Here is a 46,506-nt window from a genome sequence, read left to right on the forward strand (position 1 = left end):
GGCGCTTCTGGCGGACATCACAACCAGGGTGCCGCCTGGTCCTGCCGGATGAACACACCTTGTCAGGGCGGCACTTACGACGGTTCAGATGGTGCTGAGGTTCCGTTCACGAGCCAGGTCTATGATGGGACGGTAGATCCTGATGTGCATCAATACGGTTACGTTGACCGCTGGCAGGCGGGAGGGAGTAAGGGCGAGTGGACGACGATCGACTATCGTATTGAACTCAATACACCAGGGGTAGCGGATGGGCGTCTCATCGGGTGGGTGAACGGAGTGAAGGCGTTCGACAGAGAGGGCTATCTGTTCCGAGACAAGGACCACGCACACCAGGGTGTCCGCTGTTGGCGCTGGCACTATTACTTCGGTGGTTCGTGGGGCTCGCCGAGTGATAACAAGCTCTACGCTCGCAATTTCTCGGTGTGGGCTGACGAGAGCGTTCCGGAGATGTGAGTGTACAGCACATTATCGTCGTAATGTGGAGTACTGGATATGACCCGTAGGAACCCTCAGTCGCCAGTTATCCAAATGGGGATACCCCCACCTAGTGGGGTTGGTTAGGTGATACACTGGATAATGCGATAGAAAATTGATGGGAGGTAGGGAAGTAGCTAACTCGTATCCAAGCCATGAATGCACACTACGAAACACCGGGGCGAGAGCCCCAGCGACGGCCATTGCTGGAACTTTTGGACAGGTTCAGCAACGGCGCTAGTACCGTTTCCAGACCACAGTATAACTCTAGGGGATGTCCGTGAGCCTACTCACTCAAGTCTGCGAAATCGATGTGCCGGACTCTCAAGGCGACTATCTCCGGTGTCTCGACCGGAATCTACAAGACAAATGGCCAGGCATGACCGCGGTTAGGCTCCGACTCCTCCAGTCTACTTTCATCTCCCTTCTGATTGGTGCTCTTGCATATTCGCTTGACGGGAGCCCGACGTTCGCTATTGGCTCCATCGCAGCCGTCAACATCGTTCTATTGGCAGATGTTATCGCAGTCGCCTCTGTCGAAGTGTCATCCTCTGGAATCACAGTCACAATGCAGGACAACGACGACGAATGATAAACGAACTCGTAACCCTCGCTCGTGGCATCGATCCCGAACTAATCGGTATTCTCTTGACGTTCATCGTCGGACTCACAGAGACCGGCAGGCGATTTCAGAAGACAGGCAACATCCCGTACAGGAAGCTCCCGTGGGCGGCTAAACGCGAGTTGTTCCGATGGATTCGGAAAAGCTATTTTACCGTCGACAAGCCAGACCATCCCTCGTTTGTGGTCGATAAGTCAGTGGATGAGATTCGCAAGACGCTTGCACGGCAGGGATTCGTCCCTGAATGGCCTCTGAGCTACAAGTACGGTGGCGAGGACGGGAATCTACGTCAGTACATCTACGACAGCGGCCAAGATCTCCCGAATAGACAGGTGCACGTTCGACTGTTCGAAGTGGAGGGTGGGACCGAGATCATGGCCCATTCGGAGCCGACGCCAGAGCACCATCCAGAGGAGCACTTAGCGGAGACAGATATGGTGTTTGAGTCGGCGAACGATTTTGTCCGTTCCCGTCTTGAGGACCCGCGACCGATCGGCTATCCTAGCGACTAGTCACTCACCCGGCGGTCTTTTTTGCCGAGTGGGTTAGAACACTGCATATATGCAAACAGAGGCATCACTACTCAGTAGCCGTCTGTAGGTATAGTTCGGCGTGGTCACAACTAATCAACTGAGTTCGGCACTCAGGACACTGCTCAACGTCACATCCCTTTTCGTGCAGTTCGCCACGTTCAACCTGACAGTCATGGCATTTCTCCGAGTCGCGTGGGATGTACAACGCCGTACCGTCTGGGAGTTCGTTTCGTGTTTCTTCGCCGTACGGGATACGCTCAGTACCGTCTGTATCGTGTTCACTCATCGTTGTATTCCTCATCAACACGGATATTCGCTAACGTCGTCTCAGCATCTTCTTGGTTATCAACCGTCTTTATGACGGCCGAATCCTCATGCTTTGCTTCAACGACGAGTCGTGCACTGTATTCCCGACTTTGAAGTTTCTCGAGTAGTTCCAAAGCGGTTTCTTCGCTCATGGGTTCTTCGTCCCATGTATCTGCGGCAGTCGTTGCTTTCCGGTCGTGGTGTACTTGTTCAGTCATTGTTCTGGGATTCTTACTTTATGCTAAGTGATCCACGACTGCGAACTGTTCATTTCCGCACTTTGCACATGGGGTATCGCTGAACACATCCTTCGCGTGTTCAGCTTCTTCTTGCGCTTCTGCCTCCAAGTCAAGACCGGTCCGACACTTCGCACACTTCAAATCAAACCCCCCTGTCTGTCGGAGTGGGTTCTTGTTACTCATAGTCACTCGTCACCGTCTCGGCTTTCTCCGAGGGCCTTGATAGCTTCCCACTCAAAGTTCGCGAATGCCTCTGCTGCTCCATTGTCTTTGTCAATCTGGTACATCCAAGCGTTACCAGCCTTTCTCGTCTTTTTGATGACGCCATACTCAAGCAGGTCATCGATGTGACGGTGGATAGTTGATCGATCGGCATCCGCCATACGGGCAATATCGGAGAGATTGTAGTCTCTGTCAGGGTTGGTGAGGAGGGCCAAGAGCATCTTGGTCTTTGGGTGGTCGCCAAGCAGTCCGAGAACAACCTGTCCCTCGGGCTCGTCATCCATGGTTTTGCTCTTTGTCGCCATACTTGTCCTATAACGTTCCAGTGCCATAAGTCTTTGCAGTCTTACCCCACCACATGCCTGAAGTAGCGCATTGGCGTTGCACAGAAACAACACACTTATAACACACTAGTGTGTAGGAATAGTATGGAGGTGAGAAATATAGACGAGCAAGAACTCAAAAACAAGGTAGTGTACTACCTCGTTCGGAACGACGTGACAGGTGGACACAACATGACTGTGGACCAAGTGAAAAGCAATGCAGCGATACCGACTCACGCGGAAGGTGACGCGGAGGACGCGATTCGCGACCTAATCCGCAATCCGCCACCAGTCCAAGCCTACGGCGGGCAACGTGATGCAATCACGCTCACGTCACTCCCGGATGGGGTAGAGTACCTCAAGGACCACGGCGGAGATGTCCCATTTGGTTGGGACTGACCAATTGACTTTTTTATTGGTCGGCTTGGGTAACTTGTGGTTCAAACAAGTGCTACACTGCACAACCAGATCCCGCACGAAAGCTAGAGACGATTTTCGGGTCTGTCGCTACTCCTCGTCTTCGACCTCGATTACCGACACCTTCACAGTCTTATTTGCGAACTCTATTCCGAGATTCACACGTCCCCGATCGTCTGCTTTCAATGTCTCTACTTTATCTGGTAGTTCGTCAGTCATAATCGATAATAGGGCTGCGGGAACTTAGTATTGATTCGCCTCGATAGCGATGTCATAATCTGCGACATCGCTTTCCTCTACGTCGTACAGAGAGACCTCAAACGGCCACTCTTTCCCTCCACCGAGTTCAGTCGTGTTAGCCATATACGTGTCTATCTGCTGATCGTCATCGTTGTACGCACGCACACTAACTTCAACGTAGTCAATCAGCTCGTCAGTATTGTTCTTTACTGTCCCCTCGACGACTAACTCGGTCGTCCCGTAATCGGTTTCAGTCGTCGTCATCTCGTGTTCCGTGATTGATGCTGTCTCCTCGTCTCCGCTTGAGGAGTTATCCCCTCCGTTGTCTCCTCCATTCCCGCTGTCTCCACCGTTGCCTTCCTCGTAGTCGTCATCGCTCGAACCAGAGCAACCGGCCACTGCTGCCGTCAGTCCAGTCGCGGTTCCCACCAATACACTCCGTCGGCTGAATTCGTTGTTGTCTGCCATCGACGTTTTACCGTACACGCCCATGGTATATAAAGAATGGGTTTTTGACCCACGAAGATATTAGCAAGGTTATTATTACCGATGGCCAGAAATTGACGCAAATAACGTATTCTTTTACCGATTGCGTTAGATAGCTACAGCAGAATACGATGGAGATTACGACCATCCGATTACCAGCAACGATGAAAGAGGCAATCGAGCGAGAAGCCGAGGAACAGGAACTTTCGCCTACAGAATACATGCGGACCATCCTCCGTAATCGCAAGCAGATTACTATGGAGGACTCTGCCAAAGAATCTGAGGGAGATTACGATGAACTCGCCGATCGGGTAGATGAACTAGAGCGGAGACTGAACCACTTCGAAGAATCCGAGCCACGGGACACAGATCAACCCTCGACAGAGTATGATGAGATAATCCAGTGGGTGCGTGACAATCAGCCAGTGACCAAAAGGGACGTGCTCGATGAGTGGCACTCTGAGGACATGATGTATGCAGAGCTAACCTGGTGGGAACAGGATGTCAAACCGGCATTGAAAGAGGCTGGATTTAGCCACACTCGGAATATCGGCTGGACTGGAGAGTAGCTTTCAACAGAAACGTGGTGTCTACAACTGGCCCTTATTATTCGCCGGTGTCCGATCTATATCCCTGTGAGGACACCCGCTATAGTGACCGTATTCCTCGGCATCGAGTCCGAGAGTGCACTTACTATGGCACGTATCGCACCAGAATCCCCGATCTCCGAACTCGTAGTCATCAAACTTCGGATTGTAGTCAATCCGCTGGTGGGGCTCGTGAAGGGTTTCCTTCCCGTGCTCTTTGATAGCGTCGTCTCTAACACTACTCATTGGCCTTACTGAATCCGTCCGCATCCTCTTGCAGCTCCACACGTTCTACGTCGATGTTGACTCCGAACCGTTGCCCGTCTTTGGACTGTTTGACTATCTCGTGATAAAACGCTTCAACATGATTAGAGGCTTCACCGCTGATTTTCAGATACGTCTCGTACTCGTCACTCATTGGAACATCCCTCTGTGCGCATAGAGATACGCACGCGTTGGCCCGTGGTCGATCATGTCCACCGTATAGATAGTCCTGCAAATGCGGTTGCAGCCGTCATTGTAGTGGTGAATAAGGAACAGCACACCATACGGGTCTGAAGCGTCTAAATCGTAGAAGAACCGGCAACTGTGGGGCGTCTGTCCTCCGTTGTCCTCAACGTGACTCCGGATAGTGCTCACGTCGATCAACCGATCAAACGCTTCCTCGGGAGAGACGCTATCTTCGGGAGTTCGTTCGTCCCACCGATCAAACAGCACGTGGTCGGACAGTCTGGTATCGTGGTCAGAGTGCAGTTTCCAGCGCTCTCGGTTGGAAATGGAGTAGGTAGTGCTCATTCCAGCACCCCGTCGAAATCTGTCTGACTCTCGTCGTCGACTGCTTGCCGTTCCTTCCGCTTGGCTTTGGTCACGTGTGGACAGTCCGAAGACTGAGAAGGGTTGAGATTGTCGAACATCCCCTTGTTGTGATGGTAGTGCCAGCCCCTACACGAGCAGATCCACAGCGTGCATGAGTCAACTGCGACATCCGCGACCATTTGGGGATATTCGAGCGTTTCAATCTCCATGACGAGATACCCATCATCTCCGTCTTCTTTGAGTGAGATTCCCGAGTATCGGTTCACAACGTCGTTGATTGGGTAGCCGTGATCTCTGGCCCACTCAAAGGCCATGGGGATGAGTTGGAGTGCGTACGGATCTGACGTGGGTTCGTGTTCGATTGTCAGACACTCGTCGTCAAGCTTCGCGACTCTCCTACTGCTCATCGTCATCCTCCTCTAGGAATTCCTCAATCGCTTTTCCAACAGCAACGTATTTCTTCGAATCCGTTACCCGTGGTTCGTCAACAAACCGACTCCATTCGGGGTCGCCACTTCCAGCGATTGCATTCAACGACTGAGTGATTGCACTCCCAGTATGCACTTCCGTAACTGCCGCTTCGTATCCGTCTTCGTGTTCTGCGACAGTGACCCGGTAATCACCCTCCACTTCGATGGTTTTGGTCGTTCGAATGTCCCCCATCAGTCCGTCACCTCGTAGGTCTGTGCGTTCGGCCGGCGCTCTTCGGTCTCGTCTAACGCTTCCTCGAGTTCATCGGCGCACATTTCATAGGAGACTGCACTCCCATGATTTCCGATGCTGCCCTCTTTGTCGGCCATATCTCGCCATTCCTCAACGAGTTCTCTCGGGTCCGTCACAGGAAGTCACCACCAGGGAGTTCGCGATAGGTCGTGCACTCTGGACACGCGTGCACGTTGTTGAACTCGTCACCGATCACACGGGCCGTCTGTGGGATGATGTGCGACCCACAGTTGCGACACTCCGTATCAGGCTTGGTATCCGCGCTGTAACTCGTCCACATCCTCATTCACCCACGAACTCGCGGTATCCGTCGAGGTCCTGCTCTCCGCTCGGTGTCAGGACGTAGTAATTGGTGCGACGGTCAATCTCTCCCTTCTCAACTAACCCATCCTCAACCAAGTCATCAAGATTCGGATATAATCTGCCATGAGTGGCATCAGGATATCCAGTCATTTGCAGTGCGTCGAGGATTTCCATCCCGCTTGGCTCCCCACCAAGCCGGTCAATCATGACAAGGATGTCACGGCGAAATCCTGTGTTCTGGTCTGAGAGCGGGTTCGTAGTGAGTTTGGCATCCATACTCATTCTAAATCACGGCTTTAATGCCGTATAGACTCATTCACCGCTCTTTACTTATAGCTTTCCATGTCTATAACTGGCTAAAGACAATCTTTATCATATATGCGTGCGTATAGTTGCTATATGCGTGTGGTTGATGACCAAGAGGAAATAGGCATCTGCTTTGTTTGTCAGATTCCAGGGCGGGGATTAGAGCGCACAGTTACCGGCGAACTCGCTCATGAGGGATGTATCGATGGGTAGCGTCAGTGTTGACTCGGATGACAAAGACTGGTTTGACGATTTCAAGGGCGGCAGAAACCAAGCCGAAGCCTTCGCCGAAATGGTTCAAATCGTCAAGGCCTTCGAGGGCGAACCAGTGGACCACGAGCAGTTAGCAGAGGAATTGAGCCATACGCTGATACCCCAAGTGGAGGTCGCGTCGTACCGCGGTTCAAAGGAGTATCTCGAGCAACACGGAGCGGGAACGGAGAGCAACACCGGGCCATGAAGTCAGTATTCCCCTATCCCGGTGGGAAGGCGAAGCTAGCAGACTGGATTGTTAGCCACTTTCCAGACCACGGCTGTTACGTCGAAGTCTTTAGCGGGAGTGCTGCTGTACTAGTATCGAAGCCAGAAACTCGGGTTGAGGTTCTTAACGACTTGGATGGTGATATAGTCCATTTCTTCAAGACACTCCGGGACAGGGGTAACGAACTCCGCGAGTGGTTAAGGAACACGCCGTTCAGTCGGGAACTACATGATGAGTATGCAACGGAGTTCTACGACGGGAAGCGGCCAGACGATGATATTGAGAGAGCTGGTAAGTTCTTCTATCTCCGATCAACCCAATTTAGCACTAAGTACGCTAGCAAGAGTGGGTTTGCCACATCGAAACACCCTCAAGTAGACCAAGCAGGTGCATACATGAACCGGGCCGCAGACCTCGATGAGTTTTCCGACCGTCTTCGGGACGTTGTCATTGAGTCCAAGGACTTCGGAGATATGTTCGACACCTATGACGGGGCTGAGACACTATTCTATTGTGACCCGCCCTATGTCGGACCCGGTGACTCTCTCTACTCCCACGGAGGGGAATTTGAGCACAGACGATTAATGGAGAGAGTGGCCGAGTTGGAGGGGAAGGTCATCATATCATACGAGGATTTGCCAGAGAGTACACCCGAATCGTTCTATGTTGCTGAGAAGGGGACCACGTATAGCATGGGTACGAACGGCCATGATGAGCGTAAAGAGGCCACTGAACGATTGGTGATGAACTTCGACCCGGAGGAAGTAACGCCCTTCGCCGGAGTTGACCAAGCCAACTTGGAGGCATTTGGGGACTGATGAGCAAGCGGACTAAGACAATCTATCGACAGTACCAGCGCCTCAATCACCAAGGCTGGGAAATAGATGGTGTCGAGAACTGCGTGAAATTTAACGGAGGTAGCGAGACGACGGCTCACCGGGTGGCAAAAACCGTCGCAGCCAGTGTCTGTATTGACGTGGGGTATCGAGTCCGAAGTGAGGTCGAGTGTCCAAGTGGCGATGCAGACATCCTCGCATTCGGGCTGGAGGACAGACGCCCGATCGTGGTGGAACTCGAGAATGACCTATCCGAAGACGTGGCCGAACGCAAGCGAGAACAGTACAACGTTGGTGATGTATCTGAAGTCTGGATTATCGATCTTGATAATGCGCCTGTTATGCCAGACGAACTCTATACCCATATCGCGTATGAAACAGGACTATCCGTCTGACAGTTCGTCGGGACGAATCTCGCCAGACATGAGCCGATCCCCCATCGGAGTTAACCTATAATACCCACGTTCAGTCTGTTCGACTAAGCCGTTATCTTGCAAATCCTCCCGAAGTCTCGTCCCGACATGGTCTGCTCCGAATGGGACGTTTTTCGAGACAGTTGATGGACTCAAAATAGCCGGGTCGCCATATGGGTCTCGCGCGCTATGCAGAAATTCCAGTATAGACGGGTCCGCCGGAACCATCCACTCTACCCGTCCATGCATATCCCCGTTTCCGTTTTGAGGTACCATAAGCTTGCAGAACATTTCATGGAATATGACTATTGGGGGACTGCAGGATCTAAATGGATATCTACAGTCAGCTAATTGGATGACTACCCAACACAAGGTATATAACCAGTTATCCACAGATATACGTTTGGAAGATGGTGTGGGGGGAGTGACTGTCACCCAAGGCTTCACTTTCACCGCGCATCACAAGGACATATATGAAAAGGGATGGAAAATCATTAGAGATGGTGGAACTCAGATGCACTGACTGTAACACGATAGTAGAGCACCCGGTAGGGGAGCCGGGACAAAAGACACTCTGCGAAGAACACATGTTTAAACGCCTTAGGGACGTTGATATGCTGTAAGATAGGACACATCCTCTTTACGGCACGATTACTTACTACTACAATTGGCTTTCGCGGAACTAAAAGACAAAATAGTCATTAGGCCCCCATGCAAATAGCCTGATTGAGATGGCAAAAGACGTAACTCCAGATCACCTCAAAATTGCAAATCATAATTTTGCAACAGAGACGCAGGAGGAAGTTGCAAAGATCATCGACGAGGAATGGGACCCAGACACCACACTCAAAGATTTGCACAAGGCACATGAAGGGAAGAACCGGTCCGAATCCATGTTTGGGAAGGTCTATAAGCGATACATGGCCATTGATGACGATAAGCAGTTTAATGATGGACTCAACGATCCCCGAACCATCCAAGAGATCAAGAAAGACCACGGCAAAGTGAAAACCTACATCGACGATCGCTACAAGGGCAGGATCACGAAGGACGATTATCGGCCCTACCTACCCGCTGACGAATTAGAACCGCGCGACCTGTCCGAGTCAGAACCAGAGCCAGACGAACCGATGGTATCTATGGAGCAGTACCGAACTATGATGCAAGAGATGTACCGTCAAGGCTTCCAAGACGGCAAGGACGCAAATCAATCGTAATTATATCTTGAGGGCGCGCTTGAGCTTGCTACCGATAGAGTCTCCTCCATCGATTTTGCTAATCCACTCAGTCATCATATTTGCATTGGGACCCAACTCAACCGTGCCAGTGTCACGATCTCGCTTGACGATATCGTTTTCCTCAAGACGGCCGAGGTGAGTTTGCTGCATCGACACGTAGATCGTGTGCCGTTCGTTCCCGCTGATGTCTTCGATAGGTCGTCCATATTCGATTTCAGCGACCATATCCACAAGGTCCCCAAAGTCCAGCGGTCCGTGATCAACTAGGATTCGAAGGGCGGCCCGACGGCGACTATTCGAGAGGAGCGCAAATATCTCATCGATTTCCGCGCTATTGCTGCCAGTATCTTCTAAATCGGTGCTTTCAAGTCGCTGGGACGTGTGTACACTCATGTTGGCTTCCTCATGGAGCCACTCGTCCGGTGTATCAGCACCGGGCGGCGTCTTTTGCTACGCCGGTTCGTGGCTTCGTACCTCATACTCACGGCTAAGGGATAATAAATCCCGGTGTTTCTTCGATACTCATATGCCCCGTAGGACCGCAATAACACCTTCTTAGACGTTTTCGTGAGAATTAGGCCATCTAGGCCGCAGATTCCAAAACATACACGACTGTCATTACACGCCTAATGTATGTCTTTCAGATCATATGCACGATTAGACACAGCAATCTGGATAGATAACGATAAGCTTTATATGAACAGCGAATGATGTCTTCACTAAGCGCGGTAGCAAGCCCAAGAAGGAGGGCCTGTCAGGAGTGTCGGTCACTCCTGGCGTCCCTTAACCCCTTCTTCTTCCCGGAGAGGCATAAAGTTTGCCTCTGAGAGTGGCTTCGCTGTCCGCGTGATGACAGACAGCCATGAGCTCGAATACACGCGGACGTCAGAAGAACAGCCAACTAATATACCTCATCGGGCACCATGAGGTTGAGCACGAACACTACCCGCTAACAGGGGCTAGTGGACTAAAATATCCGGCTGATTACCACAAGATCGGCATTGCAGCTGAGCCAAGGCAACGCTTAGTCCGACTCAACTCAGGAACGCCACACCAATTGGAAATGGTCACTACTCTTGAGTCAGACGACGCTGCTGTAGTCGAGCAGAAACTCCATCAGATATACAGTGCCTCCCAAAAGACCGGCGAATGGTTCAAACTAACGCACAATGACATCAACTCGTTCGTCGCATTGAACCAACTGGACGTTGCAGACGTGGAAGCATTGGGCGGAGGGATGGTTCCACAGTGGATTGAGAACGGTACTAATCTGTATATTGAGGTTGAGAAGAACCGTCAGGGTGGTTCTCAATGAGCTACTCTACTACTACTACTACTACTACTACTATGTACAAATGTACATTTGATGTACAATGTACATTCTTAGGTCAGTGGGGTGGTCGCAATGTCTGAGGAACGGCTCGTTGCAGAGGTCCCGGACGAACTCAAGCGTCTGGTTGACGCAGACTCTCGGTTCAACAAGGAAATTGTACAAGCTGCCCTCTGGAGAGAGTTCGGTGGCGAGAAGAACTCTGCCATAGATCAACGTATCGATGAGAAGAAAAAGCGTATCACTGTTGTAGAGAACGAACTCGAGAAGAGGGAGGCCGAACTCGAGGAACTCCGGCGAGAACTCAAGGCATTAGAGGCCAAGCGGGAAGAGAAGTCTTCGAAAGCAGAACAAGTCCGCGATAACCTCGAGAACATCCCTGAGGAAAGCCTTACGCCGGACAATCCTGCCGTCAAGACGCAGGCTGAGAAGGTCGATATGGAACCCGCTGAACTTCTGAAGGAACTCGGTTACGAGGTGGATGAAGAATGACGGTCCAACTCTCTAAAGAGGATATCGAAGACCTTCAGCTATTCCTCCGGCGGTACTACAAGGAGGACATCCTCGAGTTGGCCCAGAAGTACCCCAACGAGCAGCGGTCTCTCGAGGTAGACTATGCGGACATCTACCAGTACGATCCGGACCTGGCCGACGACATCCACGTTCAACCAGAACCGTTCCTTGATGGGTTCGATGAAGCCCTTCGGACGTTCGACGTGTCGATAGACGTGGATCTGGAAAAGGCACGGGTGCGTATCGTGAACGCCGAACCGAACAAACGGGTCAACTCCCTTCGGTCGGAAGACATCGAGCGGTATATCAGCGTAACGGCACAGACTGAGGAAATCACGCAGGTCAAGCCGGAAATCCGGGTGGGTGTGTTCAAGTGCAAACTGTGTGATACCAAGAACTACGCGGAGAAACTGGGAGACACCATTAGCCCGCCGAACCAGTGTGACGGATGCGAACGAAAAGCTGGATTCGACTTCCTTCGGAACGAGTCGGAAATCCGGGACAAGCAACTCATCAATCTGAAGCCTCTCCCGGAGGATAGTGGTGGAGATACCACGGGCGACCTGAAGGTGGAAGCCTATGGCGATCTTGCCGGTGATGTGAAGGCAGGGGACCGGATCAAAGTCTCCGGTCAACTCAAGATGGACGTCGACAGTATGCAGGTCGAGACGAATCCGGACGCATCCCGTGACCTGTATATGCGTGCGAACGGGTTCGAACGTGAGCAAGAGTCGTTCGACGACCTGGAAACGACTCGGTTAGACGAGATAAAGGAATTAGCATCCCGGCCGGATCTATACGAAGCCCTGATTCGGAGTTTCGCCCCGCACATCCTTACCGATGACTATGGCGACACTCTGAAGCTCGGCACGGTCCTGCAACTGTTCGGTGGGGTTCGTCGAGAACTCCCGAACGGTGTTACCCGGAGAGGTGACATCAATGTCTTACTCGTAGGAGAACCCGGCACGGGTAAGTCACAGTACCTTAGCGCGTCTAACGAGATATCACCCAAGGGCGTGAAAGCGTCGGGTAAGGGTGCAACAGCGGCCGGTCTCACGGCCACGGCAGAGCAGTCCGAACTAACAGGCGGTTGGTCGCTCAAGGCCGGGGCGCTGGTGATGGCGAATAACGGTCATGCGTGTATCGACGAGTTCGATAAGATGAGCGATGGGGCGCGGAAATCGATGCACGAGGCACTCGAGGACCAAGAAATCCCCATCAACAAAGCCGGGATGAACGTGACGCTACCCGCACAGTGTAGTGTTCTTGCAGCGGCCAACCCTGAGTATGGACGGTACGATCGGACCACCCCGCTTTCCGAACAGATCAATCTCGGACCGACGCTAATCAGTCGGTTCGACTTGATTTATGGTCTGACGGACTCGGTTAACGAAGAGCGGGACAAGAATATCTCGAGACACCAACTCAAGACAACTGGCGATGATCTGGAACCGGAGATTGAGACAGACCTACTCCGAGAGTACGTCGCGTATGCGCGCCAAAACGTCCGACCTTCGTGGCCGGACGGTGAACCGGAGGAAGAACTCGCGGAGTACTATGCCGATCTTCGCGATGACTCGGATGACGAAACAATGGGCCCGTCTATCGGCCCGCGTATGAACGACGGCCTTCGACGTCTCTCGGAAGCGTCGGCACGGGCTCGACTCTCGGACGAAGTTGAAACCCAAGACGTCGAACGCGCAATGTCGCTAATGAACTTCCACATCGGACAGGTGGCTCTTGACGAAGAGGGGAACATCACGCAGGCGGACGGGAGTAAGCCGGTGAAACAGCAGAAACGAGAGGAGTTCGCACAGTTGAAGCCGGATATTCTCGAGGTTATTGGCGAAGATGAGCTGTTCCAAGATGAAATTGCTCGAGCGGTCGGACATCCCGAGTCGAAGGTAGGGAACTACCTAGAGACGATGACTTCCGAGGGCGATTTGATCGAAGAGAACGGGAAGTACAGGGTGAACGACTAAGCAACGACACGCTCCGCACGACGTAACCATGGTGAATTAGCACGGCAAAAGTCTGTTTAGCCATCCTGTCCTGATCTAATTCCGTTCCAGGACTACCTCCTACTTATTTCACACCCTATAGACTCATCTACACTGTGCCTTTAGTCTAGTAAAGCACACTATTAGAGATTAATCGCCAGCTTTATTATGAGTAGCGCCTATAGCTGTGAGTATGGCACAGGAAACTGAGGATGCTGAGGCCAAGTCAATTTGGCTGAACGATACGGCACAAGTCCCGTTTCAGGAATACAAGGCGGTGCTGGAAGAGCGGGCGAACGCGGAACAGAACCCGTCACAAGTCGTTGAAAGCGCGTGCAAGACCGCGCTGGAGGTGGAGGGATGAGTACCACGCTTCAGAACTTCGACGGTGGGGTAGAGGAGAGGCCAGACGAGTGTCAGTGTATTCGGGCGTTCCACGACCTCGCGTGCTTCGCGTGTTACCGTGCAGGGTTCGATGAGCCGAATCCGGACGCTCCGGAGGTGTCCGACGATGAGTGAGATGGTACTCGTGGCAGTCGGTCTGACCATGATGGCAGCGGGGGCACTCCCGATGAAAGAGACGCAACCGGGTGATTCCGATGAGTAACTACACAATCGTGACGGAGTCGCGTGTGCTGTCAATCTCGGACGCGGAGACGGCAGAGAAATACAGCAAACAGGGGCACAAAGTCACAGCAAAGGGTGAGAGCGAATGAGCGCAGTCGAGTATAGCGGAGAGTGTCCCAACTGTGGGACGATCGGGGACTCGGACGTGACCTATCGTCTGGACAAGGGAGAACAGTGCCAGTGTAATAACTGCGGGTCGACGAACGTCACGCACGTTCGGAGGGTTGACAATGAGTAAGGCAGGGACCGGGAAGTACGTCATTATCACGGAGAGCGGCACACGGCGGACGGATGACAAAGAGGAGTGGACGATGCTGATGGACCTCCTCGAGGAGCGAGAAAAGGACTACGAAACGGAGGTAGACGACTAATGGCCCGCTATACACTCATCAACCATACGGAAGACCGAGAGAACGACTTCGACGACAAGTCAAACGCCGAAAACACGAAGCAACTATTCGAGGAGAAAGGTGACGATGTGGAACTCGTCGACAACTACCGGTCAGACGGTGGAGGAGCATACGCCGTAGACGGTGCAGACGGGTCACTCATCGAAGAGCCAGAAGGCGACCACCAATCACCCGAGCCGGTAAAGAAACCCACTCGCGTAGAACCTGGGTCCATCGAGAGCGAAGAACAGTTCGTCACGCAGGTGAAGGGCGTCCCAGACCCGTTCATGGTCAATATGGGGACGACACAGGACAAGCAGATCCACATCAAGAAAGAGGGGTACTATTACCTCGCCAGCCAAGATGGGATCGACGTTCAGACAGAGCCGCTGAATCCGACGTGGGAAGGTGATGCTGAAACCTCTGCATGGAAAGCGACGGCCACGAAGGGAGATAAGGAATGGTCGAACGTCGGGACGGCTCATCTTGAGGGAGAGGATATGCAGGGGGCCGAGCACAATCTCGACGAACTCGCGTCTACTCGTGCGGCCTGTCGGGTTCTGAGCATGGCGACGGGAGCTGGCGTTACGTCGGCAGAAGAAATGATGGAGGGCGACCAATGAGCACGACTGACGAGTGGACTCTTAAGAAGACGGACGAGTTGAACGCACTCGGGTGGACGCTATTCGACATTGATGGCGTGGAATATCCCGATCGGCCGGTCACAGTCACGCTGGTAAACAACGGGGACGTGACGGTGGCGGAGGGGGACAATCCGGACGGCTGGATAACGATAGATGAGGACGAACTCGAGGATGTGCTGCAATGACGGACGAGTCTGAGAAGCCATGTGGGGAATACCATCCACTCCCCTGTGGACTGGACGTATCTTGCCCTGTAGACGCGGAGTATCATGATTCAGAGGCAACGAATGCCGAGATCGTAGAGCGGTCTGAACAATCGGGAACCAACTCGGAGACGGGGCCATGAAGGTAATCGTTAAACAAGGCCGAAATCGGTACAACAAGCACTATCACTACCCTTCAGAGGACGACCCAACGAAGCCGAAGTGCAACACGGTGAACCAGAATGGAAAGCCGTGGACGGTAAAAGACATCGAGCAAGTGCCGAACCATCACGAGTGCAAGCGGTGCTCGGGAGAGCACGAGCCAACGGGGACTCCTGGACGCCAGTTGTGTACTAAATTGTCCGATATGGACCCGGAGGCGGTCTAATGCACGTATTAGTCAAATCCCGCTGGTGCACGGGCGACCAAGTCTATCACGAGCCGTCTGAAGACAATCCAGACGAGCCGAAGTGTGGGTATGATATCCATCCAGATATCGAGTGGGTCCGTAAAGATCCGGACGTTATCCCGCATCATCGGCCTTGCAAGCGGTGTGAGGGGAAACGAGAGCAAGAGCAACTCGGGCCGAATCTGAGTTCGAAGTTGGCCAAGATGGACCCAGAGGCGATATAGATGTCCGTGCGCCAATTTTCGGATTTGCCATCGGGGACTTCGATGTGGATACAGCACAATCGCCATGATCTTGAGAAGCTTCCCGAGCCGGGCGTAGAGTGGTCGAGTAACCAGATCGGGATGAGCAAGAGTAACATCTGCAAACTCCGGCACGAGGGTCTAATCACACTCGTCGAACGTCGAGAATACAAGAGCAAGGCAAACCTGTACATGACGAAACCAGTGGTGTATCAGGCAGTACAAGCGTACTTGGAGATGGACGATGAGGATGGATTCCTCCCGTGCGGGCATGATCCCTTCGTTAATCAGGGGGATGTGCTTGAGTGCAAAATCTGTGAGAAAGAACACCGGAAAGAGGCGGTTCAATGAACGAACTCCAATACATAGGCACCACAGAGTCGGGAAACTCGAAACTCATGGTACCCGGTGATGGTCACGAGTTCACGTTTGAGCGGTTAGATTACCAGACTATCCGTTTGCATACGGTCACAACGTTACCGGGAGTGGAACGCGATTATGATGAGTTCAGCACAGTAGAGGAGCTGCCTGCTGGTGTTCGTCGAGTGATTGCGTGTTCGGAGTACAGAATGCGGAGTACCAAGACGACCTTAGAGGGAGCGATGTCTCATGCCGACTGACTCATTGCGATGGGGAGACGTTCGTGTCCGAAGCGCATAGAGACGACCAAAATCACTTTGGTATTATAGCTGTCCGTAACTGGTTATAGGTAGCTATAAGTGGTTGTAACTCATTGCATTAACTGTAGAAGACAATGACCACAGTAGATGTCAAAGACGACGTAAAGGGGAAACTGGATGACCGGAAAATCCACGAGAACGAGTCCTATAACGACGTAATTGACCGTGTTATAGAGAACAATAGTCCAGAGTTCCGGGATGCTCCTGATGTGGAACAGATCATAGAGGGGTTGGAGAATAGCATGGACAAGATTAGCATGGCGAACGACCAAACGACGGATATGGACGTTTCGGGTATTATGGCTGAAATCAAGAAGGCCCAAGAGTTGGCAGAACAGGCGCGTGACAACACTGAGGACTTGAAAGCGGGGCTCCGATAATGACTGAACAACTCGAGGACAAGCTATACCGCGTGAACGGTCACGAGTTCGAGACGGTCAAGGACTTCGGTGAACACGGCAAGATCGTCCGCTGTCAAGAGTGCCTGGTCCGTGAGGCACTCGACGAAGATGACGACCCGAACGAAACGCTCGAACTGCGAACCCCTGACTGCCACATCCAGTGGCTCCGAGAGCCAGATGGCGGTTTCCACGGAGTGGCGCTCCGGAACACGAACTATTTCCCGGGACGGGAGTTGATCGGCGTGAAAGAGGATGACGGAGATCTCGAGGTCGCGGATTCAGTGCGAATCTACGACGATGACGCTCCGCAGCTCGCGTCACTGCTCGACAAACAGACGTGGGAGGAGGTATACTGACATGCCTGCTAAACACGGGGACGAAGGAAATCAGTTCTCCAGTTATCACGCGGAGTACTGCGAGAACTGCGGGCAGCTCGTTGACGCGGCCGATGAGATCGAAGACGAACTCGAGGAGCCGGTCCATCGGGTTGATATCATCGAGGCGATCGGCCCGTTCGAGAAGGTAGGAGAGACTGTCGCGATGGAGCAAGGAGAGTGTGAGTGTACCGGGACGATTGTGAAACGACACTACGCGTATCCTGCCGGTAACGTCCCTGAGCCCGATTTCGAACCAGATGAAGACGAGTTCACCGGACGCGACCCCGACGAAGACGCGCTTGTGAATTTCGGTGACGGTGACTGGCAAGAGGTTCGAGAGGTTCCAGGGATCGAAGAAGGAGGTGATCTCTGATATGTCCGCCGATGCCATTCAGCATAAACATGAGACCGGCGACGTACTCGAGAAGTTCGACACGTCGGAGTGGCGGATCACCAATCGGATGATCGATGTGGACACGGACGAGGTGCTGTATCGACTCCGTGACGTTGCCTCAGAGTTCAACGATACAGAGATTGTCACGGACTCGGAGATAGCCCGGAACTTCGAGGTGAATCATGACTGAGAACGACGATGCACGACACGAGAAAGAAACCAAGCAGTACGACGACTGGAAAAGCCAGATTCGATCAGAGTTAGAGGCCTTCGAGGGCGAAGGCCCGCCCTCGATCGACGAATTGTGGTCTGTCGCACAGAATGAGTCCGAATCGGCAGCCTCGTGGATCCACGACATGCCGTGCACAGAGCAGGAGATCAAGACAGCGAAAGGCGACGTGTTGAAGGCCCTCGTAGCGCTCGAGATGGCCGAAGACCGTCTAAACGAGGTGCGTTAAAGTGTCCGAAGAAACTGACCGCTGGGAACGGCCGTGGATCGAAACGGAAGCGGACGCCATCGACGAGGCCGCACAGGCTGCGTTTGAGATGTTGATGGAAGATCCCGACAACGCGGATCAAGAGACGTTCGAGTGGTCTACGGAGTATCAAGCAGAGAACTACAACGTCGAAAACCGACTCGGGGACGTTCGAAAAGAGACGCAAGAGAAGGCGTCACTCGTCGTCCCTAAGTCGTTCCTTGACTGCACACAAGAGTCGGATACTGACCGAGGTGAGACAGCGTGAAATCAGAGAAAGACATTCCAAATAACGTCTCGAACATGAAGCGCGCCCTCGAGGACGGCCGCTGCTTCATGGCACAGTTCCGAACCCGTCGGCACTACTACGAATTCGTGGAAGACATCGGCTGGATCAAAACGGAGACGGACGGGCACGGCCGCGATCCAAGCACGCTGCCCGCAAGCAACGAGGACTTTCAGACCGCGCTCCGTTTCGCGGATATCGTCGAGATCGATAGCGAGGACGCGCCGGTCAACGAGGACGATACGAAGGACTACTTCGGTGATTCCAGTGAGTGATGGACTCGCGGGCGATACTGAACAGTGCCCCGAGTGTGGTTCAGATGCCCAGAATACGATAGCTTACGTTCGGGGACACCGAACCAGCGACGGCTGGGAGTGTACAGAATGTGACTGGTGGTGTCTATTTGGAGAAGAACCGTGGGAAGTAGACACGGACACTGAACGAGGTGACGCGTAATGTCTGCCGATGGAGGTCGTCACGTCCCGCCAGAGGATTACAAGCTCTGGGACGAGGAACGCGAAGAACTCCGTTGTCCGTTCTGTGACGGACGAATCCTACGAATCGGAACCTACGGTGAGTGCACTGACTGTGGTGAGGGCTTCAAAAAACAATGAACAGCGATTCATCTGGAAATGGGACCTCGCGCGGTAACGCCTCAGGCGATACTGACCGATCCGACCCCATCCGGCTTGGGTCGGCTTCTACCTGCGACTGCGGTTGGCGTGGGTTCCAAGCCGACATGGAAATCGGTGACGGGTACGAATGTCCAGAGTGCGGTAGCAGGCTTCTTGGACGGGGTGACACGCTCCATGGCTGAACGATACGCCGGCTGGAAAGACGAGATTCGAGCCGAGTTAGAAGCGTTCGAAGGCGAAGGGCCGCCGTCCATCGACGAACTATGGTCGGTGGCGCAGCACGAGTCGGAGTCCGCAGCCTCGTGGATGCACGACATGCCTTGCACCGAACAGGAAATCCAGACGGCGAAAGGCGACGTGTTGAAGGCCCTCGTAGCGCTCGAGATGGCCGAAGACCGTCTAAACGAGGTGCGTTAAAGTGTCCGAAGTAGTCGGTCGCATTCCGGACCGAGGTGAGATCCGCGCACTGAACGGACTCTCGTGGGAACCGTGGGTGCTCGTCACTCGCGTCGAGCCCGACGACGGGAATATGCTGGCCCGATTCGCCGTGCTCGACAACATGGACGACGACGCACTCAACCCGGTTCCAGACAGTCGCGTCGCTGACCTGGATGCGAGTGTCGGCGATCTCGAGTGGAGGCAGATGATCGCCGCGGAGATCGACGAGAACGACGAGATCGATAAGCGTTGGTGCCCTGTTGAGCGTCTTGACGTGCTCGGTATGCCTGGGGTTCAGGGGGTGTCGTATGATGACCTCGAGTGATTCAGCCTCCCAGCGAGTCGGTCGCGATGAATCCGCGGGCGCTATTGATCGTCACAAAGCAGCGGACGAACTCGAGGAACTGATCGATGAGTGAGGAGTACCACGTTTACGAGATGTATGGAACATTATCAGACGATGGGTACGTCAAGCCGGTGGCAGATCCTGATTTCATCCCCCGAGCAATCTGCAACTCTCCAGAGGGTGCCATAGAAGCGGCAGAGGAGTACGAGAGTTGGCAGTTCGAGGAGGATATGAAGGTTGGAGACCGATACCCACATGCACTGATATTTGAGGTTGAGAGGGTAGACGATGGCGATAGCGATGTCAGTGAGGAAGATATCGAAGAGGCGAAGTATAGATTAGCGAAGGCGTATCGAATGGTCCAAATTTGGGACGAGGAGTACGCCAAGGCTGCAATCCGCCGTGGCTATGAAGCACTTGATGGGGATAAAGAGGAACTGATCGACGATGACATTTGAACCATACGACCACGACAACTCAGGGAATGAACTCCGAATCAAAGACGATGGCGTGTATGTGGCAATTCGTGGGGAAGAGGCATGGCAAGAGGGAGAATACGTGAACCGCGGGAATCGGACCATAGAGGTGCGGTTGCCAGACGATGAGGTGGAACGGTTCGTCAGAGAATACGCTGGGGAGATCGACGAGTGCTTAGAGTCACATCCGGAGTGGCGTGAGGTCGGGCTCGATAAATGTCCGGTTTGTGGGGTGACGATTGACGATGAGTAGACTGAGAGACCTATTACCGTCACTCCCGCGGTTGGACGACGGTGGGGTACTCAAAGATGACGGGGACGAACTCGAAAGACACCGGGACGAGCAGGTGATAGACTATGAGTAACAAGAACCCACTCCGACAGACAGAGAAGGGCGAACAGTGGTATCAAGCAGTGAAGCGATCAGAGGACTCGGCAGAGGAAACGTCCCGCAAGATCGGGCGGCTGTTCGGCATCGGGAGTGTTGACGATGAGTGAGAGCAACGCAGACGATTAAAGCAGTGCGTAACTCGATTAATGCAGTCGTTATATTTAAGTAGACAGCTATAATACGTTAAGGCATACCCTTCGGCCCTCCAAGCCCACCCCGCTAATCCTCACACTGAGAACGTCACTGTGGAAGGGGACAAGCAAACGCCCCAACCCCGCCTAGTCCTATGTCTGCCAAACCCAAGAGCGACGAGAGTAACGTCACCGTAGAGTGCGAGTATCCAAACTGCGAAGAGATAGGAAAGGTATGGGAGTTCCACCATGGGGATTACTGTTCCAACAAGTGCGAGCTGAAGCACGAAGGGCGCAAAGAACTTGGAGGGATAAAGTTCGATCATTGCAGATGTTTCACCTGCATGACCGAACTGAAAGAGATCGTCCCACCCAAGCCCGACCATGCGTTTGACGTATCAGGAGTCGGTTGGTACACTGACCCCGAGACAGGGACGGTACACATTGAACGATTCGGTCAAGAGGTAACACGGGAAGCCGCAGTCGGTTTTCAACACAAGACACCTAGTGCAGGCTTTGGAGAGAAAGAACACAACGAGCGCGTTGTTACAGGCACTGTGTGCGATAACTGCGGTAATACAGATCACACGGCACACGTTTCGTATTTAGCGAATCAGCATAGCGTGGTGACTCGAGTGGTTTCCTTACTCGAGGACGTGGAGTTTTCAGTACAAGAGTTTCACCGGGAGTACGTACGGACAGACGACATCGAACTTGCTCTTGGGAAGGCATTAGAATGAGAGCGCTGTCCCAGCAGTTCAGTTGCACACTCTGTGGCAACGTGACGTGTCTTATCGAGGAGGAGCATCAAGAGCGCACGGAGTCCTATTGTCGGCAGTGCGAGTCCAAGACAGTCCACACAAAGGATACCAGTCGTGGCCGATGAGTATAGGGAGGAACAGCATGTCGACGTTATTCGTAATGGGTGACTATGCCTCAAAACGTCTTTCCCTATCCCGGTAACAAAGCACGCCATAGTGAGTGGATCATAGGGCACTTACCAGAGCATACCTGCTATGTGGAACCCTTCGGAGGTGCCGCCGGAGTCCTATTCAACAAGCCCAAGAGCAAGGTAGAGGTTTACAACGATGTCAACGGGGACCTCGTCCATTTCTTCAAGACACTCCGTGAACGCGGTGATGATCTACAAGAGTGGTTGAAGAACGTCCCCTTCTCACAGTCCGTTTACCGAGAGTGGCGTGATGAGTTCCTTGGTGGCGAAAGGGTTGATGACCCAATCGAACGAGCAGGCCGATTCTTCACACTCCGCTACCAGTCCTTCGGTGGGGCGTTGGATAATACCGCATCTTGGCGAAGACCCTCCTCTGAAATACCAGAATCTTCGAAGTTCGTCAAGAAGGTTGACGCATTAACACCCTTCCGAGATAGACTGCGCGGTGTCCATATCGAGGAACAGTCTGCGATCGACCTCATTGACAGGTACGACAGTGAAGACACAGTGTTCTACTGTGACCCGCCATACATTGGGACAGAACACCGTTACGCCAATAGCGACTTCAACCATCGTTGTCTGCACAAACGGTTGTCTGAGTGTGAGGGTAGTGTTCTACTCTCCTATGACGATATACCGCCATGGTACGGTGATGGGTGGCAAGTAGTCACGAAGGACGCCAACTTTGCGATTGACAACGTCGACGGCGTGAAGGATGCAACTGAAGTTCTCCTAATGAACTTCGATAGTGACGGTGAACCCCTTATGTCCGGTGTAGGACAGCAGGGCTTAGACGCTTTTGCAGACTAACCAGTGGCATGTAACCCATCACATACACCTGTAACGATATATAACCCAGTGCGTTAGGCCATCTAGAGTATCAGATACGAATACGGCGGTACTCCCGTAAATCAGTTAGCTATGACAGACCTTTCGGACATTTCGATTGACGTACAACGCTTTCACTACTACACCGGGGACGTAGTTACATACCTCAAAGACCCGATTTCTGCAGAGTGGCGCGTATTCCGAGCGGCTCAGTAGCGGATACCAAAACAACACAGGCCATGCAACTATGACAGAGAAGTGTGTAGCATCATGCAAAGACGGGTCCGACTGTGGGGCCTATCCTATCGAAGGGTCCGATAAGTGCCGGATGCACGCCGGGACGAGTTCAGATGGGAAATCTCACGAAGGGAACGATAACGCTGTTGGGAACGACGGTGGGGCAGAGGAAGGCAACACGAACTCTGTTTCCCACGGGGCATATGCAGAACAGTCCAACCTATATAACGACGTGTTTACCAATGCAGAGCGTGACATAGCCGACGATATCTTTGAGGACTATAAGAACAGATATCTCGAGGCCCACGGGGATATTCCCACCGGGCACGAGCTTCGGTTGTTCAAACTGTCTGTAAACGCGGTGACTGAGATCCGAGTTGAGAATTGGGCGACCGATCGGCCCGAAGTGCTTGACTCTGGTACGCCCCATATCGACAGTGAACAGCACTTCACAGAAGGCGGGCAACGCTATTTCAAGTACAAGAAGAGTCCGTCATTAGCGGCCAAGAAGACGTTGAGTAACGAGAATCGGATGTGGCTCAAGGACCTTGGCTTACTCGAGGACCCACAGTCACAGACGGCCAATTCAGTTGCGGACTTAGCAGAGGTGTGGGAATCGGACCTCACGGACTAACTCACTCATAGATACCTATAGCGAGTTATAGATACACATGAAGATAGAGGACTTACCCCGGCCCCGGAACTACAAACCGGGAACTGGAAACAACAGATACGCTCGTTTCATCGGGGACTGGTTGGGCCTCGAGCGTACCGAAGTCCTTGACGACATTGCCGAAAGCCTGGATGAACACGGACAGACCCTCGTTGTAGGGGGTAATGGTCTTGGCAAGTCCTACGACGCGAGTGCATTAGGCATAGCGGCACTCTACTGTAACCCCAATACAGTCGTCCCGATTACAGCAGGGAATGGGGACACTCTCAAGAACAGTATCTGGAAGCCGATTAAGTCACTGTGGCGCAACTCGGAGCTTCCAGGGGACTACAAGGATAACGATCGCTCCCTACACACTGGTTTTGATGACGAGTGGTTCCTCGAGTGTCATAGTCCGAAGTACCCCGATGATCTTGAAGGGGACCACAATGCGAACGTCATTTACATAATCGAAGAGGCGGACAAACCCGGACTCACTGCTGAACACATTGACAGTGCCCGGAGTACGCTGGCAGAAGGGGACCATATCTTAGTCCTCTGCAACCCACCGACTGACGAGACTAACATCGTCTACGAGCTGGAACAACGAGACTCGTGGAACGTTCTCCGGTATCCGACGTGGGAGTCACGTAACGCTCGAGCCGATCGGGGCCTAACTGACCGGCCCAAGATTGGTGGGCTCTCTGGCGTTGGGAAGATGAAAGACGATTGGGCCGAGTATCATGATGAGGAATGGCCTGGTATTGACCAAGTCATTGAGTGGTCCAGTCCGTATCTGACCGAAGACGGAGAGCCCACTGTTCGTGAGACAGTGGCAGAAGAGGACAATCCAGACTTCCGGACGGACTTGCATGAGAAGTGGTACAAGCGGCGCGCTGGTGTCATGCCACCACAGGGGGCATCGAAGTGGCGGCCGTTCAGTATCTCGGATGTTCGTGCGGCCTACAAGCGCACTGAGTTCCGCGATGGGGCGTGCAACACTGCTGGCCTTGACGTTGCCCGAAGTAATGACGAAACCGTTCTCAGCGGGAAACACGGCCAGCATATCCGTGTCCACTACAACGAGAAGGGGACAAATCACGTCAAACAGAAAGAAGCGATTCGGGCAGAGTTGCTCGACCTCAATGGGCCAGAGATAGCAGTTGACGCTGTTGGTGAAGGCTCTGGTTTGGCCGATGAGTTGGATATGCACTTCTCGAGTGTCCATCGTTTCAGTAACGGGGCCACAGCAAGAGACGACGAGGAATATCGGGACTGTTGGGCCGAAGCCCTCGCCCTGTTTGGCGAGTTCCTCGATAACGGCGGTGTGATCCACAACGATCGGCTCCGTGAGGAACTAATGGCCGCTGCCCGTGTAGTCGAATTTGATGATAAGACCCTCCGAAGTCGTGGCGGGGACGTTATCGAAGCCACTCCGAAAGAGGAAATTAAGGAACAACTCGGCCATTCGCCGGACTACCTGGATAGCGCACTAATGGCGAATTGGGTTGACTTAGCAAAAGAAACCCATAGAGTCGTCAAACCGAGCGTAACCGAACCAATAATCTAACAATGGGACTACGAGACAAACTCACGGCGATGCTACAGGCAGCGCCCCAGACAGTCGAAACGACCGGTGGGGGACCCGTCGACCGCGGTAACGACATCCAGCGCGACACCCCTCCGAAAGACGACTACCATACCTATCGCCGACAGTATCGGACGAATCCATTTGTTGCGGCAGCACTCGACATCCGTGCATCAGAGACCGTCCGTCCGGGCTATCGTATCGAAGCCGATGACGACTCTCTGAAGCAAGAACTCGAGGATTGGGCACGTGAAGCGGCCTACTACGCCGGAGAGTCTGGCGAGGATTTGAGTCCGCTCTTGTGGACAGTTGCACGAGATCACGATCTTGACGGCATTGTCCTGGCCGAAAACGTCTGGGATGACCCGAGTGATCCCTCTACGCTCGAGGGAGTCAAGCAATTCGACCCGGCACAGACGGACTTTCTAACTCCGGATAACAGTTCGATGCTGTTTCCTGCCGACGAGGAGGATCTCCCGCGGGATGAGGAGGGCAATCGGATAGCTCCGGAGGAACGCACTCCATCGGGTAAGATTCCCTCTGCGGTTCAGTATCCAGAGGGATGGGGATTCGACGAAAACGAGAATTACCTCTCTCAAGACGATTACATCAAACTGACTCGGTCACCTGGCTTCAGCGATAAGCGAGCACCAGGAGGGAACGCTCCCAAGTCGGCAGACTTTGGTCCGAATCGTGGCGTCTCTCTTGTTGAGAGCATTTCGGCCGAGGTCGATCGGATGGAAGCGCGCTCGCAGGACTATAATGCGAGCATCGCAGCGCACGCATACCCACGACTCAAGGTCCAGTTTGAGGACTACGAGCGCGGCAATGAGGTCGTCTCGTGGGACCGAGAGAAGATTGCGGACTACATGGGCAAACTCACTCGGGAGGGGGACAATAAGAAATACTCTCTCGATGGGGACTGGGTAGATCCCGGTGGGTCGGTTGGTTCCCCGCCTGGAGCTGACGCTGAACTCATCGAGGGTTCGGTGCCGGACGTGATCGACTCGCTTCACTACTCAGTTGACTACATCTTGAGTGGCCTGCGAGTCCCGAAGGCCCTGGTCGGATTCGGGGACAATATCAACCGCGATATCACGGGAGACCAACGCGGCCAGTTCGAGCAGGACATCTATCATAACCGGCGGAAGATTGAACGAAAGTTCTTGACGCCGCTGTTTCGGATGAAGGCCCGTGAGATTCGTGGCGATGGTCCGTTTGATGAGTCGGTTGATGTCTCGGACGTGACTGGCCATCTCGAGCCCGAAGACGAGGAGAACCCCCTCAAGGATGAGGACTTCGACGCGCAAGAGTTCAAGACGATGATGGAGGGAGTGACGAACTTCCTTGATTCGGGTGCTGATGTCTACTTCGAGGACGTGACTGAACTCTTAGGCGAGATTCTTGGGATGGACCTAGAAGAATACGCTGTTGACCCTGAGGAACTCGAGCAAGAGTTGAACGAGATGGGTCCGCTTGACGACGGCCAAGACCCAGATATTCCTGAAGAAGGTGATGAACCTCCGGAGCCGCCTGAAGAACAAGGGGGAGATGGAATCCCGGCCGATGACTAATGGTCAAACGCAAGACGAACCCACGGACGCAGATCACGGAGATACAGAAAGCGTTTGAGTCCGACATCTACCATCGGCTCATCCGTGACTCAGACGGGGAGCCCTTGTCCCCTGAAATCCGTGAGCGCGTTGTAGAGGAAGACGCCCTTGGACTTGAGACGATACAACTCCAGTTCGAGTTCCCGGAGAATCCTGAAGCCGCTGCTGACTTCGAGGACTGGCTTGATGGAAAGATTCGGTCGGATGTGCTTGAGTCGGCATCTCGAAGACAAGTCGTAGATGGTCGTCACTATTCGAGTGACTATCTATATCAGTCCAGTCAGCAGGGAGTCAAGCACTCCCATCGGGAGTTACGGCGTGCGGGGGTAGACCTCTCGGATGAGGATACGCAGATTGGGACGGTCCTACGGACGCCAGTCCATGAGGATATCTTGTCATCTGCCTACGTCAGAGCATACGATGAACTCGACAATATCACGTCGGAAATGTCGACTGAGATAAGCCGGGTGATGTCTGACTCTCTGGCCGAGGGAGTGAATCCGAGGGAGACGGCACGTCGTATGACCGACCGGGTTGACGTAGGTCTGACTCGAGGCCGGCGGATTGCTCGGACAGAGACGGCACGGACGTATAACCTCCATAGTGCGGCCCGATATTCCGATTTGGGTGTGACGGAAGTCCGCATCCTTACTGCGAATCCGTGCGATCGGTGCGTAGACTTGCGAGAATCAGGGCCATATCCTATTGAGGAGGCGGGTTCGCTCCTCCCAGAGCATCCGAATTGTGTTTGTTCCCTCGCACCGATAACTGAAACAATGCAGTAGATAGCGGCCGATGACGGCGGAACGACACCCATCACACGAGTGGTGACGCCCGAGGATTTGTGACACGAGAATCGACAGTATGACGCACCAGAATCCAGTCCGAGCAACGTTAGAAGCGGACACGTTCGATGAAGATGCTGGTGTTTGGACGTTCTACGGAACGGTTATCGAGAACGATGAAGTGACCAATGGGTCTCATGGGAAGAAGTATTGGCCCGCAGCCGCACTTGAGGAAGCGGCTGGTTCTCTCACGGATCGTCCGGTTGTTGACGGACATTCCTACGATGACAACGGCCAGCCGCTGAATGAGGCCGTTGAGGGGAAGGTTACGAACGATTGGTACGATCCGGATACGGGCTGGCGCTATGAGATGGAAGTGGGTGACGCGGAACTCGCCCGCAAACTCAACAACAACCATCTTGAGGTGTCATTTCATGGCGGTGGCGCAAATGCCGGAGAGACTGATGACGGGGCGGCAACGATGTCTAACATCTATTCGCGCGACTTAGCGATTGTCCCGTTTGGCGGCGCTCGAGGGAACGAAGTGAACGCTGGCCCGGCTCCGGATAGTCCGGCGTCGGCAGCGGCACTTTCGGCATCACTCGAGGGTGGCGACTCTCAACTTGTCGAACTCGATAACGCAAGTCCGGACACTGACACAGGCAACGAAGGGGCGGAATCCTCAGCGGATGACAACGACTCTATGACTGACGACGATAATCCAGACACTCCCGACCTTGACCTTGACGGGCGGGTCGTTATCGACGAGGAACGGCACGCAGAACTGACCGCTGCAGAGACCGAACTCGAGGACCTTCAGGAAGAAAACGAGGAACTCGAGTCGGAACTTGAGGCGAAAGACGAACAGATCGACAAGGTGAAGGGCATCTATGCTGCCAAGCTCGCCGAACTCTCCGGATTCTCGGAAGAGTTCTTCGAGGACAAGGACATTGACGTTCTTGAATCTGAACTGTCGAACCAACTCGACGTTGATGAGGAGGAAGCTGCCGAGGCAGCCCTCTCGGGGATGGCAATGCCCCAGACCGGTGACGGTGGCGGTGAGAGCGTTACGGCGACCCTCTCCGGACTCGACGACGAGGAACGCGAGGAGATTGCCCATCTAGCCAACCGGGCTGACATGCTCGACTCGGTAGACGCGGAGTATGCGGCCGAACTCCGAGAACAGGCAGCCGATATGGCTGGTGCAGACGAGTTCGCGGAACTTGAGGAGGTGCTCTAAATGGCGAAACCAGCAGGACATGCAGTCTACGACGGACGTACCGTTTCCTTCCCGACTGATGGCAGTGTCGCGAGTGGCGAGATTGTTGCACTTGACGGCAGCGGACAGGCAAGTTCGATGGCTGGGGACGGCTCCTCGAATGCGATCGGGATTGTCTCCGATAAGGCCAACCCGGACGCTGAAGCAGGCGACAATATCCCAGTCCATGTGACTGGCGTTGTTATCGGCGAAGTTCCATCGGGTACGGCAGCAGGCGAGACCGTTGCGAACGGCAAGTACGACACGTTCAGTGACGAAGGCGGCCAATTCAAGCAGCATGATACCAGTAGCGTTTCTCTCGATGCTGGCTACGCTGCGGTTCACCTCGGGTGATATAATCTATGGCAACCCCAATTAGCTACCACGACGTTCCGACTGATACCGACATGCAGACGACTCTCCTCCCCGAGCCGGAGGAGATGTACGCGTTCCGAAATGCGTTCCAGGTCGACAACGAGGCTCCCAACCGAGACGGGGATACTGTCGAATACCCCCGTATCCAAGACGACTTCGAGGGCGACCTTGTCGAGATTGAACCCGACGAGGAGCATCCTGAGGCCAAACTCGAGTTCGACGGCCTGCAGGCTGTTTGGACCGAGTACGGCTTCAAGTTCCGTATCCGCGACAAGGATGTCCGGAACTCCAAGATCAACCTCGTGATGACCAACCAGCAGGAAATGGCCCGTGAGGAAATGCGGCGTCTTGATGCTATTGCTGGCCTGGTTATCGAGAACAACCGCAACTCTGTTGAAGTCGGTGACTCGACTAACGACTTCAACTACGAGGCGGCCGTCGACATGGAGACGGAGCTGATCAACGCCGGTTACAACCAGAACCGGTTCCTGTTCATCCTCTCCCCGACTGCATGGGGCGGGCTCGCGAAGACTGCCGGCGACTCTGGATTTGCAGCCCAGACGGAACGCTTCGCTAATGAACTCCGGTCTGAGGGCATCCAACACGGCGAACTGCTCGGACACCCGGTCATCCGGACGAATACTGGATTCATGGGCGAGCAGGAAGCGTACCTCATCGACACCGGCATCTACGGCTGGGAAAGCCCGCGCAAGGCTTTCGATGTCACGCAGTGGCGAGATGACGACGAACGGTGCTGGTTCTACGGACTCAACGGCGAGATTGACTGGGTTCCCACGGAACCAGAAGCAGCTCTGAAAGCACTCGGCGGGGTCTAAGACAGCAATGGCCCGTCTAACCTGTAGTCGATCGGGTTGGGGGACAGTACGCGACCCCAAGACGGGCGAGCGTATCCCCATTGATTCGGACCTCTCTGATGAACAGGCAGAGCGGCTGGCCGATCAATACGGTCCAATCAGTTACGAGGGGACAGAGGATGACACCGATGAAACTGATATCTGCACCGTTGAGATGACTAACGAGGAAACGTGTGGACGGGAACGTCCATGCCCGTACCATGACTGATCATGGTCCGAACCACTCCTACCCTTATCCGGGATGAACTCGACGTTGATAGCACGGAACTCTCGGATAGTGTTGCAGAGCGCTACGCCCGTCGTGCCCATGCACTCGTCGAGGAACGGGTTTGCGACATCGAAGATATAGATGAGCAAATCCTCGAAGACCTCGAGACTCTCGTAGCTGCACACTTCGCAGTCTCACGAGTAACGGGCGGTGCGAAAGGCGAGCAAGTCACTCGGGTCCAACAGGAAAGCGCACAAGTCACGTTCGCTAGCGCGTCCAGTGACTCCGCTGAGGGGACTTCCTATTGGGATCAGGCTATCATGCTTGACCCGTCTGGATGTCTTGGTCAGCGGTCTGTTGCTCCGTCTATCGTGGGGGTGCGATAATGGCGAACGACTTAGCTAAGATAGCCGGACTGAACGCGCTGAAAAACGCGTTCGATAATATGTCCGAGCAGGTCACGCCCATCGATGCCTACGCAGTCGGGTCACCGATCAAATACGGCCCATTTCTCGAGGAAGGCACCTCACGTATGCCTCCATATCCGTGGTTGCAACCGGCTGTTGACGAGACAGTCCGGGATGGCAAGCGGATTGCAAAGCAAGCGTCAACCACAAACGAGTTACTCCGGATCACGGCGTTGGATATCGAAGCTAATGCCCGTGCTCGACTTGAGGACACGAGCACACGGCCGTATCCACAGACCGGGACACTCGCGGGCAGTGTCGAGACAGTCCCCTTAGAGTGACCTAAACGATGGATCTTGAACAGTACACGAGAGGCCCGGCAAAGTGGTTACTCGATGCATCCGGGGAATCCGTCACGATAGTAACGCGCACTCAGACCGGCCAGGACGAATACGGAGATCCGGAATACTCTACAACGGAGACCGAGGCAACTGCCGAGATCGTTCTCCGTGGAACTCCAGCGTTCGAACGCCGGATTGACGGCGTAGACAGTGATGTCCGGGCAGTTGCGTGGGTCATGGACACGCATACAGTCGAATCAGACGATGGGCTAACGACAATCAAGTCATCGACCCACGAGTTCGAGTTGCACAACTGGTTTGACGAGCACAACGGAAAGCTAAGACTCCACTTGACCGATGCCTGATGTAACTCCATACGACCCGAAGGTCATCATAATGGATCTGCTCCGTGGCCACTGGTCCGATGCCAGTGTCACGACAGACTTCGCCAATCGATACGATGACTTCGATTGGGTGATTGACAATCACTTCGACACGGCATGGATTCATACAGGCTGGTTCGACTCCACATCAGAGAATCCGCAAGTGTCCGTGACGTTCGACAGTACGGACCCAGGGACGCCGACTGGATTCGACGCAACGACTGGAGAGGGCGGCAAGTCGGCACTCCTCGATAACACGGCCTACATAGATACGTGGGTCCACAATGACCGGGATCTGACCGGCGGCATCAATCCGAAAAAGTACGCCTGGCAATTGCGTCTCCGGGCTGAGTTAATTGTCTTGGACAATGCACCCCATGGAGACCACCCTTGGGACTCACTCGGAACGGGACAAATCCGTAGTCCTGAGGAACCAGAGGAAACGCCAATCGGCTCCCGCTGGCGCATCCCGGTATTGTTCAGCGACATGAAAAAGACGTAACTCAACCGCTATCGACAGCGTTTGAGACTTTCCTTTCCGCCGGTCGCTATAGTGAGCGAGCGGCATGACGACCACCCCGAAATTATGGGCTGGATTCAAACAGAAAACGAGCATCAAGTAGCGTTCAGTGACGCCGAGATGGATGAAACCGTCGAATGGTCCGATAACCATACGGCGAACGTCTCGGCTGAACTCGAGGAGTACCTCATTGAGGCCTACGACTCGATTTCGTCGGTTGATGAGGACGAGACGAGTTCTGACCAGCAGTAACACACCCAGAGACTACAATTCATGAGTGTCAACCCTAATCAGCAGACAGAACAGCAGACGCCAGAGAGCGGGCTACGATTCGATCGTGCCTGGTTCGTTCGGGAGGCCGAAAAGGGCGTTACTCCGACTGACCCGGACTGGAATCTCTATTCCGACCGGCTCGTAAGCACGGAGGGAGACCTTGACCCTGGCCTTGAGCGTCTTGACGGCCTCGGAACGCCGGACCCTGCCGAGTTCGGACGAGCAATCGAGGAGAACGAGGTTACCATTGCGTACTCGCTCCAGCAGGCTGTCGTGGATGCCTCTGGGGAGCCCGTTGACGCCGTTTATGACGCGCTCACTCGGAACCAGGCAAATCAGATCCCGAACACCCATAGTATGGTTGGGCGGGATAACAACCCCAGTCCGGGGCCGAACGATCCCGATGGGGCAGAGGGGCAGCGCCGCTATCTCGTCATGCAGGGCGGGAAGGCAGATGCGACGATGGAGCCCGATGCGACTGAGGCCGATCCTGTCCCTGTTGAACTGACGTACATGGGCGAAAAGGTTCGCTCGTATCACATCTATCAGCCTGAAGGCTCTACGTTGCTTGCCCTTCAGTCGACGGATGACAGCGACACGATGACGGTTACCATCGAGGATGAAGGGGCAGCGACGACGGATGAAATTACACTGAACGGAACTACCCCTGTCTCAACGACCGTCGAGTTCGACAACATTGACGCGTTCGAACTCTCGGAACCTGCTACGGGTGACGTGACGCTCCATATTAACGACGGGACTGATGCCGATCCTACGGTTGGAAGTGAACTCTCCAAGCTTGATGGCGGTGTCACACTCGCAGATGGCGGTGGAGAGCGTGAGGGAGATACTGGTGTTCCAGCACTCGGTGCTGGGTCGGCTCCGAGTCCCATCGATCAGCCGTTCGAGGACTTCTGTGGATCGATCTTTAACTTTGCATTTGATGGTAACGCCCCCGATCCCGATCTGAATAACATCACGCTTGAGGTTGCGAATAACCTTGAAGCTCGCCCGTCGGGAGACGGTGGTGGCTGTCGCCCCTCGATTGAGGAAGGGAACCGTGAAATCACGATTGAGGCAAACGTCGTCGGCGAGCGTGCCTCTCATGATATCCTCCGGAGTGCGTACACGAACAACCCGGCAGATATGGGTTGGGAACTCTCGAGGACTATCTTCACGTTCCCGAGTTCCCGATGCACTGAGGCACCTGCATTCGCTCGGGAGTCCGACGAAGCGTATGCGGAGACGGATGGGACGTGGGAATCAATTGGCGTCGAACTCCAGAACAACGCATAACGCATGAGTGAATCAGAACCTAATACCCCGACGAAAGAAGAAATGGACGAAGCGTTTGGTGTTGAACCGGACGAGCAGGCTGACAATGCTCCCCCGGACCCGTCTAAACTCGATCCTCTCACGAAAGACGAAGCAGAGTATGAGAGAGACCCAGACGGAAACCTCAAACCGAATGCACACGCTGTCCAGTACAATGGCGAATGGCGGCGTGTAACGGTCCGTCCACTACTCCCAACCGACCAAGTAGAACTTGAAAATAAGTTCAAGGGGCGCGAGGATGTTGACTTTGAGGAGATAAACCCGATCCTCGAGAATCATATTGAGGAACCGGCAGGTGTCGATTGGGAGTTTGCAAAGCCAGATGTCTTCATGCCGTGTCTGATGGCACTCATGGAGGAGTTCACTGGCGGCGCTGACAACGAGTTTTACGAGGGAGTGGAGGAGGAACTCGAGAAGCGAGACGGTGGCGAGGGAAACTAAACCCTGTTGAGGGAAAGGCACTCGAGATAGACATCCTTCATCGGAAGGGGTACACGTTCAACGGAGATGCACCAATCTCGGGACTGACTACTGGCGAACGGAAACTAACTATTCTCGGTCACATCGTCTACAACGAGCAACAACAGCCAGACGATTCGTCCGGATCACCCGGTAGTCGGAGGAAGTACTCGGAGCCAAAGCACACTCTTGACGAGGCGATGGATAACTATTCGCAGAAACACGATCTGGCGAGTGCCTAAGCCGATTTGTAGGTAGCTGGCTTTCTACTTTCTACTTTTCGACCAGAGAAGTACGCAAGTGCCATCATGGGGAGTCCGACCACAGCACCGATGACACTGGCCGTTAAGAGTCCCCCTAGGATGTAAAAGATAGCACGCAGTGTCTTGCCTTCTGCGCTGGGTTCATACCCACACTGAGGGCAGGTGATTGCGTCTGTGGATATCTCTGAGTGGCATTTTTGACAGGTTCCTTTCTCAGCCATAGCTGTATCTTCTGTCTCTTGATACAAGAATCGCTCGATGAGTAACGTCTTCAACACACATATGTCAAATGGTTAGCAATCCGTTTCAAGACGGCCTTCATGTACAGATAGACGGGTCTGCAGAGGGTCTGACCTCGTCAATTGGGGAGGCGATGCAATCCCTTGGTGGTCTTGAGGCCGCCGTTGCCGGAGTTGGTCTTGCCCTTGCAGGTCTTTCAGCAGGAGGGTTAGCGAAAGCGACCCAGAGTGCTGCGGCCTTTGAGGAGCAGATGGTTGAAGTCGAGAAGGTCACCACCCCGGAGACGGCCAGCGAGATGGGCGATGCCATCCAAGATATGGCGTCCCAGATGCCGGTTGCCCAAGAAGAACTCGCGGGCATTGCCGAGCAGGCAGGTCGCTTCGGGATTGAGGGTTCTGAGAACATCCAGAACTTTACCGAGACTGTCAGTAAGATGGCCGTCGCGACGGACCTCTCGACCTCCGAGGCCGGCGAGTCGTTCGCGCGGCTCTCGACGTTGATGGACGAGCCGATTGAGAACGTCGGCGACATGGGCAACGTCATCAACGAGCTGTCCAATACCATGGCTACGTCCTCGACGGAGATTACGGACGCGGCCCTTCGGAGTTCGGGTACACTCTCGCAGATGGGAGCCTCGAGCGAGGACATTCTGAGCCTCAACGCCGCGATGAACGAGGCTTCCGAAAGCTCCGAACGAGCCGGTACACGGCTACGTCGGATGGCCCAGGAGATCCAAGATCCGAAGAAAGTCGAGGAGTTGGCTGTGGCGCTCGGGATGAACGTTGACGAGTTCGAGGCAATGCGGTCGAGCGACCCGACAGCGCTATTCCGCCAGATGGCAACAACGATGGGCGAGGGCGATGAGGCTGCCGACGCCCTCCGTGGGACGTTGTCGACGACATCCCAGCAAGCCCTGACGGCCCTCTCGCAGAACATGGACGGGCTGTCACAGGCCCAAGAGACTGCGAACCAGCAAATGCGGAATGGGACCTCTCTCCAAGAGGAATATCAGAGTGCATCGAGCACGTTCAACTCCCAGTTACAGATCACGCGTAACCGACTTCGGAATATCGGGATTTCGATTGGCGAGACGCTGCTTCCGTATCTCTCATCGTTTCTAGAGTGGATCAATAACGGGATCAGTGCCTTCTCGCGGTTCAACGAGTCGACGAACGGAGTGGCTGGTTCCCTCACTCTCATAACTACCCTCATTACCGGTCTTGTGGGAGGTCTTGCCGGACTTGCCTCACAAGTCGGACTTGCGACCTCAACGACGACGGCGCTCACCGGAGCACTGAGTGCGCTCACGGGACCGATTGGACTTGTCATCGCAGCGGTTGCAACTCTAGCCACAGCGTTTGCGACAGACTTCGGGGGTATTAGAACCCAAACCATGCGGGTTGTGGATGCCTTCCGAGAGGCACTCCAGCCGGCAATTGAGTGGATTCAGTCCAATGGAATCTCAATCTTCAATCGGATTAAAAACGCCGTTGTCGAGTTCGTCAATCTTGCTGAGCCCTACGTCTCTCGGTTCGTCTCTCTCCTCTCTGACGGACTCATTGTCACCATTCGGACTGCTGCCAACGTTGCCAAGACAGCATTTGGGATCATCTCGACCGTAATCACGACCGCATGGGAGAACGTCATTCGCCCGTTCCTCGAGTGGAGTTCAACAATCTGGGACGAACCCCTTTCCCAGCCGGTCAAAGAAGCCGGTCAAACCCTTCAGGTCTGGTCTGAGGGAGTCAACGAGGTCATTACCTGGATACAGAACACCGTCATCGGACCGTTCCTCGAATGGGCCGATGAGAATATCAGCCAGTTACTCAATGATATCTCGTCCTGGTGGTCAGAGCACAAGGACGAGGTCATGTCCGTGGTTCGGCCCTTGTTCAACACCATTCAGAGTGTTGTTGAGGGATTCATCGCGACAGTCTCCGAAGCGTTCTCTGCTTTCTTCGCGCTCCTCCGCGGTGATTGGGAGACTGTTCGTGAGAACATCGAGTCTATCGTAGACCGGCTAGTCAGTGGCGTTATCGACCTGTTCGAGTGGCTCTGGGAGAAGGTCACTGGTTGGGTTGGCGACCTGAAAGACGACGTTATTGAGACGGTCAGGAACCTGAAAGACGACTTCGTGCAGTCGATCAACAACCTGATTGATGACGGTCTGTCTGCGCTCGATAACGCTGTATCGGACTTCGTCAGCGCTGGGAAGGGCCTTGTTGATGCGATTGTCGACGGAATCAAAGACTCCCCTGGAGCGGTGAAAAACGCTGTTGAGGACGTGGTTGGCGATGCACGCGAGTATCTCCCCTTCTCGCCTGCTAAAGAGGGTCCAATGTCGGACCTCGATGAGTCTGGCGCATCTATCCCCGAGACGCTCGCGGAGAACGCCCAGGCGAATATGGGAACACTACAGAACGCCCTCACAGAAATGCCGTCTCCGACAGTTTCCCAAGGCGTGGGTGCTGCTGCTGGCGGCGGGGGTGGTGATACCATCAATATCGAAGTTGACGCCCGCGGGTCTGAGAACCCACAACAGACGAGAACCAACGCCAATCGTGGTCTTGCACAGGCACTTGACGCCTACAACGTGGGGCGGTAGATAGAGATGGTCACAACCGTCAATAACGTTGAGTTGAGCGTCTGGCATCAAAACCAGCCCGGAGACCCAGATGATCCGCCGGACACGGTGATTGAAGGCGAAGATCTCAATTCAGTCGAAATCAGTGGGCGAGCTGAGGACGTTCTTGATGAGGCATCTATAGAGGCCAAACTCCCTCTCAACGAGGAGTACGATCTCCGAGTCGGAGACCGAGTACAGTTCGACGCTGATATTCTGGTCGGCGTTGGGTATGGTGTCTCCTACGGAACGAACTACGGCGGCGGCTTCACCGTCTCGTGGACGGGACGGATTAAACCCACGGGACGATCACGCTCCCACTGCGGGCGAGTGGATTCGACACTCGAGACGGACGCGACGGACTTTGTGGGTAATATCCTACAGGATCGGAAGGTCACTGGAAGTTGGGTCAACGATGATGTAGGGAAGATCATCCGAGATATCATCAACCAAAACGCCAGCGAGGTTGATGGGTCGAACATCCCTGACTTAGGGGTCTCGACCGACCAGTTCGCTCAGCAGGCCGACGCATGGGATATGATCGTTGGGTTGGCTGCAAAAGCCGACTGTCTGCTCTACCAGGATGGTCGAGAGCTCCACGTGGAGCCGATCGACAATCTCGAGTATGCTTTCTCACTTGAGCCACAGGACTGGCTGTATCCCTGGAGTACAGACACTGACGACAACGTCAAGAACATCATTCGTGTCGACTCGGGTGTAGCACGCCGAGAGGAGCAAAGCCAAGAGACACAGGACTCCTTTGACCGGGTTACGGAGTCATCGAGACTGACGTACCGGCTCCGTGCTCGAAAATCCGAGATTCACTCTGTTGACCTCTACGTTAGTTCGGTCTCCGACGAGAGCCTGGAGGTCCGATTGCAGGCCGATGAAGGCGGTTCTCCGGTTGCGATTGATGATACTGACTCGGACATCGAAAGCACGTCGTGGGATGCCGATAACCTCCCTGGAGAAGGCTGGCAGTCGTTCTTCTTCCCGAATCACACGTTGCCCGACCGGGACCCGTGGCTTATCATCCAGACGGATGGCCCAAACGGTCACGATATCGGGGTTAACACTGACGGCGACCCGACATTCCGGTCGTACTACCCGCATCCGCTGACATACGAGGTATCCTCAACTGAGTCAATCGATGAGTTCGGCGCACGGGAACTCTCGATCGAGCGTGAGAACCTCGAGACAGTGACAGCTGTCCAAGATGCGGCCCAGTCCGAACTCGCACGGAGGGCGTGGCCGAGCAAGACAATCGAGTTCGCCGCGAACTCGATCCGAGCACATGCTCTTGAGCCGGGGCAGATAATCGAGGTTGATCGGCCGGATGTGGACGCTGTCGGCGAGTTTATCGTAGTCGAGGTGTCGCACTCGTACAATGCAGATGACATCAAACTTGAGACGCAAATCACCGCTAAGTGGCGGAAAGGCGTCCTCGAACCCCAGAATTAGAAAACATGCCACTCAACGACGACAATCACCGAGCAACACGGAAGATCAAAGATCTCGACGAGAGGGTATCGAATCTTGAGCAAAAGTCCCGGTCGACCGAGACACCGACCTTTCTTGTCACACTGTCTGACCAACTTGGGATCGGAGATCGAATCGACTCGGTTGACGAGCTCACGATGACAACAGGACAGTGGGACAATACCGGCTGGCGCACTTCTTCGTGGGGTTCCTATGAGTGACGTTGATGTCCGCGACGGGGCCACAATCCACGGTCATGTGGAGATTCGTATCTGGGATGTTGATACGGTCGAGAACGCAGATCCCGAGTGGCCCAACCGTCCGAGAGAAGAACGCCACGCCATGCTGCAAGATCCGTCGACCTATCCGGCGGCCCCTATCCACGAGGGCGAGACGACGAATCTTGCGGTTGATGGCTACTTCGAGGCGCTCGCAGCGGGAGACAATCCACAACCAACCCATCTTGCAATCGGAGACGACGACACGCCTGCAGAAGCCACGAATACGAGTCTCAATAACGAGGTCTATCGGACGGTTGTCGGAGACGATGAGCCGGATGGTCGTGACCGCGTTACGTCCACGTTCATCAGTCAAAACGAGGCGAACGGGTACACGCTTCGTGAGATTGGCTTTGTGACTGGGGCGGTGGACGACAACTGGCAACTGCTTACGCACGTGGCTCTCGATTCTACTGACCACATCGATAAAACGAGCAACAACATGATTGTGTATAATTACACCCTTGAATGGAGGCGCGTATCGTAGATGTCCGATTTGGTCACGCCTGGAGAGGTTGACGCCGAAATCGACTCGACATCGACGGGCCACGCACTCGCAAAAGCGGGGACAGGCGGCTGGGTTGTTAATGGCGTGGATCTGGCTGGCAACTATACATCGCTAGATGAGACCGGAGTCAATTCGTTCGCCATTTCGTCGACCAGCGGTCTCGACGTGACGTTTGATGGAGGAGAGGCCTACGTTGCTGGCTGGCTCTGTCGGGATAGACAGACGACCGTCACGCTCCCAGACGATAGCACGACGACGGTTTACGTTGGGTACGACGCGGGTTCAGTCCTATCGTCGGGTACAGCCCCCGCGGATAACGATAACGTCATCATAGGCCCATCGGGTGATTTTGCGTCTGAGGACCCACAATATCCAGTCTGGGAGATCGTGACCTCTGGCGGGAGTGTCTCCGACTCCACACGAGTTCAGCCGACTCGGAAGCCGATGGAATACGACCCAACAGTCCCATCGTTCGACTTCGCCGGTCAAGTCCTTGGGGAACGCACGCTGAGACTCAGTGACCCACAAGGCGACTATGGCAACGTCTACATGCACAATAGTCGTGAGTTCGACAATACGATGGGGCACTATGTCACGACGACCACACCCCATCTGCCGTTCATTATCCGCAATAACGCCACGAACACTCTGGTAGCCGATAACGGGGATATAGATGTTCCTGTCGGCCATATCTACTATCAGGGGGACGCTACGCTCCGAGTGACTCAGGACTGGAACGGCGACTCGATGGTGCTCGAATCGTCGAACGGAGACACGATTGAACTCGTGCGAGAGTAATCATGCCGTGGCTCACAAACAGTAACGAGACTGCGCCGAAACTCCCAGATGGGGAGCCTGCGGATGTTGTTTACGTCAACGGCGTCGAGGTCTACGTGGCTGAAATCCCGATCGACATCTTTGATCGGTCGTCTCTCGGCTACTATATCGGGGACACGGGACAGGCAACACTCCCGCAGATCGTCAGCAACGAGGGCTACGACAACCCGGACGCGGTCTGGCTCCCGTACGACAATCCCAACGACGCTTCGAATCTCGCATCGGACAACTCCGGTTACGACTCAAGCATGCAGGATGTGGACCTCGAGAACTACCTTCGAACGGGCCAAATCGCAGAAATCTATCTTCGGCCCGCGACGTGGGGATCAAATTCCCAGTTCCGGTTTTCGTTCCTCTGTGACGGATATTATCCGAGCAATCACATCCGATTGCGCTTTACGGACGGTTACTGGCGCATCGAGCAGGGTAGCACCGTGTATGGGGGGACTGGGGATGCAGAGTCTTTCACTGGATTCAACGACAACGGTAACTATCATCGTGTTGTCGTCGATCTCAGCCAGTTCCCGTACATTGAGTGCCATCTATGGGATGCTGGCACGGGGAATTTCATCAGCACGATCAGCGGAGAGGATAGCAGTCCGGACACGGACGAGGCCGGACATCAATTCTGGTTCAATTCTGTCACAGAAATATACGGCAGCGATTACCGGATAATCGATTCTGACGACTTTACGGCCGGCCAGGATATGTGACGAATTGTTCTCCTCAGAGAATACGGTAGGTGGGTGAGCTGGCAGAGGAGTAGATTTGTGTCGATGAGGCGTCATCCCCCCTGCCGTTCTTTGATGAGTTATCCGAATAGATTAACCTTCCGACATTCGTCCACCGATAGCATCACAACCGAAACGACACGGGCGGAATCCCGAGCGGGACGGCTGCAGAGATAATAATGCCAGATCAGACATCACGATTAGGACTCGACACGTATAGCCAAGGGGAGTCATGGGATCACACGGACACAGTCCAGGCCGTCGACAAACACGCGATTGTCCACGGCCCGATTGCCGACCGCCCGTCGACGGGAGACTATGACGATGAACTCTATCACGCGACGGACCAGAATATCACGTGGCGCTGGGACAGTGACTCAGGGGACTGGGAGTTTTTCAGCGGTCAAGGGAGTTCCAGCCAACCAGTCCCTGGAATATCTAAATATGAAGCATTAGACGCTGGAACTACGACGGATACATATGAATCCGTTTTACGGATCTTCCGGAATGGATCACCCGTCGGTTGGTTGGATAACTCTGGCACAAACGCTCGATTAAAGGCCGCATCGGGTTCAAGTGCTATGATTATCAATAATAGCGACCAAGGTATTGAGATTACTCCCGGCGGAACGATTGATTTCAGCGCTGGAAATATCCTCAATATGGATGTGGGGCCGCAAGATGACACGTTCGACAATCCACTCCGGATTTTGAGGAACGGCAGCCCGGTTGGTTGGTTCGACAACTCCGGGTCTGACTTGAGAGTGAAATCTGCATCTGGCTCAAGTGTCCGTCTCATCAACAACAATAACAACGGAGTTGAGGTCACACCGAGTGACAAAATTAGCTTCGGAGGGAATGACGTAGGTGATATGCCCCAGTACTCCGACGATACGGCACCACCGAACGATACGATGTTTTTCGATACCACAGATTCTCAACTCGAGTACAAAGACCCGAGCGGCAACAACCATGTTCTGGGTTGATGTTCCGGATAAGGTATGGCATCGAAAGGGAACTTGCGACACTATTAAACTATGACAACTTGGGTAGAGAGTAGTAACACGCTTCAAGACGGTTCACCAGTATCGCGCCGAATCAAAATTGACGAGATATCAGAGGAGGTCTGGTTCACCGACAACGCCTATGCAGAGGTCAGTGATGACGTAGCTGATATCCTCGCGAATAACCTCGATAGTATCACCAAAGTCTCGGAACCCTCCGATCCGGGGACGTACTATAATGAGGACAACGCTAATACGACGATCGAGATAATTGTCGAGGATGGTACGTTCGATGCTGTTACTGCCGAAGTCGGAGACATTGATGATCTGAGCACCGAGCAGATGTTTGTCCTTCCGACTGACCTCTCACAAGTCAGTGGCTCGGACACCACACTCCACCTGCACGATGGGACGAACTCGATTACGCTCGCAGACGGATCGACGACGAGCAATGTCGGGTACTATCGCTGGGACGAAAGTGCATCTGGATGGAGGCAGATAGGCCAGGACGCAGACACAGTCGACGGCTATCACGGCGACCAGCTCGCGAAACTCGCAGGAGACACGTTCACTGGCTCCGTACGTGTTGATACGGACGGAGAAGATGCGCTTCTCGAACTCCTAACGGCCGCTGGCTCACAGTACTTCCCGACTCTCCATCTTGGTGGAGATCAAGATAACGGCATTCGGTCCCAGCACGAGCCAGACACGGGTATGGGACGTATTGGGACCGTCGATGCAGGGACGTTTACGGGTATCCTCAACTTCGACCCGGCTGCTGGGAATGCCTCTTTTGAGCACGTCCGTGACATCGACGTAGGATCATATGATGATTCGTTTGAGTCGGCGCTTCGAGTCCTTCGGAATGGAAGCGCAGTCGGATGGCTCGATAACTCGGGCTCTAATGTGCGTCTCAAGGCAGCGGCATCATCGAGCGCAGAGCTAATCAACAATAACAACAACGGACTCGAAGTCACTCCGAGTGATAAAATTAGCCTCGGTGGGAATGACTTTGGGGATCTTGCCGAATACTCTGATGACACTGCCCCATCCAATAGCACTCTATTCTTTGACACCACCGACTCACAAGTAGAGTACAAAGATTCGAACGGAACAAACCACGTTCTTGGGTGATTGCCGTGCGAGTATACTCAGGAGAAGTCCGGCAAGGGTTGTCTGGTTGGGACATCAACTCTGACCAAGAGCTATGCAGCGTCGACGGTACTTGGCTGGACTCAATTCCGTTAGTCGTCGGAGACAATATCCGTCTCACGAGTACCGATAACGGTAACGACGCGTCTTACACAATCGCACGGACTCACGACGATAGTGGTAGTCAATACGTCCGGATGGGGTCGCCCGCTCGCGATCGACTCTATGATAGCAACACGACAACCCCCGATACGTTCGGTTGCGAGTTCATCGCGAGTATCCCTCATCAGACGAGTAAATCGGAAGCAGAAGCAGATTCACGAGGAGAGTTGTGGGAACAAACCGTATCACACCCTTCTCATGAGTTTGTCGCAACCGCCCCCCATGCTGGCGATGTAGAGTATAACACAGGGTACCAGGCCCGCAAATGTCACGAGTATCTTGCAAACAGTTCCTTGTGGGTCTGCGATAGTCATGGTGGGGTCAACGGAGCATTTGACCGCTGGCACATCACATCTACTGATGTTAGCTCTTCGTCGTATCCTGGGCTGACTAGACTCGAATCAGTCGGATATACTGCCGCAGTGTCGTTCCACGGCTATTCGGGAGATACAGTATTAGTTGGGGGTAGAGCCCCCGATACCGTCAAGCAAAAAATAGTGGACTCTCTGAATGAACTCGGCGGAGCAACGGCGGAGGTTGTTGGGGAGGGTGACTCTCTGAGTGGGACTGATACATCCAACTATGTCAATCAGATAACCCAGTCAGGTGATGACGGTATCCAACTCGAACAACCCTATTCCTTCCGGGATAACTACGCAGAGGAATCGGCACGACGTGTTGCAAAAGTAATCCTACAGTACTACGATTAAACAATGACAACCTGGTTAGAGAGTAGTAACACACTCCAAGATGGAACTCCAGTATCACGCCGAATAAAGATTCCCGAAATCTCTGAAGAAGTCTGGTTCACCGACAACGCCTATGCAGAGGTCAGTGACGACGTAGCAGACATCCTAGCGAATAACATTGGCAGTATCAGTAAAGTCAGTGAGCCAACCGATCCAGGGACGTACTACAATGACGACAACGCGAATACGACGATCGAGATAATTGTCGAGGATGGAACGTTCGATGCACTGACTGCGGAGTCTGTCGACGCTGATACAGCTACGATCACAGCCACGGATACGACTGGCGAACTCCAAACACAACGTGACGTTGAATCGTGGTATTCGACACGCGGTGGGCCTGTGGCAACGATGCCTCCCGCTGCTTCGTTGTTCGAGGATCTATCTGAGTGGTATGTCTCTGTCGGGTCGTTGAGTGCATCGACGAACAACGTGTACCGTGGGAGTCAAAGCGGCCATCTGACTTCTCCGGATAGCGATACTGCCGTTATCAGATACACGTTTAGTTCGGCAGTTGACCTAACGAACATCAACCCGTCGATCAGTGCTCGCTCACCAGTCGATAAGCTACTTCGGGTTGAAGTCCGATATCGAGATTCGAACGGGAATACCGTTACCCACCGAAATCTCTACGCTCAGAAGAACGCGGTCGGCGAGTGGGCGCGGCATGATCTTGGCGTCTCGAACGATGGTGGTGTCGACCTCACGGCTGTTAGCGAGGTAGATGTTCGGATCATCACGAATGACGGTTCGAACGGGATCGACGTATATCTCGATGATCTACGGTTCGTCGAAGGCTTAGACAAGGGTATTGTTATTCTCACTTACGACGATGGGCGAAGTTCGGTCTATGAGAACGCGCTTCCGAATCACGAGAAGTACGGTTTACCGGGCGGGATCGGTGTAATGACTGGTTCGGTTGGTGATTCGGGATACATGACGTGGGACCAGATCGGAGAGTTCGAAGCTGCGGGGTGGGACGTGAACAACCACCAAGTCACGAACACTGATCTGACTGGAATGACCGAATCTGAGGTTGATGAACAGCTCCGCCCGGCGAAGCGAGAGCTTATCGAGAACGGCGTCACGAACGGTCTCGATGTGGTGTACTACAGGGGTGGGAATTACGATACCACAGCGGTTGAAGCAACGGAGAAACATGCGGACTTAGCGTTCACCACAGGGTCTAAGTCAAGCGCGGTCACGTCGCCAGCCCCAACATCGCCGTTAACGATGAATCGTTGGTTCCCGCGTAGCGATACGGCGGGCGTCTCAACGATGCTGGATTATGCCGAGACCTATAACGACCTTCTCGTCTTGGGCTGGCATACGGTTGGAACGACAGACGACGAGATCACAACCGCAGACCATGACTCGGTATTGAGCGATATTGTAAGTCGCAATCTGACGGTTCTCACTCCGAGTCAATTCGCCGCCACGCAGTCAAATCACTGGTGAAACACCATGTTTAACGCACTCCTTGAACTCCTCAAACTCATCTTTGGGGGGACAGACAACGACAGTGGCAACGACAACGAACAACCAGAGCCAGACGAACCAGACACTCAGCCTACTCCCGAACCGGAGCCCGAGCCTGAACCCGCACCTGAACCAGAACTTGAGCCGCTGGGTCTCCTCGAAGACTCGAGCGCGCAAAAGGGACAGACACGTCACTCTGGCGTCCGAATCCGCACGAAACAGGCCCTCGAAGGGCTGGAATGTCGCCTCTCCGATCGGACTAGCGGCGTGACGATGGCCTACCTCAAGACGGTACCCGGCGAAATAATTGAGTCTCAGCCGATCACTGATCGGACAGTTCGCTTCACGAGTTCGCTTGAATCTGACTCGGGCTATCAGGTCGTCTGTGCTGCGGGCGGCAACGTCTACGAGAGAGGTCGCCGTATCGTCGACTATCCCGTCAAGAGCGAAGCCCTGGACGCAACACACGGGATTTACTCGTCCGGCGGCTCTCAGAGCCGCAAATATCGCTATAACTTCGCCGAGATTCAGCCTCTCACTGACAGTCCGAGAGACGCGCCTGTAGCCGGCGTGAGCGAGGGCGAACCCAAGCCGGACTATCACTCGCAAAAGCTCCGGGAGACGACGAGGGCCGAACGCTGCCACATTGTGCGGACGGGTGATGGGGATGGGGACGCACTCCAGGTCAACTATCCCGAGGGAGAGACCGACGGCATTAATGAACGTGTCTATCTCGAAAACGCAGTTGGCTACGAGCCAGAGGTAGCACACGCGCGGTATGAGTTGTATGTTCCCGATGACTGGGAAGTGTGGAACGACGGGATCAATGGAGGGACGAAACTCCCAGGATGGGCTAATCAGGCCGAGGGTGGCGCTTCTGGCGGACATCACAACCAGGGTGCCGCCTGGTCCTGCCGGATGAACACACCTTGTCAGGGCGGCACTTACGACGGTTCAGA

Annotated in this window: 66 protein-coding genes and 2 pseudogenes; 55 read left to right on the forward strand and 13 right to left on the reverse strand. The window is 54.1% G+C overall.

Annotated features, from left to right (window positions below; all coding sequences use genetic code 11):
- The 3 genes from C484_RS10025 to C484_RS10035 form a co-directional block, all read left to right on the forward strand.
- Positions 1-453, forward strand: a 453-nt coding sequence (locus C484_RS10025; RefSeq protein WP_006825824.1) for a polysaccharide lyase, incomplete at its 5' end; no start/stop codon positions are given.
- A 301-nt stretch (positions 454-754) separates the two neighbouring features.
- The gene (locus tag C484_RS10030) at positions 755-1,066 is read left to right on the forward strand and encodes a hypothetical protein (protein WP_152422688.1); all 312 of its coding nucleotides are present in this window, start codon (positions 755-757) and stop codon (positions 1,064-1,066) included.
- Entirely contained in the window at positions 1,063-1,608 is a 546-nt protein-coding gene (locus C484_RS10035; RefSeq protein WP_006825827.1) for a hypothetical protein, read from the forward strand. Before C484_RS10030 ends, C484_RS10035 begins: the two co-directional genes overlap by 4 nt.
- A 299-nt stretch (positions 1,609-1,907) precedes the next feature.
- Here the strand turns inward: C484_RS10035 and C484_RS10040 are convergent, their stop codons facing one another.
- Positions 1,908-2,153, reverse strand: coding sequence for a hypothetical protein (locus C484_RS10040; protein ID WP_006825828.1), 246 nt, complete (start codon positions 2,151-2,153; stop codon positions 1,908-1,910).
- A 206-nt stretch (positions 2,154-2,359) separates the two neighbouring features.
- Positions 2,360-2,701: a winged helix-turn-helix domain-containing protein gene (locus C484_RS10045; protein WP_006825829.1), complete on the reverse strand. Its 342-nt coding sequence runs from the start codon at positions 2,699-2,701 to the stop codon at positions 2,360-2,362.
- Between the two features lie 123 nt (positions 2,702-2,824).
- On the opposite strand from C484_RS10045, the gene C484_RS10050 reads away from it, so the two are divergent.
- Positions 2,825-3,118 (forward strand): hypothetical protein, encoded by a 294-nt coding sequence (locus C484_RS10050; RefSeq protein WP_006825830.1) that lies wholly within the window; start codon positions 2,825-2,827, stop codon positions 3,116-3,118.
- 108 nt (positions 3,119-3,226) lie between these two features.
- Here C484_RS10050 and C484_RS24625 read toward each other — a convergent pair whose 3' ends face one another.
- On the reverse strand, positions 3,227-3,355 hold the full coding sequence (locus C484_RS24625; protein WP_275040122.1) for a hypothetical protein: 129 nt from the start codon (positions 3,353-3,355) through the stop codon (positions 3,227-3,229).
- A 24-nt stretch (positions 3,356-3,379) separates the two neighbouring features.
- Entirely contained in the window at positions 3,380-3,844 is a 465-nt protein-coding gene (locus C484_RS10055; RefSeq protein WP_049915277.1) for an FxLYD domain-containing protein, read from the reverse strand.
- A 182-nt stretch (positions 3,845-4,026) separates the two neighbouring features.
- Here C484_RS10055 and C484_RS10060 point away from each other — a divergent pair, with 182 nt between their 5' ends.
- Complete coding sequence (locus C484_RS10060) at positions 4,027-4,431, forward strand: hypothetical protein (RefSeq protein WP_006825832.1); 405 nt, start codon at positions 4,027-4,029, stop codon at positions 4,429-4,431.
- 256 nt (positions 4,432-4,687) lie between these two features.
- Here C484_RS10060 and C484_RS10065 read toward each other — a convergent pair whose 3' ends face one another.
- The 6 genes from C484_RS10065 to C484_RS10085 form a co-directional block, all read right to left on the reverse strand.
- On the reverse strand, positions 4,688-4,867 hold the full coding sequence (locus C484_RS10065; RefSeq protein WP_049915282.1) for a hypothetical protein: 180 nt from the start codon (positions 4,865-4,867) through the stop codon (positions 4,688-4,690).
- Between the two features lie 373 nt (positions 4,868-5,240).
- A complete protein-coding gene (locus tag C484_RS10075) occupies positions 5,241-5,678 on the reverse strand; it encodes a hypothetical protein (protein ID WP_006825835.1) in 438 nt (145 codons plus the stop codon).
- Positions 5,662-5,928: a hypothetical protein gene (locus C484_RS10080; protein ID WP_006825836.1), complete on the reverse strand. Its 267-nt coding sequence runs from the start codon at positions 5,926-5,928 to the stop codon at positions 5,662-5,664. Before C484_RS10080 ends, C484_RS10075 begins: the two co-directional genes overlap by 17 nt.
- The gene (locus C484_RS23415; protein ID WP_160164234.1) at positions 5,928-6,104 is read right to left on the reverse strand and encodes a hypothetical protein; all 177 of its coding nucleotides are present in this window, start codon (positions 6,102-6,104) and stop codon (positions 5,928-5,930) included. The genes C484_RS10080 and C484_RS23415 overlap by 1 nt, the downstream gene beginning before the upstream one ends.
- Positions 6,101-6,274 carry a DUF7563 family protein gene (locus tag C484_RS25155; protein WP_449289170.1) on the reverse strand — a complete coding sequence of 58 codons (174 nt, stop codon included), beginning with the start codon at positions 6,272-6,274 and terminating at the stop codon, positions 6,101-6,103. The genes C484_RS23415 and C484_RS25155 overlap by 4 nt, the downstream gene beginning before the upstream one ends.
- Positions 6,271-6,573 carry a helix-turn-helix transcriptional regulator gene (locus C484_RS10085; RefSeq protein ID WP_006825838.1) on the reverse strand — a complete coding sequence of 101 codons (303 nt, stop codon included), beginning with the start codon at positions 6,571-6,573 and terminating at the stop codon, positions 6,271-6,273. The genes C484_RS25155 and C484_RS10085 overlap by 4 nt, the downstream gene beginning before the upstream one ends.
- Positions 6,574-6,802: 229 nt before the next feature.
- On the opposite strand from C484_RS10085, the gene C484_RS10090 reads away from it, so the two are divergent.
- The 4 genes from C484_RS10090 (at position 6,803) to C484_RS10105 (ending at position 9,544) form a co-directional block, all read left to right on the forward strand.
- On the forward strand, positions 6,803-7,057 hold the full coding sequence (locus C484_RS10090; protein ID WP_152422690.1) for a hypothetical protein: 255 nt from the start codon (positions 6,803-6,805) through the stop codon (positions 7,055-7,057).
- Positions 7,054-7,896 carry a DNA adenine methylase gene (locus tag C484_RS10095; protein ID WP_006825840.1) on the forward strand — a complete coding sequence of 281 codons (843 nt, stop codon included), beginning with the start codon at positions 7,054-7,056 and terminating at the stop codon, positions 7,894-7,896. Before C484_RS10090 ends, C484_RS10095 begins: the two co-directional genes overlap by 4 nt.
- The gene (locus C484_RS10100; RefSeq protein ID WP_006825841.1) at positions 7,896-8,309 is read left to right on the forward strand and encodes a hypothetical protein; all 414 of its coding nucleotides are present in this window, start codon (positions 7,896-7,898) and stop codon (positions 8,307-8,309) included. Before C484_RS10095 ends, C484_RS10100 begins: the two co-directional genes overlap by 1 nt.
- 749 nt (positions 8,310-9,058) lie before the next feature.
- Entirely contained in the window at positions 9,059-9,544 is a 486-nt protein-coding gene (locus C484_RS10105) for a hypothetical protein (protein WP_006825843.1), read from the forward strand.
- Here C484_RS10105 and C484_RS10110 read toward each other — a convergent pair whose 3' ends face one another.
- Positions 9,545-9,958: a DUF7344 domain-containing protein gene (locus tag C484_RS10110; protein ID WP_006825844.1), complete on the reverse strand. Its 414-nt coding sequence runs from the start codon at positions 9,956-9,958 to the stop codon at positions 9,545-9,547.
- 469 nt (positions 9,959-10,427) lie between these two features.
- Here C484_RS10110 and C484_RS22290 point away from each other — a divergent pair, with 469 nt between their 5' ends.
- The 27 genes from C484_RS22290 (at position 10,428) to C484_RS10225 (ending at position 26,784) form a co-directional block, all read left to right on the forward strand.
- Complete coding sequence (locus C484_RS22290; RefSeq protein WP_083867325.1) at positions 10,428-10,880, forward strand: GIY-YIG nuclease family protein; 453 nt, start codon at positions 10,428-10,430, stop codon at positions 10,878-10,880.
- 90 nt (positions 10,881-10,970) lie between these two features.
- A complete protein-coding gene (locus C484_RS10120) occupies positions 10,971-11,387 on the forward strand; it encodes a hypothetical protein (RefSeq protein ID WP_006825846.1) in 417 nt (138 codons plus the stop codon).
- A complete protein-coding gene (locus C484_RS10125) occupies positions 11,384-13,390 on the forward strand; it encodes an ATP-binding protein (protein ID WP_006825847.1) in 2,007 nt (668 codons plus the stop codon). Before C484_RS10120 ends, C484_RS10125 begins: the two co-directional genes overlap by 4 nt.
- A gap of 211 nt (positions 13,391-13,601) precedes the next feature.
- Positions 13,602-13,772, forward strand: coding sequence for a hypothetical protein (locus C484_RS23420; RefSeq protein WP_160164235.1), 171 nt, complete (start codon positions 13,602-13,604; stop codon positions 13,770-13,772).
- Positions 13,769-13,927, forward strand: coding sequence for a hypothetical protein (locus tag C484_RS23425; protein WP_160164236.1), 159 nt, complete (start codon positions 13,769-13,771; stop codon positions 13,925-13,927). Before C484_RS23420 ends, C484_RS23425 begins: the two co-directional genes overlap by 4 nt.
- Positions 13,928-14,265: 338 nt before the next feature.
- Positions 14,266-14,406, forward strand: a complete 141-nt coding sequence (locus C484_RS23430; protein ID WP_160164237.1) for a hypothetical protein — start codon at positions 14,266-14,268, stop codon at positions 14,404-14,406.
- On the forward strand, positions 14,406-15,047 hold the full coding sequence (locus C484_RS10130; RefSeq protein WP_006825848.1) for a hypothetical protein: 642 nt from the start codon (positions 14,406-14,408) through the stop codon (positions 15,045-15,047). The genes C484_RS23430 and C484_RS10130 overlap by 1 nt, the downstream gene beginning before the upstream one ends.
- Entirely contained in the window at positions 15,044-15,253 is a 210-nt protein-coding gene (locus C484_RS10135) for a hypothetical protein (protein WP_006825849.1), read from the forward strand. Before C484_RS10130 ends, C484_RS10135 begins: the two co-directional genes overlap by 4 nt.
- Before the next feature lie 693 nt (positions 15,254-15,946).
- Entirely contained in the window at positions 15,947-16,273 is a 327-nt protein-coding gene (locus C484_RS10140) for a hypothetical protein (RefSeq protein ID WP_006825850.1), read from the forward strand.
- A gap of 403 nt (positions 16,274-16,676) precedes the next feature.
- Positions 16,677-16,982 carry an antitoxin VapB family protein gene (locus tag C484_RS10150; protein ID WP_006825852.1) on the forward strand — a complete coding sequence of 102 codons (306 nt, stop codon included), beginning with the start codon at positions 16,677-16,679 and terminating at the stop codon, positions 16,980-16,982.
- On the forward strand, positions 16,982-17,359 hold the full coding sequence (locus tag C484_RS10155; protein WP_006825853.1) for a hypothetical protein: 378 nt from the start codon (positions 16,982-16,984) through the stop codon (positions 17,357-17,359). Before C484_RS10150 ends, C484_RS10155 begins: the two co-directional genes overlap by 1 nt.
- Position 17,360: 1 nt before the next feature.
- On the forward strand, positions 17,361-17,753 hold the full coding sequence (locus tag C484_RS10160; RefSeq protein ID WP_006825854.1) for a hypothetical protein: 393 nt from the start codon (positions 17,361-17,363) through the stop codon (positions 17,751-17,753).
- Position 17,754: 1 nt separating this feature from the next.
- A complete protein-coding gene (locus C484_RS10165; protein ID WP_006825855.1) occupies positions 17,755-17,964 on the forward strand; it encodes a hypothetical protein in 210 nt (69 codons plus the stop codon).
- Entirely contained in the window at positions 17,957-18,232 is a 276-nt protein-coding gene (locus C484_RS10170; RefSeq protein WP_006825856.1) for a hypothetical protein, read from the forward strand. The genes C484_RS10165 and C484_RS10170 overlap by 8 nt, the downstream gene beginning before the upstream one ends.
- Before the next feature lies 1 nt (position 18,233).
- Positions 18,234-18,518: a hypothetical protein gene (locus C484_RS10175; RefSeq protein WP_006825857.1), complete on the forward strand. Its 285-nt coding sequence runs from the start codon at positions 18,234-18,236 to the stop codon at positions 18,516-18,518.
- Positions 18,515-18,811 (forward strand): hypothetical protein, encoded by a 297-nt coding sequence (locus C484_RS10180; protein WP_006825858.1) that lies wholly within the window; start codon positions 18,515-18,517, stop codon positions 18,809-18,811. The genes C484_RS10175 and C484_RS10180 overlap by 4 nt, the downstream gene beginning before the upstream one ends.
- 180 nt (positions 18,812-18,991) lie before the next feature.
- Positions 18,992-19,150, forward strand: coding sequence for a hypothetical protein (locus C484_RS23435; RefSeq protein ID WP_160164238.1), 159 nt, complete (start codon positions 18,992-18,994; stop codon positions 19,148-19,150).
- 195 nt (positions 19,151-19,345) lie between these two features.
- Positions 19,346-19,588, forward strand: coding sequence for a hypothetical protein (locus C484_RS10185; RefSeq protein WP_006825859.1), 243 nt, complete (start codon positions 19,346-19,348; stop codon positions 19,586-19,588).
- Between the two features lies 1 nt (position 19,589).
- Entirely contained in the window at positions 19,590-19,934 is a 345-nt protein-coding gene (locus tag C484_RS10190) for a hypothetical protein (RefSeq protein ID WP_006825860.1), read from the forward strand.
- An 86-nt stretch (positions 19,935-20,020) separates the two neighbouring features.
- Complete coding sequence (locus tag C484_RS10195; RefSeq protein WP_006825861.1) at positions 20,021-20,413, forward strand: hypothetical protein; 393 nt, start codon at positions 20,021-20,023, stop codon at positions 20,411-20,413.
- The gene (locus C484_RS10200) at positions 20,403-20,684 is read left to right on the forward strand and encodes a hypothetical protein (protein ID WP_006825862.1); all 282 of its coding nucleotides are present in this window, start codon (positions 20,403-20,405) and stop codon (positions 20,682-20,684) included. The genes C484_RS10195 and C484_RS10200 overlap by 11 nt, the downstream gene beginning before the upstream one ends.
- A gap of 104 nt (positions 20,685-20,788) precedes the next feature.
- Complete coding sequence (locus tag C484_RS23440) at positions 20,789-20,929, forward strand: hypothetical protein (protein ID WP_160164239.1); 141 nt, start codon at positions 20,789-20,791, stop codon at positions 20,927-20,929.
- A 179-nt stretch (positions 20,930-21,108) separates the two neighbouring features.
- Positions 21,109-21,693: a hypothetical protein gene (locus C484_RS10205; protein ID WP_006825863.1), complete on the forward strand. Its 585-nt coding sequence runs from the start codon at positions 21,109-21,111 to the stop codon at positions 21,691-21,693.
- A 191-nt stretch (positions 21,694-21,884) separates the two neighbouring features.
- Positions 21,885-22,715 (forward strand): DNA adenine methylase, encoded by an 831-nt coding sequence (locus C484_RS10210; protein WP_006825864.1) that lies wholly within the window; start codon positions 21,885-21,887, stop codon positions 22,713-22,715.
- Positions 22,716-22,980: 265 nt separating this feature from the next.
- Positions 22,981-23,604 carry a hypothetical protein gene (locus C484_RS10215; RefSeq protein ID WP_083867326.1) on the forward strand — a complete coding sequence of 208 codons (624 nt, stop codon included), beginning with the start codon at positions 22,981-22,983 and terminating at the stop codon, positions 23,602-23,604.
- A 37-nt stretch (positions 23,605-23,641) separates the two neighbouring features.
- Positions 23,642-25,192, forward strand: a complete 1,551-nt coding sequence (locus C484_RS23445; protein ID WP_006825866.1) for a hypothetical protein — start codon at positions 23,642-23,644, stop codon at positions 25,190-25,192.
- Between the two features lie 2 nt (positions 25,193-25,194).
- Entirely contained in the window at positions 25,195-26,784 is a 1,590-nt protein-coding gene (locus tag C484_RS10225; RefSeq protein WP_006825867.1) for a hypothetical protein, read from the forward strand.
- Between the two features lie 89 nt (positions 26,785-26,873).
- On the opposite strand, the gene C484_RS23450 is transcribed toward C484_RS10225, so the two are convergent.
- Positions 26,874-27,056, reverse strand: coding sequence for a hypothetical protein (locus C484_RS23450; protein WP_160164240.1), 183 nt, complete (start codon positions 27,054-27,056; stop codon positions 26,874-26,876).
- A gap of 631 nt (positions 27,057-27,687) precedes the next feature.
- Here C484_RS23450 and C484_RS10235 point away from each other — a divergent pair.
- From C484_RS10235 to C484_RS10280, 9 genes are all read left to right on the forward strand, one after another.
- A complete protein-coding gene (locus C484_RS10235; RefSeq protein ID WP_006825869.1) occupies positions 27,688-28,848 on the forward strand; it encodes a hypothetical protein in 1,161 nt (386 codons plus the stop codon).
- Entirely contained in the window at positions 28,849-29,220 is a 372-nt protein-coding gene (locus C484_RS10240; RefSeq protein WP_006825870.1) for a capsid cement protein, read from the forward strand.
- Positions 29,221-29,228: 8 nt separating this feature from the next.
- Positions 29,229-30,077 (forward strand): phage major capsid protein, encoded by an 849-nt coding sequence (locus C484_RS10245; protein WP_006825871.1) that lies wholly within the window; start codon positions 29,229-29,231, stop codon positions 30,075-30,077.
- A 632-nt stretch (positions 30,078-30,709) separates the two neighbouring features.
- On the forward strand, positions 30,710-31,072 hold the full coding sequence (locus tag C484_RS10255) for a hypothetical protein (RefSeq protein WP_006825873.1): 363 nt from the start codon (positions 30,710-30,712) through the stop codon (positions 31,070-31,072).
- An 8-nt stretch (positions 31,073-31,080) separates the two neighbouring features.
- Positions 31,081-31,437 (forward strand): hypothetical protein, encoded by a 357-nt coding sequence (locus tag C484_RS10260; protein WP_006825874.1) that lies wholly within the window; start codon positions 31,081-31,083, stop codon positions 31,435-31,437.
- A gap of 31 nt (positions 31,438-31,468) precedes the next feature.
- The gene (locus C484_RS10265) at positions 31,469-31,957 is read left to right on the forward strand and encodes a hypothetical protein (RefSeq protein ID WP_152422692.1); all 489 of its coding nucleotides are present in this window, start codon (positions 31,469-31,471) and stop codon (positions 31,955-31,957) included.
- A gap of 51 nt (positions 31,958-32,008) precedes the next feature.
- Positions 32,009-32,227 carry a hypothetical protein gene (locus C484_RS10270; protein ID WP_152422693.1) on the forward strand — a complete coding sequence of 73 codons (219 nt, stop codon included), beginning with the start codon at positions 32,009-32,011 and terminating at the stop codon, positions 32,225-32,227.
- A 21-nt stretch (positions 32,228-32,248) separates the two neighbouring features.
- The gene (locus C484_RS10275) at positions 32,249-33,544 is read left to right on the forward strand and encodes a hypothetical protein (RefSeq protein WP_006825877.1); all 1,296 of its coding nucleotides are present in this window, start codon (positions 32,249-32,251) and stop codon (positions 33,542-33,544) included.
- Between the two features lie 3 nt (positions 33,545-33,547).
- Positions 33,548-34,024, forward strand: a complete 477-nt coding sequence (locus tag C484_RS10280; protein WP_152422694.1) for a hypothetical protein — start codon at positions 33,548-33,550, stop codon at positions 34,022-34,024.
- 256 nt (positions 34,025-34,280) lie between these two features.
- On the opposite strand, the gene C484_RS24995 is transcribed toward C484_RS10280, so the two are convergent.
- Positions 34,281-34,526 carry a zinc ribbon domain-containing protein gene (locus C484_RS24995; protein ID WP_394295308.1) on the reverse strand — a complete coding sequence of 82 codons (246 nt, stop codon included), beginning with the start codon at positions 34,524-34,526 and terminating at the stop codon, positions 34,281-34,283.
- A gap of 68 nt (positions 34,527-34,594) precedes the next feature.
- On the opposite strand from C484_RS24995, the gene C484_RS10285 reads away from it, so the two are divergent.
- The 10 genes and pseudogenes from C484_RS10285 to C484_RS22975 all read left to right on the forward strand — a co-directional run.
- Positions 34,595-37,150, forward strand: coding sequence for a phage tail tape measure protein (locus C484_RS10285; protein ID WP_006825879.1), 2,556 nt, complete (start codon positions 34,595-34,597; stop codon positions 37,148-37,150).
- Between the two features lie 6 nt (positions 37,151-37,156).
- Positions 37,157-38,629, forward strand: a complete 1,473-nt coding sequence (locus tag C484_RS10290) for a hypothetical protein (protein ID WP_006825880.1) — start codon at positions 37,157-37,159, stop codon at positions 38,627-38,629.
- Between the two features lie 231 nt (positions 38,630-38,860).
- Entirely contained in the window at positions 38,861-39,412 is a 552-nt protein-coding gene (locus C484_RS10300) for a hypothetical protein (protein WP_049915292.1), read from the forward strand.
- Positions 39,413-40,231 carry a hypothetical protein gene (locus tag C484_RS10305; RefSeq protein ID WP_006825883.1) on the forward strand — a complete coding sequence of 273 codons (819 nt, stop codon included), beginning with the start codon at positions 39,413-39,415 and terminating at the stop codon, positions 40,229-40,231. It begins immediately after the preceding gene.
- A gap of 2 nt (positions 40,232-40,233) precedes the next feature.
- The gene (locus tag C484_RS10310; RefSeq protein ID WP_006825884.1) at positions 40,234-40,983 is read left to right on the forward strand and encodes a hypothetical protein; all 750 of its coding nucleotides are present in this window, start codon (positions 40,234-40,236) and stop codon (positions 40,981-40,983) included.
- 197 nt (positions 40,984-41,180) lie between these two features.
- Positions 41,181-41,453: pseudogene (locus C484_RS22295) on the forward strand (hypothetical protein); the annotation flags it as partial.
- Positions 41,454-42,038: 585 nt separating this feature from the next.
- Positions 42,039-43,139 (forward strand): hypothetical protein, encoded by a 1,101-nt coding sequence (locus C484_RS10320; protein WP_006825886.1) that lies wholly within the window; start codon positions 42,039-42,041, stop codon positions 43,137-43,139.
- A 215-nt stretch (positions 43,140-43,354) separates the two neighbouring features.
- Positions 43,355-44,029, forward strand: coding sequence for a poly-gamma-glutamate hydrolase family protein (locus C484_RS25000; RefSeq protein WP_152422695.1), 675 nt, complete (start codon positions 43,355-43,357; stop codon positions 44,027-44,029).
- Positions 44,030-44,032: 3 nt separating this feature from the next.
- Entirely contained in the window at positions 44,033-45,526 is a 1,494-nt protein-coding gene (locus tag C484_RS10325) for a polysaccharide deacetylase family protein (protein ID WP_006825887.1), read from the forward strand.
- A 6-nt stretch (positions 45,527-45,532) separates the two neighbouring features.
- Positions 45,533-46,506, forward strand: a pseudogene (locus tag C484_RS22975) (hypothetical protein); the annotation flags it as partial.

Source organism: Natrialba taiwanensis DSM 12281 (assembly GCF_000337595.1).
In the GTDB taxonomy this organism is placed as follows: domain Archaea; phylum Halobacteriota; class Halobacteria; order Halobacteriales; family Natrialbaceae; genus Natrialba; species Natrialba taiwanensis.

Coding starts and splice junctions, on each gene's coding strand:
- C484_RS10035 (WP_006825827.1), top strand. CDS start 1,063: ATGATAAACGAACTCGTAACCCTCGCTCGTGGCATCGATCCCGAACTA.
- C484_RS10040 (WP_006825828.1), bottom strand. CDS start 2,153: ATGACTGAACAAGTACACCACGACCGGAAAGCAACGACTGCCGCAGAT.
- C484_RS10045 (WP_006825829.1), bottom strand. CDS start 2,701: ATGGCGACAAAGAGCAAAACCATGGATGACGAGCCCGAGGGACAGGTT.
- C484_RS10050 (WP_006825830.1), top strand. CDS start 2,825: ATGGAGGTGAGAAATATAGACGAGCAAGAACTCAAAAACAAGGTAGTG.
- C484_RS24625 (WP_275040122.1), bottom strand. CDS start 3,355: ATGACTGACGAACTACCAGATAAAGTAGAGACATTGAAAGCAGACGAT.
- C484_RS10055 (WP_049915277.1), bottom strand. CDS start 3,844: ATGGCAGACAACAACGAATTCAGCCGACGGAGTGTATTGGTGGGAACC.
- C484_RS10060 (WP_006825832.1), top strand. CDS start 4,027: ATGAAAGAGGCAATCGAGCGAGAAGCCGAGGAACAGGAACTTTCGCCT.
- C484_RS10065 (WP_049915282.1), bottom strand. CDS start 4,867: ATGAGTGACGAGTACGAGACGTATCTGAAAATCAGCGGTGAAGCCTCT.
- C484_RS10075 (WP_006825835.1), bottom strand. CDS start 5,678: ATGACGATGAGCAGTAGGAGAGTCGCGAAGCTTGACGACGAGTGTCTG.
- C484_RS10080 (WP_006825836.1), bottom strand. CDS start 5,928: ATGGGGGACATTCGAACGACCAAAACCATCGAAGTGGAGGGTGATTAC.
- C484_RS25155 (WP_449289170.1), bottom strand. CDS start 6,274: ATGAGGATGTGGACGAGTTACAGCGCGGATACCAAGCCTGATACGGAG.
- C484_RS10085 (WP_006825838.1), bottom strand. CDS start 6,573: ATGAGTATGGATGCCAAACTCACTACGAACCCGCTCTCAGACCAGAAC.
- C484_RS10090 (WP_152422690.1), top strand. CDS start 6,803: ATGGGTAGCGTCAGTGTTGACTCGGATGACAAAGACTGGTTTGACGAT.
- C484_RS10095 (WP_006825840.1), top strand. CDS start 7,054: ATGAAGTCAGTATTCCCCTATCCCGGTGGGAAGGCGAAGCTAGCAGAC.
- C484_RS10100 (WP_006825841.1), top strand. CDS start 7,896: ATGAGCAAGCGGACTAAGACAATCTATCGACAGTACCAGCGCCTCAAT.
- C484_RS10105 (WP_006825843.1), top strand. CDS start 9,059: ATGGCAAAAGACGTAACTCCAGATCACCTCAAAATTGCAAATCATAAT.
- C484_RS10110 (WP_006825844.1), bottom strand. CDS start 9,958: ATGAGTGTACACACGTCCCAGCGACTTGAAAGCACCGATTTAGAAGAT.
- C484_RS22290 (WP_083867325.1), top strand. CDS start 10,428: ATGAGCTCGAATACACGCGGACGTCAGAAGAACAGCCAACTAATATAC.
- C484_RS10120 (WP_006825846.1), top strand. CDS start 10,971: ATGTCTGAGGAACGGCTCGTTGCAGAGGTCCCGGACGAACTCAAGCGT.
- C484_RS10125 (WP_006825847.1), top strand. CDS start 11,384: ATGACGGTCCAACTCTCTAAAGAGGATATCGAAGACCTTCAGCTATTC.
- C484_RS23420 (WP_160164235.1), top strand. CDS start 13,602: ATGGCACAGGAAACTGAGGATGCTGAGGCCAAGTCAATTTGGCTGAAC.
- C484_RS23425 (WP_160164236.1), top strand. CDS start 13,769: ATGAGTACCACGCTTCAGAACTTCGACGGTGGGGTAGAGGAGAGGCCA.
- C484_RS23430 (WP_160164237.1), top strand. CDS start 14,266: ATGAGTAAGGCAGGGACCGGGAAGTACGTCATTATCACGGAGAGCGGC.
- C484_RS10130 (WP_006825848.1), top strand. CDS start 14,406: ATGGCCCGCTATACACTCATCAACCATACGGAAGACCGAGAGAACGAC.
- C484_RS10135 (WP_006825849.1), top strand. CDS start 15,044: ATGAGCACGACTGACGAGTGGACTCTTAAGAAGACGGACGAGTTGAAC.
- C484_RS10140 (WP_006825850.1), top strand. CDS start 15,947: ATGTGGATACAGCACAATCGCCATGATCTTGAGAAGCTTCCCGAGCCG.
- C484_RS10150 (WP_006825852.1), top strand. CDS start 16,677: ATGACCACAGTAGATGTCAAAGACGACGTAAAGGGGAAACTGGATGAC.
- C484_RS10155 (WP_006825853.1), top strand. CDS start 16,982: ATGACTGAACAACTCGAGGACAAGCTATACCGCGTGAACGGTCACGAG.
- C484_RS10160 (WP_006825854.1), top strand. CDS start 17,361: ATGCCTGCTAAACACGGGGACGAAGGAAATCAGTTCTCCAGTTATCAC.
- C484_RS10165 (WP_006825855.1), top strand. CDS start 17,755: ATGTCCGCCGATGCCATTCAGCATAAACATGAGACCGGCGACGTACTC.
- C484_RS10170 (WP_006825856.1), top strand. CDS start 17,957: ATGACTGAGAACGACGATGCACGACACGAGAAAGAAACCAAGCAGTAC.
- C484_RS23435 (WP_160164238.1), top strand. CDS start 18,992: ATGTCTGCCGATGGAGGTCGTCACGTCCCGCCAGAGGATTACAAGCTC.
- C484_RS10185 (WP_006825859.1), top strand. CDS start 19,346: ATGGCTGAACGATACGCCGGCTGGAAAGACGAGATTCGAGCCGAGTTA.
- C484_RS10195 (WP_006825861.1), top strand. CDS start 20,021: ATGAGTGAGGAGTACCACGTTTACGAGATGTATGGAACATTATCAGAC.
- C484_RS10200 (WP_006825862.1), top strand. CDS start 20,403: ATGACATTTGAACCATACGACCACGACAACTCAGGGAATGAACTCCGA.
- C484_RS23440 (WP_160164239.1), top strand. CDS start 20,789: ATGAGTAACAAGAACCCACTCCGACAGACAGAGAAGGGCGAACAGTGG.
- C484_RS10205 (WP_006825863.1), top strand. CDS start 21,109: ATGTCTGCCAAACCCAAGAGCGACGAGAGTAACGTCACCGTAGAGTGC.
- C484_RS10210 (WP_006825864.1), top strand. CDS start 21,885: ATGCCTCAAAACGTCTTTCCCTATCCCGGTAACAAAGCACGCCATAGT.
- C484_RS10215 (WP_083867326.1), top strand. CDS start 22,981: ATGACAGAGAAGTGTGTAGCATCATGCAAAGACGGGTCCGACTGTGGG.
- C484_RS23445 (WP_006825866.1), top strand. CDS start 23,642: ATGAAGATAGAGGACTTACCCCGGCCCCGGAACTACAAACCGGGAACT.
- C484_RS10225 (WP_006825867.1), top strand. CDS start 25,195: ATGGGACTACGAGACAAACTCACGGCGATGCTACAGGCAGCGCCCCAG.
- C484_RS10235 (WP_006825869.1), top strand. CDS start 27,688: ATGACGCACCAGAATCCAGTCCGAGCAACGTTAGAAGCGGACACGTTC.
- C484_RS10240 (WP_006825870.1), top strand. CDS start 28,849: ATGGCGAAACCAGCAGGACATGCAGTCTACGACGGACGTACCGTTTCC.
- C484_RS10245 (WP_006825871.1), top strand. CDS start 29,229: ATGGCAACCCCAATTAGCTACCACGACGTTCCGACTGATACCGACATG.
- C484_RS10255 (WP_006825873.1), top strand. CDS start 30,710: ATGGCGAACGACTTAGCTAAGATAGCCGGACTGAACGCGCTGAAAAAC.
- C484_RS10260 (WP_006825874.1), top strand. CDS start 31,081: ATGGATCTTGAACAGTACACGAGAGGCCCGGCAAAGTGGTTACTCGAT.
- C484_RS10265 (WP_152422692.1), top strand. CDS start 31,469: ATGGATCTGCTCCGTGGCCACTGGTCCGATGCCAGTGTCACGACAGAC.
- C484_RS10275 (WP_006825877.1), top strand. CDS start 32,249: ATGAGTGTCAACCCTAATCAGCAGACAGAACAGCAGACGCCAGAGAGC.
- C484_RS10280 (WP_152422694.1), top strand. CDS start 33,548: ATGAGTGAATCAGAACCTAATACCCCGACGAAAGAAGAAATGGACGAA.
- C484_RS24995 (WP_394295308.1), bottom strand. CDS start 34,526: ATGGCTGAGAAAGGAACCTGTCAAAAATGCCACTCAGAGATATCCACA.
- C484_RS10285 (WP_006825879.1), top strand. CDS start 34,595: ATGGTTAGCAATCCGTTTCAAGACGGCCTTCATGTACAGATAGACGGG.
- C484_RS10290 (WP_006825880.1), top strand. CDS start 37,157: ATGGTCACAACCGTCAATAACGTTGAGTTGAGCGTCTGGCATCAAAAC.
- C484_RS10300 (WP_049915292.1), top strand. CDS start 38,861: ATGAGTGACGTTGATGTCCGCGACGGGGCCACAATCCACGGTCATGTG.
- C484_RS10305 (WP_006825883.1), top strand. CDS start 39,413: ATGTCCGATTTGGTCACGCCTGGAGAGGTTGACGCCGAAATCGACTCG.
- C484_RS10310 (WP_006825884.1), top strand. CDS start 40,234: ATGCCGTGGCTCACAAACAGTAACGAGACTGCGCCGAAACTCCCAGAT.
- C484_RS10320 (WP_006825886.1), top strand. CDS start 42,039: ATGACAACTTGGGTAGAGAGTAGTAACACGCTTCAAGACGGTTCACCA.
- C484_RS25000 (WP_152422695.1), top strand. CDS start 43,355: ATGGGGTCGCCCGCTCGCGATCGACTCTATGATAGCAACACGACAACC.
- C484_RS10325 (WP_006825887.1), top strand. CDS start 44,033: ATGACAACCTGGTTAGAGAGTAGTAACACACTCCAAGATGGAACTCCA.